This window comes from Streptomyces sp. YIM 98790, assembly GCF_011421595.1.
Taxonomy (GTDB): domain Bacteria; phylum Actinomycetota; class Actinomycetes; order Streptomycetales; family Streptomycetaceae; genus Streptomyces.
The window spans coordinates 1-49,538 of record NZ_WTLH01000019.1 but is presented as its reverse complement, the minus strand read 5'-3'; the positions used below and the strand labels follow the sequence as shown (position 1 = coordinate 49,538).

Here is a 49,538-nt window from a genome sequence, read left to right as displayed (position 1 = left end):
CGGGCTCTGGGCGGTGCTGGCCGGCGGCCTGGCCGCGCTGATCGCCCTGCCGGTGCGGGCCCTGGTGGCGCGTCCCGGGCCGGAGGGGACCGACGAGGGAGTCCGGGTGGCGGCCCAGGTGGCCCAGGCGGCCGGGCCGGGCGGCTCTTCGTTCGTCAGCGTGCAGGCCGCGGCCGCGACGGCGGTGGCGGTGGCCCTGCTGCTGGTGCACCGGCGCACCGCCTGGTGGGCGCTGGGCCTGGCCGCGGCCGCCGGCGCGGCGCAGATCCTGTCCGGCACCCACTATCCGACCGATGTGGTCGGCGGATGCGCGCTGGGTGCCGCGGTCGCGCTGCTGCTCCAGCCCGGCGCCACGGCCCTGCTGAACCCGTTCCTCACGCGCTGCGGCCGCCTGTGGGTGCGGCGGCCGCGGCCGCTGCGGCTGCCGTTGCGGGGTCAGTTCCGCGTCTTCCGCCTGCCGTTCCGCGGGCACGGGGACAAGGACCTGGCCGCGTAGCCGGGCAGCCGGGCAGGCGCCTCAGGGGGCGGTGTCCGGCCCGGCGGTGTCCGGCCCGGCGGTGTCCGCGGGGAGGGCGGCGAGATGGGCGGCGGCCTCGTCGCGGGCCAGCGGGCGGGAGCGCCGCGCCGCGCCGTACCAGCCGCAGCTGCAGTACGGGGCGAGAAAGGGGCCGCGTTCCACCATGGTGATCCGGTGACCGGGAGGGTCCGGCAGGGCGGGGCCGCTGTCCGTGGTTGACGCACCGGGTGCTGTTCCCGGGACCCCGCGGAGGACTCTCCAGGGTCCCTTGCCACTCGCCTCGCGCACGTCACCACCGTATCGGGCTATGCCCGGGATCTGCCCGTGACGGGTGTCCGAAGGCTTCGTTAAGCGGGGCAGTGAGTGCGGTGAACTGAGACACGAAGAGTGCTTGGGGGTCGACAGGCCATGAGGGCGCGACGTCGGCAGAGGGCAGGTTCGGGCGGCGGACGGGACGGGCGGGCCGGCGCGCACCCCCGGAAGTGCCGCAGAAACGGATCTCCCCGGCTGCTGGCGTCCTCCGGTCTGCTGGTGATCGGTCTGGCCGTGACGGGCTGTTCCATGGTGGGCGCGGCGGCCGACACCCGCACCGCCCGGGAGGCCGTGGAACTGCTCCGCCAGGTGCCCGATCTGCTGGCCGAGGCCGGTTCCTCCCGGGCGCGCACCGCCGTGGAGCTGGCCTCCGGCGGTACCCGGATCACCATCCGCGGGGAGGGCGGCTTCGACTACCGCCGCCGGGCCGGCGAGCTGGCCGTCACCCTTCCCTCCGGCACGGGCGGCGGCGGCGCCGGGCGGCCCCCGGTCACCGAGCTGTTCCTGCCCGGCGAGCTGTACATGAAGAACCGCGGCGAGGGGGTGCCGCCGGACAAGTGGGTGCGGCTGGACGTGTCCTCGATCCACGACGGCAATCTGGTCACCGGCGGCGCCACCGACCCGATCACCGCGGCCGAGCTGCTGCGCGGCGTGCAGCAGGCGGACGATCTGGGTGAGGTGGAGGTCGAGGGCGAGATCCTGCGCCGCTTCCACGGGATCACCGACATCGCGGCGGCGGCCGAGGCGGCGGGCAGCCGGGAGAGCCGGGAGCAGCTCGCCGCGGCGGTGGACGGCTTCACCGACACCGCGGTGCGGTTCGACGCCTATCTGGACGACGACGGTCTGCTGCGGCAGGTGCGGCACCACTTCAGCTTCGCCCCCACCTCGCCGCAGCCGGACGGGCTGCCGGTGCAGGTGATCTCCACCACCGTGCTGTACGACTTCGGCACGCCGGTGGTCATCGAGATGCCGCCGGCCGAGCACATCTACACCGGTGCGGTTGCCTCCCCCGGCGGCTGACCGCCCGGCCCCGGCGCCGGGCGGTCAGCCACCGTCAGGTGCGGAGCATGCGGGCGATGGCGGCGGTGGCCTCCTCGACCTTGGCGTCGACCTCGGGGCCGCCCTCGGCCGCCGCCTCGGCCACGCAGTGCCGCAGGTGCTCCTGGAGCAGCTGGAGGGCGAAGGACTGCAGGGCCTTGGTGGAGGCCGACACCTGGGTGAGTATGTCGATGCAGTAGACGTCCTCCTCGACCATCCGCTGCAGGCCGCGCACCTGGCCCTCGATCCGCCGCAGCCGCTTCAGATGGGCGTCCTTGTCCTTGCTGTAGCCGTGGCTGTGACCGGGATCGTGCTCGCGGTCCACCGGGGTGACGGTCGGCGGGACGGTGGTCATGACGGCCTCCCTTGGCCTGCGGCGGGCGACTGTGCTGCGCGCCGTGGAGCGTCGCGTGTGGTGACCGCATGTGCGGCTGTGACGCGCATGCGGCGGAGCGGGCGGAATGCCGCGCCCCATCCGGCGCGAATACCCCCTACCCGTATAGATTACCGAATCCGGGCCCGAATCGTCCGCTCCTGGTCAGAACCGTGCAGCGGCAGTATCCCGCACGTCCGAGCGGCGCGTCATGTCCCGCGGGCTTACGGTGCTGAGCGAGGGCCGGGAAACAAGGGCTGAAGAGGAGCTCCGTCACTCTCCGGCACTGCGGAGGTGCAGGTCATGCCACCGCCGCCTGTGGTTCATCCGCTGTTCATCTTGCGCTTGCCGGTCGATCCCCTTGTTCACCTTACTTTTCACCTTGGACGTGGACATCAGTTCACCTGACATGTGACATGTGGGAAGGAAGTCAGTGAAGCTCTCGCGCGCGACCGGACGCCGCACCCGCACACTGGGCGCGGCCACGGCCATCGCCGCCCTGGTTCTCACTGCCTGCGGCACCGACGACAACTCCGGCATCCCCGGTGCCGTCGACTTCTCGTCGGACACCATCGAGTGCGGCCCGCCCGGCACCCTGCTGGCCTCCGGTTCCACCGCCCAGGCCAACGCCATGGAGGTCTGGGTCAACATCTACCGGGCCAACTGCGATGACGGCCAGGTGAACTACAAGCCCACCGGCTCCGGCGCCGGCATCCAGGAGTTCCTCCAGGGCACGACGGCCTTCGCCGGCTCCGACTCGCTGCTCAAGCCGGACGAGATCGAGCAGTCCCGCTCGGTCTGCCGGGACGGCGGCCGCGCCATCCACCTGCCCATGGTGGCCGGCCCGATCGCCATCGGCTACAACCTTCCCGGCGTGGAGGACCTGGTGCTCGACGCCGACACCCTGGCCCGGATCTTCGACTCCGAGATCACCGTCTGGAACGACCCGGCCATCGCCGCGCTCAACCCGGACGCCGACCTGCCCGCGACGCGGATCACCCCGTTCTCCCGCTCGGACGGCTCCGGCACCACCGACAACTTCACCGCCTACCTGCACGCCGCCGCGCCCGAGGCCTGGCCGTACGAGCGGGACAAGAACTGGAGGGGCAAGGGCGGCCAGTCCGCCGACGGCTCCTCCGGGCTGGTCGGCATGGTGCAGCAGAACGAGGGCGCGATCAGCTACTTCGAGCTGTCCTACGCCCACCAGAACAACATCGACACGGTGCTGATCGACACCGGTGGCGCGGAACCGGTGGAGGCCACCGTGGAGAACGCCTCCGCCGGCATCGCCTCCGGCAACATCATCGGCACCGGCGCCGACCTGGCCATGGAGCTGGACTACACCACCCGGGCCGAGCGCGCCTACCCGATCGTGCTGGTCAGCTACGAGATCGTCTGTGACCGGGGCAACGACCCGGACACCGTGGAGCTGACGCGGGCCTTCCTGAGCTACATCGCCGGCGAGGAGGGCCAGCAGAAGATCACGGCGATCGACTACGCGGCCATCCCCGACGAGATCATCACCCAGGTCCGCGACCGCATCGCGTCCCTGGGCTGACCGCCCCGTCCCCGCGGCGGCCCCCGCCGACCCTCCTAGACCGAGAGACCAGAATGTCCGCGATACCAACCGCCTCCCCGCCCTCGACCGGCCGCATGGGGGACCGGATCTTCAGCGGTCTGTCCAAGGGAGCGGGCATCGCCCTGCTGGCGATCATGGGCGCCATCGCCGTGTTCCTCGCGGTGCGCGCCGCCTTCGCCATCCGGGCCAACGAGGGGAACTTCCTCACCACCTTCGAGTGGAACGCCAACGCCGACCCGCCCGTCTTCGGCATCGCCGTGCTGCTGTTCGGCACGGTGGTCAGCTCGGTGATCGCCATGCTGCTGGCGGTCCCGGTGGCCGTCGGCATCGCCCTGTTCATCTCCCACTACGCGCCGCGCCGGCTGGCCGGCCCGATCGGCTACGTGGTCGACCTGCTGGCCGCCGTGCCCAGCATCATCTACGGCCTGTGGGGCGCGCTGTTCCTGGTGCCCCGGCTCACCGGGCTGTACGAGTGGCTGGACCAGTTCTTCGGCTGGACCGGAGTCCTGTCCTACGACGGCTCCCCGGCCCGCTCCCTGATGACCGTGGGCATCCTGCTGGCGATCATGATCCTGCCGATCATCACCAGCGTCACCCGGGAGGTCTTCCTCCAGACCCCCAAGGCCAACGAGGAGGCCGCACTGGCGCTGGGCGCCACCCGCTGGGAGGTGGTCCGGATGGCCGTGCTGCCCTTCGGCCGCTCCGGCGTGATCAGCGCCTCCATGCTGGGCCTGGGCCGCGCCCTGGGCGAGACCATGGCCGTGGCCACGGTGCTCTCCCCGGCGTTCCTGATCAACATCAGCCTGCTGGAGTCCGGCGGCGGCACGTTCGCGCAGAACATCGCCAGCCAGTTCAAGGAGGCCGGGGCCATGGGCCGGGACGCCCTCATCGCCTCCGGCCTGGTGCTGTTCCTGCTGACCCTGGTGGTCAACGGAGCGGCCCGGCTGATCATCGCCCGCCACAAGGAGTTCTCGGGGGCAGCCGCATGAGCGACACCGACCGCACCAGCAACGAGCCGCCCGCCGCCGGCGGGAGCGCCGCCCGGCCCCGCCCGCCGGAGGTGGCGGCCGAGAACGGCGGCGTGCAGCAGGAGCACGACCGGGCAGCCCATGAACTGGCCGCCGTCGCCCCGATGGTGTCCGGCCAGTCCGTGCCGGTGCACCCGGACACCGCCCGCCCGGCGGAGGTGCCCTCCGAGACCCGTGTGGAGGAGCACCAGGAGCGGGTGATCACCACCCCGCCGGTGCGGCCGCCCGGCATGGCGCTGCGCCAGCCGCGGCTGCCGCGCTGGACCCCGCTCGCCCTGGCGGCCGGCTCCCTCGCCGCCGCCGTCGCCCTCGGGGTGCTGGGCGGGCTGGACAGCCGCCTGCAGTGGGGCCTGATCGCCGCGGTGCTGTTCGTGTCCGCGAACTTTGCGCTCACCGCCGCGGTGGAGGGCCGGCGGCAGGCCGTGGACCGGCTGGCCGCCTCCCTGGTCTGGACCAGCTTCCTGGTCGCCGTACTGCCCCTGGCCTCCCTGATCTGGGAGACGGTGGCCCGCGGCATCCCCACCGTGAGCTGGGATTTCCTCACCCACTCCATGAACGGTGTGCTGAGCTGGCAGCCGGGCGGCGGCATCTACCACGCCCTGCTGGCCACCCTGGAGCAGGTGGTGCTGGCCTCGGTGATCGCCATTCCGATCGGCCTGCTCACCGCCGTCTACCTGGTGGAGTACGGGCGCGGACGGCTTGCCAAGGCGGTCACCTTCTTCGTGGACGTGATGACCGGTATCCCCTCGATCGTGGCCGGCCTGTTCATCCTGGCGATGTGGATCATGGCGCTGGGCTTCGGCTACTCGGGCTTCGCCGGTGCGCTGGCGCTGTCGATCCTGATGATGCCGATCGTGGTCCGGGCCACCGAGGAGATGCTCAAGCTGGTGCCGAACGAGCTGCGCGAGGCGGCGCTGGCGCTGGGCGTGCCCAAGTGGCGGGTGATCCTGAAGGTGGTGCTGCCCACGGCCATCGGCGGCATCACCACCGGCGTGATGCTGGCCATCGCCCGGATCGCCGGGGAGACCGCGCCGATCCTGCTGCTGGTCTTCGGCAGCAACCTGATCAACGCCAACCCCTTCGAGGGCCCGCAGTCCTCGCTGCCGCTGTTCGTGTACGAGCAGTGGGGCTACGGCACCGAGGAGGCGTACGACCGGGCCTGGGCCGCGGCGCTGGTGCTGATCGTCCTGATCATGATCCTCAATCTGGTCGCCCGCGGCATAGCCCGCTGGAAGGCCCCCAAGACCGGCCGCTGAGGCCACCGGGCAGTCCCCGGAGAGCGAGAGAGATACACGACATGGCCAAGCGCATCGACGTCAACGGGCTGAACGCCTACTACGGCGGGCACAAGGCGATCGAGGACATCACCATGCATGTGGAGCCGCGGTCCGTCACCGCCTTCATCGGGCCGTCCGGCTGCGGCAAGTCCACCTTCCTGCGCACCCTGAACCGGATGCACGAGGTCACCCCGGACGGCCGGGTCGAGGGCGAGGTGCTGCTGGACAACGAGGACCTGTACGGGCCCGGCGTGGACCCGGTGCAGGTGCGGCGCACGGTCGGCATGGTGTTCCAGCGGCCCAACCCGTTCCCCACCATGTCCATCTACGACAACGTGCTCGCCGGGGTGCGGCTGAACGGCGTCCGCTACAGCCGGTCGGAGCTGGACGACATCGTGGAGAAGAACCTGCGCGGCGCCAACCTCTGGAAGGAGGTCAAGGACCGGCTGAGCAAGCCGGGCGCGGGGCTGTCCGGCGGGCAGCAGCAGCGGCTGTGCATCGCCCGGGCCACGGCGGTGGAGCCGGACGTGCTGCTGATGGACGAGCCGTGCTCGGCGCTGGACCCGATCTCCACGCTGGCGATCGAGGACCTGATCGACCAGATGAAGTCCCGGTACACCATCGTGATCGTCACCCACAACATGCAGCAGGCGGCCCGGGTGTCGGAGCGCACGGCGTTCTTCAACCTGGCCGGGGTCGGTGAGCCGGGCCGGCTGATCGAGGTGAGCGCCACCGACAAGATCTTCTCCAACCCGGCCGAGAAGGCCACCGAGGACTACATCTCCGGCCGCTTCGGCTGATCCCCCTCCCCGGGGCCGGGCCGGGGCGGCCGTCCGGGACGGCGGCGGGGAAGTGGTCTGCGGGAGAGCGGCCCGGATTGGTCCGCGCACCGGGGCGCGGGATGCCTAAGGTCTGCGGGATGACGCAGACGACGCAGACGACGCAGGCGACGCAGAAGGCGCAGGGGGCGCGGGAGGCGCTGACGTTCACCGTGCACGACTCGGTGTTCGCCCGTGTGCCGGAGTACGTGATGGGCCTGCTCGGCGTGGAGGAGATCACGGTCGGCAGCGGCGATCCGGAGATCGCCCGGCTGCTGGCCGGCGCCGAGGACGAGGTGCTGGCACTGCGGCTCGGCAGCCGGTCGGGCGTGGCCGCGCTGCCCCGGATCAGGGAGTGGCGCGAGGCCCACCGGGCGGTGGGGTTCACGCCCGGCCGGTATCCGTGCGCCGCCGAGTCGCTGCTGCGGCGGCTCGCCAAGGGGGAGCGGCTGCCGCGCATCAACGATCTGGTGGATCTGTGCAACGCGCTGTCGCTGGGCTCCCGGCTGCCCGTCGCCTGCTGCGATGTGGCGGACATCGGTTCCTTCCGGCTGGCTCCCGCCACCGGCGGGGAGACCTTTCTGCCGCTGGGCCGCCCGGATGCCCCGGAACCGCCGGAGCCGGGTGAGCTCGTCTTCCTGGACGAGCGGCGGCGTGCCCACTCGCGGCGCTGGAACTGGCGTCAGAGCGACGTGGTCGCCACGGCCACCGGCCGCCGCCGGCTGATGGTCACCGTGGAGTCGGCGCATCCGGACGGGCGGCGGGACGTCGAGGCGGTGCTGGAACGGCTGGCGGGGCTGCTCGCGCGCCGCACCGGTGCGCCGCCGCACACCGTGGTGCTGGACGGAGCCCGCCGCTCCGGGACCGTGCTGCCCGCCGGGAACCCGGGCCCCGGCCCCGGTTCCGGCCCTGATCCGGGCCCCGGGTCTGCGTCCGGCACGGAGCGGGGCCGGGACCCGGGGGAGGCGACGGCGTCGTGGACCCGGTTCAGCGGCCGGGTGTGGTGAGGGCCGCGGCCAGCCGCGCCACTCCCTCGTCGATCCGGGAGACCGGCAGCGCCGCGTAGCCCATCAGGAAGGCCGGGGCGGGCGGGGGCTCCAGCACGTAGTAGCCGGACGCCGGGTGCACCCGCACCCCGTGCCGCCCGGCCAGAGCGGTGATCCGCTCCTCACCGAGCCGCGCGAGCGGCCCGGTGAAGGTGACCAGCACATGCAGCCCCGCGGCCTGGCCGGAGATCCGCACCCGGTCGCCGAACCGGTCGTGCAGCGCCTCCAGCAGCCGGCCCCGGCGCTGCCGGTAGAGCCGGGACATCCGGCTGATGTGCCGGGCGTAGGCGCCGGTGGCGATGAAGTCGGCCAGCGTCTCCTGGGTCAGCGTGGGGCTGAGCCGGTCGGTGATCCACTTGATGCCCAGACAGGGCCGCACCAGCCGCTCCGGCAGGATGGCGTAGCCGAGGCGCAGCGCGGGGTAGAGGGTCTTGCTGAAGCTGCCGACATAGACGACGTTGCCGTGCCGGTCCTCGGCCGCCAGGGCGGGCAGCCGGTCGTCGGTGAAGGCGAACTCGTTGTGGTAGTCGTCCTCCAGCACCACCGCGCCGCGCCGCCGGACCCAGGCCAGCAGCTCCCGGCGCCGCCGCGAGGACAGCACATGTCCGGTCGGGAACTGGTGGGACGGGGTGACGTAGACCAGGCTGACCCGGTCCGGGTCGTGCCCGGCCGCGCGCACCCGGTCGTCGATCTCGGCGACCCGCAGGCCCTGCTCGTCCACCGGCACCGGCACCACGGCCGCCGCCGGTGCGGAGCCGAAGATCTGCCGCAGCACGGTGTGGCTGGGGTCCTCGATGACGATGACGTCGTCCGGGCCGGCCAGCAGCCGGGCGAGGATGTCGGTGGCCTGGGTGGCGCCGCTGGTGACCACCACCCGGCCGGGCGGGGCGTCCAGGCCGCGGCTGCGCCGCACCAGTTCGGTGATCCGGGCCCGCAGCCCGGCCGAGCCCTCGGCCGGGCCGTAGCCCAGGGAGGCGGTGCCGGCCCGGGCGTGGGCGCGCTGGACGGAGTGCTGCCAGCGGGAGACGGGGAAGTCGGCCAGCGCCGGGGTGCCGTGCCGGAAGTCGATCATCGCCCGCTCCGCCGGGCCGTCGCCGGGGTCGCCGGGCGTCGGCCAGGGCTGCCACATGGGGTTGTCGCTGCTGCCGCTCAGCGGTGTCCTGGGGATCAGCGGGGTGCGCGGTGCGGCCGGGGACGGCTCCGGGGCGCCGGACGAGGCCGCGGCGTGCGGGGCGATCGTGGTGGCCGAGCCGCGGCGGGCGGTGACCAGGCCGCGGGCCCGCAGCAGTTCATAGGCGCCGACCACCACGGTGCGCGAGACGCCGAGCTGCCCGGCCAGTTCGCGGGAGGCCGGCAGCTGGGCGCCGGGCCGCAGCCGCCCGGCGCGGACGGCGGCGGCGATCTCGTCGCACACCTGCTGCCGCAGCGGCACCCGGCTGTGCCGGTTCAGAGTGATCAGCAGTTCGGAGGAGCCCACGCCCCCGATTGTCCCTCCCGCCGCCGACTCCGGGGACGGCCGGGAGGGGGGAGCGGGACGGCGGCTGGTGTGCCGCGCCGCGCGGGGGCTGTGCAGCGGCGGGAAGGAAGGCCCGGGGCGGGCCGCGGGCGGCGGGGCACCGGCGGCACCGTCCCGGCCGCGGCAGGCCCGGCGGCGGGTGAGCGGAGCGAGCGGAGCGGCGGGCCGCCGGCGGGCCGCGGGCAGGCCGTGCCTCAGGAGGTGAGGAGGTGGGTGATCCAGAAGACGAGGGCGGACATGGCCGCCGCCGCGGGCATGGTGAGGAACCAGCCGGTGAGGATGTTCTTGGCGACGCCCCACCGCACCGCCGAGATCCGGCGGGTGGTGCCCGCCCCGACGATCGCCGAGGTGATCACATGGGTGGTGGAGACCGGGGCCTGGAAGGCGTAGGACGCGGTGTACATCACCGAGGCCGCCGTGGTCTCGGCGGCGAAGCCGCGCGGCGGGTCCAGTTCCATGATCCGCCGCCCCAGGGTGCGCATGACCCGCCAGCCGCCGGTGTAGGTGCCCAGCGCCAGCATCAGCGCGCAGGAGAGGGTGACCCAGACCGGGATGCCTCCGCCCGCCGGCTCGGCCTCCGTGATCACCAGCGCCATCATGATCACGCCCATGGTCTTCTGGGCGTCCTGGAGGCCGTGCCCCAGCGCCATGGCCGCGGCCGAGACCGTCTGCGCCATCCGGAAGCCGCGCTGCGCCCGGGCCGGATGGGCCCGGCGGAAGATCCACAGCAGGCAGACCATCACCAGGTAGCCGGCCACCAGCCCGGCCAGCGGGGAGAGGACCATCGGCAGGACGACCTTGTTCAGCACGCCGTCCCAGTGCACGGTGGACGCCCCGGCCAGTGCCGCGCCGACCAGCCCGCCGAGCAGCGCCTGCGAGGAGGAGGACGGCAGGCCCAGCGCCCAGGTGATCACGTTCCAGGCGATGGCGCCGAGCAGGGCGGCGAACAGGACGGTCAGGCCGCGGCTGCCGTTCGGGGCGGCGATCAGGCCCTCGCTGACCGTCCGGGCCACCCCGCTGCCCAGGAAGGCCCCGGCGAGGTTCATCACGGCCGCCAGCAGCACGGCGACCCGCGGGGTCAGCGCCCGGGTGGAGACCGAGGTGGCGATGGAGTTGGCCGAGTCGCGGAAGCCGTTGGTGTAGGCGAAGATCAGCGCGGTGCCGACGACCACGCACAGCGCAAAGGTGTCCAAGGAATCAGGACTCCTTGACCACGATGGACTCCACCGTGTTGGCCACCCGCTCGAAGGCGTCGGCGGCCTCTTCGAGCACATCCACGATCTGCTTCAGCTTCATGATCTCGACCGCATCATAGGCCCCGTTGTTGAACAGATGCGCGAGAAGTTTGCGGTGCACCCGGTCCGCCTGGTTCTCCAGGCGGTTCACCTCGATCCAGTACTCGGTGAGGTCGGACATGGTGCGCAGGTGCGGCATGGCCTCGGCGGTCAGCTCGGCGGCGCGGGCGATGACCTCGATCTGCTGCTCCACGCCCTTGGGGAGCTCCTCGACCTCGTAGAGCACCACCAGGTCGACGGCCTCCTCCATGAAGTCCATGATGTCGTCCAGGCAGGAGGCCAGACGGTAGATGTCCTCCCGGTCGAACGGCGTGATGAAGGAGGAATTGAGCTGGTGGAAGATGGCGTGGGTGGCGTCGTCCCCGGCGTGTTCCGCGGCCCGCATGCGCTCCGCGATGTCCGCCCGGGACTCCGGGTCCGCGCCGAGCAGCTCCAGCAGCAGCTTCGAACCGGTGAGGATGTTGTCCGCAGAGGCGGCGAAGAGATCGTAAAAGCTCGTATCCCGCGGCGTCAGGCGAAAGCGCACTGCAATTCCTCTGCGGTTCATCGAATGGTCGTACTGGAAGATGCTACGGGCACATTCCATCCACGACGAACCACCCCTGACGGGGGTTGACCGAAGCGATATGTGATCTTGGCTGTCCGGGAGCCCGGTCACCGCCCTCCGTTATACGGCCCGTACGGGCCGTCACTGCTGCTCCAGCCGCCGCCCCTGCCGCCGCTGATGCCGGCGACCGCGGGGCGCACGTCCACCAGGTAGATCACGGTGGCGATCACCCCGACCAGAATGAGCAGCATGGCCGGCAGGAAGAGCTGGACCGCCACCGAGACGCCCAGAATGATCAGCCAGAACGGCTTGGTCTGCTTGTCCGCCGCGCGGAACGCGTCCTCGCGCTGCAGAGCGGCGTGCACCAGTGCGTAGATACTCAGCACCAGGAGCGCCAGGAAGATCAGGTTCACCAATGTGCTGAACCCCGCCAGCAGCATGCTCTTCACCACCTGTCCGTCGGCCGGTTTCCCCGGCAGTTCCCTACCACGCTAACGGCTGTGCGGTGCGCCGGTACTCCCGACGACCGCACAGCCGTCCACCCGTGTGTCCGGTGAGGCTGCCGGGATCAGCCCTTCGGACCGTCCCCGGGCTCGCCCTTCGCGGCACCTGCGTCGGCAGCCGCACCGGTATCGGCACCGGTGCCGGCCTCGGCCTTGGCGCCCGCCCTGGCATCGGCCTCCGCGTCGGCCTGGGCGTCGGCACCGGCCTCGGCACCGCCGTCGGTGACGGCGTCGGCACCGGCGTCGAGGCGCTCCACGGTGACCTGCGGGGCCTCGCCGTTCCGCGCGGCGGGCTTGTCCTGGCCGCGCCACTCGACGACCGCGGTCCGGCCGCGCTCGGCCAGCTCGTCGTAGGTGGCGCGCGCCTTGTCGGCGTACTCCCGGGCCACGCCCACGCCCTGGTCGGCCAGGTGCTGGGCCTGCTCCCTCAGCTTCGGCAGCTCCTCCTCGCGGAAGGCGTGCAGCCTCTCCGGCGCTTCCTCGCGCAGCTTGGTCAGCCTGCCGGGCAGGGTGCGCAGCTTCTCGGCGGCCAGGTCGGTCGCGCCCGCCACCGCGTAGAACGGGGTGCTGCTGGTGATGGTCTTGCGGATCTCGTCGGTGAAGGCCATTGCTCTCGTCCCCTCCCAGGGTCGGTCAGTCTTCCGGGCCGTCGTCGGGCGCACCGGGTGTCCCCGCCTGCGGGGCGGGGCCGGCAGCGGCTGCCTCGGCGCTCTCCCGGCGGAACACGTCGTAGATCTGGATCAGCGCCTGCTTCTGCTGATCGGTGAGGGAGGGGTCGGCGAGCACGGCGTCCCGCACCCCCGGCCGTTCGCTCTCCCGCTCCTCGCGCATGTTCTCGTCGAGAATTCCGGCCCGCACGTACAGCGTCTCCGCGGAGATGCTCAGCCCTTTGGCGATCTGCTGAAGGATCTCCGCGCTCGGCTTGCGCAGCCCGCGCTCGATCTGGCTCAGGTAGGGGTTCGACACGCCGGCGGCCTCCGCGAGCTGCCGCAGCGAGAGCCGCGCCTGGCGGCGCTGCTCGCGCAGGAACTCCCCGAGTCCGTGCACGTCGAACGGAACCATGCCGTCAGCATGCCACCGTCTGCTAACTTTTGCAAGCACCCGCTTGCAGTCCCAAGCGTGAGCCTCCCCGGGCCGTCCCTCGTCCACTCCTCGCCCATGTCACCACAGGCATGTCACAACAGGCCGGGCCGTTTCGTCTCAGAGCGCGGCAGAGACACGCCGGAGCAGGGCCCGAAGCGGGCCGGAACGGGGAAGGTGAGGGGCATGCGGGTGTTCGTGGCAGGCGGGTCCGGGGTCATGGGGCAGCGGCTGGTGCCGCAGCTGCTGGCGCGCGGTCACCAGGTGACGGCGACCACGACCAGCGCGGCCAAGCTGAGCCTGCTGGAACGGCTGGGCGCACAGGGCGTGGTGATGAACGGCCTGGACGCGGTGTCGGTCGGCGAGGCGGTGGCCGCGGCCCGGCCGGACGCGATCGTGCACCAGATGACCGCGCTGTCCCCGGCGCACGTCGGCAAGCCCGATTTCCGGCACCCCGACCGGTTCGCCGCCCTCACCGACCGGCTGCGCACCGAGGGCACGGATCATCTGCTGGCCGCCGCCGAGGCGACGGGCGTCCCGCACATCGTCGCGCAGAGCGTTGCCGTCTGGATCGGTGGACCCGCGGGCCGGTGGGTGACCGAGGAGGACCCGCTGCCGCCCGACCGGACGGGGCCGAAGATGCGCAGGTCGGCGGAGGCGCTCCGCCATGTCGAGGAAGAGGTCGTCAAGGCGGGGGGTGCCGCCCTGCGCTACGGCCCCTTCTACGGGGGCGGCGCCATCGACGACCAGGTGGAGCTCGTGCGCAAGCGGAGACTCCCGCTGATCGGCGGCGGCACCGGCTACTTCTCGTGGGTGCATCTCGACGACGCGGCGAGCGCCACCGTGCTGGCCGTGGAGCAGCGGGCGAACGGCGTGTTCAACATCGTCGACGACGAACCGGCCCCGGTCAGCGCGTGGCTGCCCCATCTCGCCGCGTGCGCCGGGGCCGGGCGGCCGTTCCGGATACCCAGGTGGCCGGCCCGGCTGCTGGCCGGGGAGATGGCGGTGGCGATGCTGAGCGAGGGACGCGGCTTCTCCAACGCCAAGGCCAAGCGGGAGCTCGGCTGGGAACTGCGCCACCCCTCGTGGCGTCAGGGCTTCAGGGAAGAGCTGGCATGACCCGGAGCCGGAGCCGGACCGAGGAGTTCGAGGAACTGCGGCCGCTGCTGTTCTCGATCGCCTACCGGATTCTGGGCAGCGTGAGCGAGGCCGAGGACGCGGTCCAGGAGACCTGGCTGCGCTTCGCGTCCGCCGCGGCCCCGCACACCTCGGCCAAGGCCTACCTCTCGGCCGCGGTGACCCGGATCTCGATCGACGTCCTGCGCTCGGCCCGCTTCCGGCGGGAGAAATACGTCGGGCCGTGGTTCCCCGAGCCGCTGCTCACCGACCCCTATGACGATCCGGCCCGGTCGGCGGAGCTGGCCGACTCGGTGTCGATGGCGGCCCTGCTGCTGCTGGAGCGGCTCAGCCCGCTGGAACGGGCGGTCTTCGTGCTGCGGGAGGTGTTCGGGTTCGGCTTCGCCGAGGTCGCCTCGGCGGTGGGCAGGTCGCCGTCGGCGTGCCGCCAGCTCGCGGTGCGGGCCCGCCGCCACATGGCGCAGGGGCGCCCGCGGTTCGACGCGGACCGCCGGGAGCGGGACAGGCTGGCGGCGCGGTTCTTCGACGCGTTCCGGGACGGCGATGTCGACGGCCTGCGGGAACTGCTCGCCGCCGACGTGCGGCTCGTCGGCGACGGGGGCGGCAAGACCCCGCAGCTTCCCAGGGCCGTCACCGGCGCCGACAAGGTGTCCCGGGTGCTCGCCTCGGTGTTCCCCTGGCTGGCCCGGATCGGTGTGACGCTGGAGCGGCGGGAGGTGAACGGCCAGCCGGGCGCGATCTTCCACGACCGGGACCGCAAGGTCCTCAACGCCTGGACACTCGACATCCTCGGCGGGCGGATCGAGGCGCTCCGCTCGGTGAGCAACCCCGACAAGCTCGGGCATGTGGGCCCGGTGGCGGATGCCTGGGCCGTCTACCGCGAGGCACAGCAGGCCCGCCGCCCGGCGCAGTGACGGCGCGAGCCGCGGCCGGGCGGCGGGACGCGGGAGGACCGCTCCGGTCAGCCGGCCGCCGCGGCACCGGAATCCGCCCGGCCGGGGCTCCCGCCCAGGGCGCGGGTGAGGAAGTCGAGTTCCAGGCGGAGCAGCGGGGCGGCGGTTTCCTCGCCGGTCACCAGGTGGCCGGTGCCGGGAAGCGGCAGCACGGCGTGCGGGTGGCCGGCGGCCAGCAGCGCGGCGGACAGCCGCAGGGTGTGCACGGGCAGCACATTGTCGTCGGCCAGCCCGTGCACCAGCAGCAGCGGGCGGAAGGGGCCGGCGGAACGGGGCCGCAGCGAGGAACGCGCATAGCCCTCCGGCTGCACCTGCGGGTGGCCGAGGTAGCGCTCCTCCCCGTAGGCGTCGTAGAGACGGCGGTCGGCCGGGGCGGCACCGGCCACCGCGGCGTGGAAGACGTCCGGGCGGCGCAGCACCGCGCCGGCCGCCAGATAGCCGCTGAACGACCAGCCGCGGATCGCCACCCGGGAGAGATCGAGGGCGTCGTGGCGCCCGGCCGCCGCGTGCAGGGCGTCGATCTGGTCGTCGAGGGCGGGGGTGAGGCGGTCGCCGAGGAGGGCGCGCTGCCAGGCGATGCCGCGCCCCGGAGTGCCGCGGCCGTCCGCGGCGAGCACCGCGAAGCCGTGCTCGGCGAACCACTGGCAGACCGCCGTGTACCAGGCACGGGCCCGGGTCACCACCTGGAGCGCCGGGCCGCCGTACGGGCAGAGCAGCACCGGAAGCCGCCGCCCGTCCCCGGGCCGGTGCCAGGAGGGCAGGTGGAGACGGGTGTGCAGCCGGCGCGCGCCCAGTACCAGGAACCGGGGCGCCGGGCCGTCCGGCGGCTGCTCGGTGAGCACGGCGATCCGGCCGGCCGGCCGCCCGTCGCGCAGCACGGTCACGCGCTGCCCGTCCGGGGTGCGGCTGTCCAGGACCAGGACGGGCCCGCCCACGGCGGCGGTGTGCACCCCGGGGGTGCCGGTGAGGCGGGTGAAGCCGGTCCCGGGCCGGTGGCTCCACACGTGCACCTCGGTGGGGTCGGTGTGCTCGTTGGCGGTGAAGAACACCTCCTCGGCCACGGTGCCGACCACCTCGCGGACCTCCAGGCCCTCCGGGGTGAGCGCGTCGCCGACCGCGAGCGCCCGGGTGTCGCCGCGCGTGCGGGACAGCACCGGCACGCCCGAGGCGGTGCGCCGGGGAGTACCGGGCCGCACATCGACCCAGTGCGGATCGTGCCGCCGGTCCAGCGGGACGGTCTCGCCGGTCGCCGGGTCGGCCGCCAGGGTCCACACCGTGCGCTGGTCGCGGGACTGCAGGGTGATCAGCGGGCCGGCGGTGTCCCACTCCACGGCCAGCAGATGGGCGAACCGCGGGGCGTGCCAGGCACCGGGCGGGTGCTCGCGTCCGGGTGCGGCGTGCGGCAGCCGCACCGGGACGTGGCGGACGCCCCCGGAGGCGTCCGGGAAGTAGAGGTGGAGCGAGGTCCCGGCGGTGGGGGTGCCGGCCATGGACCGGCGGACGGTGCGGGGCGGCGTGCCGGGATCGGCCGGGTCGGCCAGGTGGTGCAGCGGCACCATCCCGCTGTCCACCCGGGTGACCAGCAGCGCGTCGCCGTCCGGGGACCACCGGTGGCCGCGGGCGGGGCCGTAGGAGCCGGGCGTGGTGCGGTCGGGCAGCCCGTGGGTGACGGTGCCGGTGCCGGGCGGGGTCAGCCGTCGGTCGTCGGTGCCGTCGGCCCGCACCAGGTGCAGGGCGCCGCCGGTGACGTAGGCGATGCGGGTGCCGTCCGGGGAGGGCCGGGGGTCGGTGACGGGTCCGGCGGCGGATATCCGGCGGGGCGGCTCGCCACCGGTGGTGCGGACCGTCCACAGCGCGCCGTCCCGGGACCAGGCGGCGAGCCGGACCTCCCGGTCGGTGGCGTAGGACGGGCCGGCCGGGTCGGCGAGCAGCAGCTCCCGGCCGCCCCGGTACAGCCAGAGCAGCGGGCGCGGGTCGGTGCCGGAGGCGGAGCGCAGGAACAGCACCCGTTCCCCGTCGGGGGAGACGGTGAACTGCCCCGGGGCGCCGAGGGAGAACCGGCGGGTGCGGGCGAACCGGCGCGGAAAACCGCGCAGTTCCGCGGCATCCGCCGACGGGGCGGGGAGGCCGGTGTGTTCGTTCATGAAAAAAGGCTCCGGGCCGGAGGGCCTGGAGCCTGAGGAGTGCTGACCGGTGGGCACTCGCCGGGAAGCTGTTGCGCCGCGCGGTCATAATGATCATAGCACGGATGGTGTCCGGTGGGCGGGCACGCGGACGGGTCCGTCCCGGATGTCACGTTCCGCGGGTCAGTGCTGTCCTGAGGGCATGAGGATCGCCGTAGCCGGGGGAACCGGCACACTGGGACGGGAGGTGGCCGGTGAGCTGCGCTCCCGCGGGCACCAGGTGAGGGTGCTCAGCCGCAGGTCGGAGGAGTATCCGGTCGATCTGACCACCGGTGCCGGGCTGGCCGGGGCGCTGGACGGCTGCCAGGCCGTGGTGGACGCCAGCAACGCCTCCTCGGCCAGGCGGGCCCGGGAGACGCTGGTGGAGGGCACGCGCCGGCTGCTGGCCGCCGGGGCCGAGGCCGGGGTCGGCCACCACGTCTGCGTCTCGATCGTCGGCTGCGACCGGGTCCCCCTGGGCTACTACCGGATCAAGACCGAGCAGGAGCGGGTGGTGCGCGAGGGCGGGGTGCCGTGGAGCATCGTGCGCGCCACCCAGTTCCACGAGCTGGCCGCCGGGGTGCTGGACGCGGCCGGACGCCGCCGGCTGCTGCCGGTGCCCCGGGCGCTGCTGCAGACCGTGGCCGCGGCCGAGGCGGCGCGGGCGGTGGCCGGGGTGGCCGAGGGCACGCCGCTGAACGGCCGGACGGAGGTGGCCGGTCCGCAGATCACCGAGGCACGGGAGCTGGCCGCGGCCTGGCAGGCGGTGACCGGGCGGCGGGCGCTGCGGGTGCCGCTGCCGCTGCCCGGCGCGCTGGGCCGGGTGCTGCGGGCGGGCGGGCTGACCACGGACCGGCCGGACGTCAGGGGCGAGCAGACCTTCCGGGAGTGGCTCGCCGCCCGGCAGCGGGCGCGGCCGGACGGCCACTGACCCGGCCACCCCGCCCGGCCTCCCGGTCTCNTGCCCGGCGCGCTGGGCCGGGTGCTGCGGGCGGGCGGGCTGACCACGGACCGGCCGGACGTCAGGGGCGAGCAGACCTTCCGGGAGTGGCTCGCCGCCCGGCAGCGGGCGCGGCCGGACGGCCACTGACCCGGCCACCCCGCCCGGCCTCCCGGTCTCCGCCTCCCAGGCCGCGCCTCCCAGGCCGCGCCTCCCAGGCCGCGCCTCCCGGCTCCCGCCTCCCAGGCCGCGCCTCCCGGTCTCCGCCGCCCCGCCCGGGTCTTCGGGGGCGGCCGTGGTGCGGCCCCGGGGCGGGCCGGGACGGCGGCCTCAGCCGCCGTCCCCGGTCTCCTCGCCCTCCAGCGGGGTGCCGCCGGCCGCGGACAGTTCCCGGAAGACCGCCACCCCGTCCTCGGTGAGCTCCAGGATCGGCACCGCCTTGTCCACCGGGTTGCCGTCGAGCTGGAAGGAGAGCCAGCCGCTGGCCCCCGGAACCTGGTTGGGGGCGTCCATCTGGTGGAACATCCGGCCCACCGCCTGGCCGGTGATCTGCCGCCCGGCCTCCGCGGCCATGGTCGCGGCGGTCGCGGCCACCAGCACGGAGTCGTGGGCCACCATGGCCTGCCCGTCGTCGCGCGGGTCCTTGGGGAACAGCTCGGCCAGCAGCCCCTCCTCCCCGAAGTGCTCGGCGGACTGCCTGTCCACCAGATTGACCCCGGGCGGGGCGCCCTGCCGCATGTCGGGGTGTGCCAGCCCGGTGTAGACGACCTCCACCTTGGTCCGTGCCGCCTGTTCCAGCTCCTCGGCCGTGAGATTGGTGGTGTCGTCTCCGGTCATCACGGTGAACTCGTGGTCCACACAGGTGCGTCCGGCGATCCGCTCCAGGAAGTACGTCAGATGCTTCCCGCGTCCCGCGAAGTAGACCACCTCGGGCAGCTGCTGACAGAGCTGCGCGGGCATGTGGTACAGCTCCGTCTCCCAGGAGTCCTTGGAGGAGTCGAAGGGCATCGGCTCCGGATCGACCAGGGTGTGGTCGCCGTCGGGATAGGCGTCGAGAAAGGCCCTGGCCAGGGTGGCGGCATAGAGGTTCTCCCCGGCGACGTCCTGCACCACCACCGCGGTCCGGAAGCCCTCCCGCTTGAGGTAGGCGGCGGCGGCCTGCGCCTCGTCCTCGTTCGTGGGCGGGACCCGGGCGAAGCCCTCTATGTCCTTGATGTTGGTGGCGGTCATGGTGCTTGCCACGGTGGCCAGGCCCTCCTCGGAGAGCCGGGTGAGCGCGGCCAGGTTCTCGTCGGTGCTCGGGCCCAGCCCGGCCACGGCCACCAGCCGGTCGTCGGTGTCCTGGCGCCGGACGAGCTCCTGCACGGTGTGCTCCCAGTGCCCCGCGTTGCTGCCGATGTTGGCGATCAGCAGCCGGATCTTCGGTGTCTTGCGCAGGTCCCCCGAGTTGTGCCGGAGCTGTGCCAGATACGCCCCCTGCAGCTCCCGGCGCGCCGACGCCTCGCTGTTGGTGTCGGACTCGGTGAGGGTGAAGGAGGTCATGTAGGCGATGCTGACGTAGTCGGTGCCGTTCTCCGCCGCCTCCCGGACCACCTTGTCGTTCTCCTTCTTGATCAGCTCGGTGACCCGGTCCAGGTGCGGGGCGAAGGAATGGGCGCCGTCGGTGACCCCGACGCACTCGGCGTCGTCCCCGCGTTCCACCACGCCGGCGGCGCAGCGCGTCCTTGCGTCCTCGAACCAGTCGTAGCCGAGCTTTCCGGCGACGCCGAGCAGGACCAGCGCCACCGCGGCGGCGAGCCAGCGCAGCAGCACGTCCAGGGGCAGGTTCCTGAGTCCGGTGCGCATCGGCCCGCCTCTCCTCTCTCACCGTGTTCCGGTTGCCGTGTTCCGGGCTGTCCGTCCCGGGCTGTCCGTCCCCGGCTGTGTGTTCCGGTCGCTCAGACGCCGCCGGCCGGGGTGCGGCGCCAGTGGCGGTAGCGCTCCGCCTCGTCCAGCAGCACCACCACGTCCTGGCCGCCGCTGAGCAGGGCGAGCTGGCCGAAGCCCTCGGCCAGGGTCTGGTCCAGCTGCCCGCGCGGATCGCCCAGCGGATCGCTCCACACCCAGCGGGCGGCCACCAGGCCGCGCACCACGGTGGTGAGGGTGACCGCCGGCTCGGTGGCGGACCCGCCCGCCGCCGGACTCTCCGGACGGCGCTCCAGCAGCCCGGCGAACACCGTGCGGGGGGCGAGGGACGGCGGGAACGGGTTCGGGGCCGCGGTGATCCCGTCGTACTCGGCGACCCACCCGGCCGCGCCGGTTTCCCGGAACCGCCGGACCAGATGCTCCGTCACCGTGCCCAGCTGCCCGGCCGCCAGCCGGTGGTACATCTCCTGCTCCCGGTCCCGCTCGGAGCGGAAGAAGTCGGCGAGCAGCTCGTGCACGGTGGTCCAGTCGTCCGGCCGGCGGGCCAGCCGCCACAGCAGCAGCCGCCGCAGCCAGGGATGCAGGCGCGGCGGTGCGGCTGCCCGGCCGGGTTCGGGCGGCGCGCCGGGGGAGGCGCCGGGAGCGGGCCACGGGGGCGGCTCCAGCAGCCAGCAGGACCGCAGCTTGCCGAACAGCTCGGCGGACAGGCTGCGCACCCGGAGGGCGCCGGACAGATCGCGGGCGGCGGCGCACTCGGCGAGCTGCGCGGTCTCCTCGGCGGTGAAGCCGCGCAGGAGCTGCCGCAGGGCCAGATCGACCAGCTTCGGCTCCTGCGCGGAGTACGCCCGGCCGGACTCCGCCCCGCCGGGTTCCGCCCCGCCGGGCTCCGGGTCGTGCCCGGTGTCGTGTTCCGTGTCCTGCTCGGCGGCCGGCAGGGTGCGGTCCGGCAGGGAGCGCAGCCAGATGTCCTGCTCCGGACCGGCCACGGTGGGCACGTCGTGCCGGGCCAGGATGCCCAGCACCTGCTGCACGGCGCGCGGCAGGCCGTGGGTGAGCCGGTGCACGAACGGCGCGAGGTGCAGGAACGGCACCAGGCCGGGGCTCGTCCGGATGGCCTGCTCGAAGCGGACCCGGACCTCGGATTCCCGGAGGTCCCGCAGCCGCACCGGGTACCACCAGGTGTCCTCCGCGTCCCGGGCGGGCCGGTGGCTCCGCCAGTCGGCCAGCGAGACCTGGCCCGGCTCGCGCAGCCGCCAGGGCCACTGATCGCCGGTGACCGGCCCCCAGCGGGGCAGCCAGCGGTGCGCGGACACCACCACGGTGAGCGGATCGCAGCGCCCGCCGGGGGACACCGCGTCCTCGTGACGGGCGCGGAGCAGCAGGTCCAGGAAGCGGAGGCCGTCGTCGGTGTCGGCATTGTCCAGCAGCAGCAGGAAGGACGACGGGCGGAAGGCGCCGCCGGCGTGCCGGCGCAGATCCTCCAGGAAGGCGGAGAACAGGATGCGGTCCAGCCGCCGCTGGTCCTGCCGGTCGCCGATGTGGCGCCAGCGGTTGAGCTCCACCAGCGCCTCCCACCGGTCGTGACTGTGGGTCAGGCTGTGCTCCCCGTACCAGGGGGCGTGGCCGAGGAAGCGGTGGCCGGGGCCCCGCCGGCGGCTGCGGCGCAGACTGTCCATCAGGGCCACCACCACGGCCGAGGCGCCGTCCGGTGCGCCGATGGCGCCGCCCGCCACCTCCAGGAAGGCGGCCAGGTAGTTCCCCTGGTGGCGGGCCTCGGCCTGTTGCTGGAACTCGCCCAGCACCTGCTGGATGGAGCGCCGCCCGTCGGCCAGGCTGGCCATCGGCAGCTCCTGGTCGGAGGCGAGCAGGCCGAGCCGGAGCCGGGGCAGGGCGGTGCGGCGGTAGCGGGGCAGGTGCCGTTCGAGCTGGAGCGCTATCAGGGCCAGGGCGTAGCGGGGGAGCAGCGAGCGCTGGCGGCCGAGATTGAGGTAGGCGAAGGGGTGCTCGGCGCCGAACTCCTCCACCAGAGCGGTGTGGGTCTCGCTGGCGCCGCTTCCCGGGGCGCCGAGCAGGATGGTGACGGGGCGTTCGGCGGTGGCGGGCTGCTGGAGGGATTCCTGGACGAGAGCGATGATGCCGTCGCGGCCCCTGGGGCCCATCCCCGCTGCGAATGCCACCACGCCGGCTCGCCCCCCGTCGCTCGCCCGTGTCCGTGCCGTCCCCGCGCTGCTTCCCCCGGTGGTGTCTCCGGTGGTGTCCGCGGTGGTGTCCGCGGTGGTTCCGGGCTGTTCACCGCCGTGCCGGTGTGCGGCTGCCGATCGGTGGCCCCTGGTTCAAGACTGCCACGGAAGCACTGGCGGGGCAGCGAAATCTGTCCGTGCGTAAGCCAATTGAGACTCGGAGCGAACAGATGGACGTCGTCCGGACGTTCGCACCGCCGGGGCCTTGCTACCGGATCTCCGGAGCGGACGCGACGGCGGCGGCCGCCGCCCGGAGGCGGCGGGCCGCCTCGTCGAGATGTTCGGGGGAGTCGGCGGCGATGATGCTCAGCCGCAGGTGCGGGGCCGGCGGCTCGGCCGGGAAGTACGGCCGGCCGGGTGTGACCGCGACGCCGGCCCGCAGCGCGGCGGCGGCCAGCGCGCCCTCGTCGGCGCGGTCCGGCAGCCGCTGCCAGAGGTGGAAGCCGCCGTACGGCAGCGCGGGCGGCGGCAGCCGCGGGAGTTCGCGGCGCAGCGCGGCGGCCAGTGTCTCCCGGCGGCGGTGCAGGGTCTCCGCCAGCCGCCGCAGATGGGACCGCCAGGCCGGGGCGGCGACCAGCTCCAGCGCCGTCTCCTGGATCGGCCGCGGCACGAACAGGCTGTCCACCACATGGGTGGCCCGCAGCCGTTCCATGGCCGGGCCGCGGGCGGCCAGCGCGGCGACCCGCAGGCTGGGCGAGGCGGCCTTGGTGAGCGAGGCGATGTGCACCACCACGCCGTCCGGGTCGTGGGCGGCCATCGGGGCCGGCGGCGGGGGCGCGTCGGCGTGCGCCAGCCGGCGGGCGAAGTCGTCCTCCACCACGAAGGCCCCGGCGGCGCGGGCGATGCGCAAGGTCTCGGCGCGGCGCTCCGCGGACAGCACCGCACCGGTGGGGTTGTGGTACAGCGGCTGGCAGACCAGCAGCCGGGCCCCGGTGGCGCGGAAGGCCTCGGCCAGCAGATCGGTGCGGATGCCGTCGCGGTCCAGCGGGACCGGCACCGGGCGCAGCCCGGCGGTGCGGGCCACGGCCAGGATGCCGGGATAGGTGGGGGATTCCACCAGGACTGGTGCGCCGGGTGCGGCCAGCGAACGCAGCGCGGTGGTCAGGGCGGCCTGGCCGCCGGTGGTGATGAGGACGTCGGCGGCGGTGAGCAGTCCCTCCGGGCCGGCGATCTCCCGGGCGAACCAGCCGCGCAGCTCGGGCAGGCCCTCCAGCGGGGGGCGGCCCCAGGTGCCGGGGCGGCGGCCGGCCCGGGCCAGTGCGGCGGCGAGGGCGCGCTCCGGCTGGAGCGCCACCGCGGGATAGCCGCCGTTGAGGTCGATGACGCCGGGCGGGGGCGGTGCCAGGGTGGCGGTCACGCCGGCGGCCCCGGCGGCGGGCGCCGAGGCGGGGTGCGCGCTGAGTGCCACCTCCTGCCAGGACAGATCGCCGGCCGCGGGGCGGCGGGGCGGTGCCGCGCGGAACACGCCCGCGCCGGGGCGGGAGACCACCACGCCCTCGGCGGCCAGCAGGGCGATGGCCCGGCTGACCGTCACCGGGCCGACGCCGTACTGCTCCCGAAGGGCCCGGCTGGAGGGAAGCCTGTCGCCGACCGAGTAGCGGGACAGGGATTCCCGCAGCATCCTGGCCACATGGTCGGCACTGCTACCATCTTTCATGAGGGACAACGATAGCGCTACTCATGGCTCCGGGATAGCACCACCGCCCGCCGGTCCGCCGCGGGCCGCGGCGGCGCCCGCCGGGATGCTCGCCGCCGCGGTGGGCGTGACCGGGTTCTCGCTGACCTTTCCGGCCACGGTCGGCGCGCTGGGCGGCTTCGGGCCCTGGACCGTCACCGGACTGCGCGGGGTGATCGCCGCCCTGCTGGCCGCGCTGTGCCTGGCGCTCTGCCGGGTACGGCCGCCCGCCCGGCGCCACTGGCCCGGCCTGGCCGTCGTGGCGGCCGGCTGCGTGATCGGCTTCCCGCTGCTCACCACGCTGGCGCTGCAGACCGCCTCCACCGCCCACTCGGCGGTGGTGATCGGCGCCCTGCCCCTGGCCACCGCCGCGCTGGCGGCGCTGCGCACCCGGGTCCGGCCGCCCCGGGCGTTCTGGGCCGGAGCGGTCACCGGCGGCGCCGCCGTCACCGCCTTCGCCCTGCACCGCAGCGGCGGCCTGCCCACCGTCGCCGACCTCTGTCTTGCCGCCGCCCTGCTGCTCTGCGCGGCCGGCTACGCCGAGGGCGGGCGGCTGGCCCGCCGGCTGCCGGGCTGGCAGGTGATCGGCTGGGCGGCGGTGGCCGCACTGCCGGTCAGCCTGCTGGTCACCGCCGTGGCCTGGCCGCTGGAGCCCGCCCGGCCCGGAGCCGGCGCGCTGCTCGGCCTGGCCTATGCGGGGGCGGTGTCGCAGTTCGGCGGGTTCGTGTGCTGGTACCGGGGCATGGCGCTGATCGGGGTGGCCCGGGCCAGCCAGATCCAGCTGGCCCAGCCGCTGCTCACCCTGGTCTGGGCGGTGCTGCTGCTGGACGAGCGGCTGCCCGCCGCGGCCCTGCCGACCGCGGCCGTGGTGCTGGTCTGCATCGCCGTGACCCAGCGCGCGGGCGACGGCGGGGAGGAGCGGTCCCGCCGCCGGCCGGCAGGCGCTTCCGGCGGCGGGGCCGACGGCGCGCCGTCGCCCGGCAGACCACCGGTTCCGGCGGGCCGCGTCACGCCGGGAGCGGACGATCCGCCGGACCCGAAGGCCCGCACCGGCCCGCACCCGTAGCGTGCCGGTTCCGGTTCCGGCCCCCCCGGGCGCCGGTGACCGCCGGGGCGGGCTGGTGGGCCGGGCCTCACCGGCGGGGCCGGGTGCGGGCCGGTGCGGCGACGGGGCCGCGGCGCCCGGGGCAGGCGGGGGAGCGGCCGGGCAAGGAGCGGGTCTCAGGCGGCGCCGAACAGTTCCAGCAGCTCGTCCCGGGCGAACATCCGCGCGGTGTCGATGGCCGAGGGCTGACCGGCCGCCGGGTCCGCGCCCGCCTCCACCAGCGTCCGCACCACCTCGGTCTGCCCCTTGAACACCGCACCGGCCAGCGGGGTCTGCCCCCGGTCGTTGGCCCGCCCCGGATCGGCGCCGCGCGCCAGCAGCGTCCGCACCGTCTCCGCATGCCCGTGGTAGGCCGCCAGCATCAGCAGGGTGTCCCCGCGGTCGTTGCTGAGATCGGCGGGCACCCCCGCGTCCACATAGGCGGCAACCGTCTCGGTGTCCCCCTGGCGGGCCAGCTCGAAGATCTTCGAGGCGAGCTGGAGCACCTCCGGGTCGTGCGCGGGTTCGCTGCTCTCGGGCGCCGGGCCGGTCATCCGTCTCCTCCGTTTCGTGCCGCATGGACTGCCGCGTCCGCGGTGTCGTCCGCCGCCTGGTCCGGCTGTGCGGTCCTGCCGCCGGGTGCCGCGGAGAACCCGCGGCACAGGTCAGCCTACGTACTCTTTCTCCCATGGCCGCCACGCCCACGCGACTCCGCCTGCTGTACCGGCTCCTGTCCGGGGACCGCGTGCTGGCGGCGGTCGTGCTGTTCTTCGCCGCCGACTCGGTGCTCGCACTGGCCCGCCGGCCGCCCGACGCGCTGTGGATGGTGCTGGTGGAGGAGGCGCTGGCCGCCTCCGGCTGCGCGGCCCTGGCCTTCCGCCGCCGCCGGCCGCTGACCGTCGCGCTGTACGCGACCGCGGTGATGGCCGTCTACTACCCGATGGGCGAGCTGGACGGCGGCACCCCGATCGTCCTCTACGCCGTCTCCCTCTACAACCTCTCGGCCCGCGGGCGGCTGCGGGCGGCCGTGGCGCTCGCCGCCGTCACCATGACCGGCATGGGTCTGGGCGAGGCGTTCACCCGCTCCCGGGGCGTGAGCAATGTGGACGACATGTCCTTCGTCCTGCTCGTCGGCTGGTTCGGCGGGCTGATCGCGTTCGGGCACGCCAGCCGGGTGCGCGAGGCGTATCTGCGCGAGGCCCGGGAGCGGGCCGCCGCCGCCGAGCGGGAACGGGACCTGAGGGCCCGTCAGTCCGCCACGGAGGAGCGGCTGCGCATCGCCCGGGAGCTGCACGACGTGCTCGGGCACAGCATCTCGCTGATCAATGTGCAGTGCGGGGCGGCGCTGCACCGCAGCGCCAAGCGGCCCGGCGACAGCGCCGAGCTGCTGGCCGCGCTGGCGTCGGTGCGGGACATCAGCCGGGACGCGCTGCGCGAGCTGCGCGCCACCCTGGGCGCCCTGCGGCAGGTGGACGAGGACGCGCCCACCGCGCCGGCCCCCGGTCTGGAGCGGGTGCCGGAGCTGGCCGAACGGGCCCGCGCCGGCGGGCTGGACATCCGGCTGGAGTCCAGCGGCGAGGCGCGCGAGCTGCCGCCGCAGATCTCGCTGGCCGGCTACCGGATCATCCAGGAGTCGCTGACCAACATCACCCGTCACTCGGGCGCGGACCGGGCCCGGATCAGCATCGGCTACACACCGGAGGAACTGCGGCTGCTGATCGAGGACAACGGCCGGGGCGGCGGGGCGTCCCCGCAGGGGGCCGGCAGCGGCATCACCGGCATGGCCGAGCGGGCGCGTGCGCTGGGCGGTGAGCTGACCGCGGGCGATACTGGGAGCGGCTTCCGGGTCACCGCCCGGCTGCCGATGGCGCCGGACGGTGACGACCACCGGCCGGGCGGGAAGGGCGAGGGAACGACGTGATCCGGGTGCTGCTCGCGGACGACCAGAAGCTGGTGCGGGCCGGGTTCCGCTCGATCCTGGAGGACGAGGACGACATCGAGGTGGCCGGCGAGGCCGGGGACGGTGACGGCGCCGTCCGGCTCGCCCGCGAACTGCGGCCGGACATCGTGCTGATGGACATCCGGATGCCGGGGACGGACGGGCTGGAGGCCACCCGGCGGATCGTGCGGGACCCCCGGCTGGAGGGAGTGCGGGTGGTCATCCTGACCACCTTCGACCTGGACGACTACGTCTACGGCGCGCTCCGCGCCGGAGCCTCCGGCTTCCTGGTCAAGGACACCGAGCCGATGGAGCTGCTGCACGGCATCCGGGTCTGCGCCCGCGGCGACGCCCTGATCTCCCCGGCCGTCACCCGCCGGCTGATCTCCGAGTTCGCGGGGCGGGCGCGGCGGCCGGAACCGGCCCGGTTCACCCGGCTGAACGCGCTGACCGAGCGGGAGCGGGAGGTGCTGGGCCTGGTGGGCGAGGGCCTGAGCAATGACGAGATCGCCCGGCGGCTGGTGGTCTCGCCCGCGACGTCCAAGACGCATGTCAGCCGGATCATGACCAAACTCGACGTCCGGGACCGGGCCCAGCTGGTGATCGTCGCCTACGAGTCCGGCATGATCACCCCCGGCTGGATGAGCGACGGCTCCTGACCGCGGGGCCGGGTGCGGGGCCGTGACGGGGCCGTGGTCCGGGCGTCCGGCGCCCTCTCCCGGAACGGGGCCGGCCCGGACGTACCCGTGGCGGACCGGCCCGGCCTGCATCGCCGGCGGCCCCCCGGGGCGGACATCCGTTCGAGATGGTGGCGGCTGTTCGACGGCTCGTCGGGGGCTGCCTCCGGCCGTCCGCTCGGCGGTCCGTTGGGCGCATACCCCGCCCGTTCGCCGCAAGTGCCCTGCCGTGCACTGGAACTCACCCCCCGTCGTCCCGCATCACAGGGAGTGGGACGCACAGCGGAGTGGGGACGCGCGCATGACGTTGCTTCAGACGTTCCGTGTGCCGGATCTGGTCACCGGCACCGGGTACGACGACCGGCTGGGCCGCGCCATGATCCGGGCCTGGAAGGTGGACGGCGTCTTCCGCGTCGCGGTACCGGGGCCGCAGCGGCACGCCCTGCGGCAGGCGCTGGCGGCCGGCCGCCGCTTCTTCGCCCGGCCGGACTCCCTCAAGAGCCGCTGTGTCAGTGACCTCACCTACAGTGGCCATGCCCCGGCCACCACCACGGTCGGCTTCCCGGACGCCGCGCCGGAGACCGTCCCCGAGTCCTTCACCGTCTGCAAGGACGTCCCGCTCCAGGACGCCCGCGTGCTGGCCCGCTGGCCCTGCCACGGCCCGGTGCCCTGGCCCGATACCGAATACCGGCGGGCCATGAAGTCCTGCCTGCCGGGCCTGTGCTCGCTGGGCGACCGGCTGCTGCGGCTGGCCGCCCTCGGCCTCGGCCTGGCGGACATGGAGCGGCTGACCGCCCTCACCTTCGACGGCTGGCACCACGCCCGGATGCTCCGCCACCCCCCGGCCGGCACCGGTGCCCGCACCGGATACGGACTGCTGCTGATCACCGCCCAGGAGGAGCAGGGCGGGCTGGCCGTCCGGCCGCCGGTGAAGGGTGAGAAGCGGTACCGCAACTGGCTGGCGGAGGAATCCACCAGCGGGATGTACCAGAGCGAGCCGCCCTGGATCGAGGCCGGGTCCGAGCCCGGGCACGGCACCCTGACCGTGCTGCCCGGAGACCTGATGCAGTACCTGACCGGCGGCGAACTCCTCGCCACCCCGCACCGGACCCTGCCCGGGGAGCGCGAACGGGTCTCCCTCACCTACTGCCACGAGCCCAACTTCGCCGCCTGCCTGCGCCCGCTCACCGGCGACGCCGACGCGGCCCGCCCCGGCTACCTGCACTACGGCTCCCACTTCACGCAGGTGTTCACCCGCCACTACCCGGAGCGGATCACCACCCGCCGGATCGTCGCCGAGGAGCGCCTCGCCGTGCTCGACGATCTGCGGCACACGGCGGGCTGGCCCGCCTTCGAGGTCTGCTGACCGCTTCCCCGACCGGACGCCGGGCGGGCCGCTCCAGCCGTGCGGCCCACCCGGCGTTCCTCCGGCCGTGCCCCCGGCACGCACCCGGGTGACGCCCTAGGGGCCCGTTCCCGGTGTCTCCTTCCGCGGGACGGTGTCCGCCGGCCCCGCGTACCACCGGGGCGGTACCCGCACACGCAACTGCCGGGCGACGCGCACCGCCGGGCCGTCGCCGCACCCTGGTCACGGTCGCACCCCGTCCGGGCGTCCAGGAGTCCGGCCGTCCCGGCAGCCGGCCGTCCCGGCAGCCCGGTACGGCGGCATCCCGGTGCGGCGGCAATCCCGTCGTCGGCATCCCGGCCGGCGGTATCGCGGCTCCGGCACCGGGCAGCCCACGCACAGGAGCGCAGAACCGTGACAACCCACGTCCCCTTCACCACCGCCACCACCGAGCCCCCGCCGGGCCGGGGCAGCGTCTTCGAACGCCTGGCCGCGGTCTCCTACCGACGCCGCTGGACCGCCCTGCTGCTGTGGGTGGTGGTCCTGGCCGCCACCGTGGGCGCCGCCTCCTCCATCGGCGACAGCTACCGCGACGACCACTCGCTCCCCGGCACCGAATCCCAGCGCGCCTTCGAACTCCTCCGGGAGCACAGCCCCCGTGACGCGGGCGACACCCTCCAGATCGTCCTGCACGACCCGGGCGGCCTGACCGGGGAGAGCACCCGCGACGCGGTCGAGTCGATGCTGGCCGAGGTCGGCGAACTGCCCGGGGTGGCCCAGACCCGCAGCCCCTACCAGGGCGACGGCGGCGCGGTCTCGGCGGACGGCACGATCGCCTTCGCCACCGTCGTGCTGGAGGGCAGGGCCGAGGACCTCACCCGCGGGCAGGCCGAGGACATCCTGGAGACCGGCCGCACCATCGCCGGGGACGGCCTGGCCGTGGAGCTGGGCGGCGACGCGGCGCGCCAGCTCTCCGAGGCCGAGGGCGGCGCGGCCGAGGGCGCCGGCATCCTGGCCGCGCTGGTCATCCTGGTGTTCATGTTCGGCACGGTGATCGCCGCCGGACTGCCGGTGATCAGCGCCGTCTTCGCGGTCGGCTCCACCGTCGGCCTGATCGTGCTGGCCTCGCACCTCTTCACCATCGCCAGCTACACGCCCTACACGATGATGCTGGTCGGTCTCGGCGTCGGCATCGACTACGCGCTGCTGATCTTCGCCCGATTCCGCGGCGAGCTGGTCGCCGGCACCGAGCCGGAACCGGCCACCCGCCGTGCCCTGGACGCGGCCGGCCGGACCGTCTTCTTCGCCGGCTGCACGGTGATCGTCGCCCTGCTCGGGCTGGTCGCCCTGGGCCTGGGCTCGCTCCAGGGCGTCGCGCTGGCCGTGGCCCTGACCGTCGCGGTCACCATGGCCACTTCCCTGACACTCCTCCCCGCCCTGCTGGGCATGTTCGGCAACCGCTTCGCCCGCCAGTTCCGGGCCCGCGCCGCCCGCGGCAGGCGCGAGTACGGCAGCGGCTGGCGCCGTATCGGCGCCGTTGTGCAGCGCCGCCCGCTGGCCGCGCTGCTGGTGGCCCTCGTCTCGCTGACCGCCCTCGCCGTCCCGGCCGCCGGGATGCGCCTCGGCTTCGCCGACGCCGGCAACGACCCGGCGGGCTCCACCACCCGGGAGGCGTACGGCCTTCTCGCCCAGGGCTTCGGCCCCGGCTTCAACGGCCCGCTGGTGGTCGCCGTCGAAGGCGGCGAGCCGGACCCGATGGCCGCCGCCGCGGCCGCCGTGGACACCCTCGCCACCACCCCGGGCGTGGCGCGGGCCATCGGGCCCGTCCCCAGCGAGACCGGGGACGTCGCCACCGTCATCGTCTACCCGGAGACCGCGCCGCAGGACGAGGAGACCTCCGACCTGGTCCGCACCCTGCGGTCCGAGGTCGCGCCCGCCCTTGCCGCCGGCACCGGCGCGGAGTTCCTGGTCGGCGGCTCCACCGCCGCCGTGGAGGACTTCTCCGGCCAGGTCGCCGAGCGCATGCCGCTCTTCGTCGCCCTCGTCGTCGGCGTCTCCGTCGTCCTGCTGGCCGTGGTCTTCCGCTCCGTCCTCATCCCCCTCAAGGCCGCGGTGCTCAACCTGCTCTCCATCGGTGCCTCGCTGGGTGCCATCACCCTGGTGTTCCAGCACGGCATGCTCGGCATGGAGCCCGGCCCGGTCGAGGCGTTCGTGCCGGTGATGATCTTCGCCATCGTCTTCGGCCTGTCCATGGACTACGAGGTCTTCCTGGTCTCCCGCATCCACGAGGAATGGGAACGGACCCGGGACCACGCCCGGGCGGTCCGCGAGGGCCTGGCCCACACCGGCGGGGTGATCACCGCCGCCGGCGCCATCATGGTGGTGGTCTTCGGCGCCTTCATGCTCAGCGGCGACCGGATGCTCCAGCAGTTCGGCTTCGGCCTGGCCGTGGCCATCTTCATCGACGCGGTGATCATCCGCTGTCTGGTCGTCCCGGCCGTGATGCAGCTGATGGGCCGCCGTGCCTGGTGGCTCCCGGCCCCGCTGGCCCGCGCCCTTCCCCGCTTCCGGCTCGAACACCGCTGATCCGGCCCGGAGTCCGGCTCGTCCCGGCTCGTCCCGGCCCGGCGCCGGCCGGGACGAGCCGCGCCCGGCGGCGGGGTGACGCGGGGTCAGGGAAGAGGGACGAGGCGCAGGACGGTGACGATGAGGACGGAAGGGCTGACCTCGTAGCGGATGACGGCGAGGCCGCTGACCGTGGCCTCACGGCGGTCGCGGTTGCCCTTCACGGCCGACGAGCCGCTGTCGTACGGAAAACGGCCGATCTCGCGCATCCCCTCCTCGAACGGCTTGCGCCGTTCGGCGGGGATGGCGCGTCTTTCGGCGAGGGCCTCATCGGTGTAGGCGACGCGGTACATGGTCAGCCGGTGCTCCGCCAGGAGTCGTCGCTGTCGTCGGAGAAGGTGAGGCCGGAGAAGTCGCCCTCCTTGAGCCGCAGCACCAACGCTTCCTCGGCATCGTCCAGTTCGGTCGGGATGTGCATCGCCCAGCGGGCCAGGACGGCCGGCAGGTCCCCTGCCCCGGTGGCCCGTACTTCGTGGTCGAACTGTACCCGTTCGTCCTCCGGGAGCCGGCTCCGGATGCCGGCGATCGTGCTCGGCAGCTCGACCACCCCGCCCGGCCCGGCCATGCGGAACGGCACGGGTTCTCTGCGCCGCACAGGCTTCTCCTCCGCCATACCGAACAGGCTCCCAGCTCCCCACCACGGCGACAAGATCGTGGACGGCGCAAGGTCGTCCGCCCGCGCACGGGCGGCCGTGCGGGCTGAACGGCGCCCGGGTCAGGAGGCCAGCCTGGTGTAGGCACGTTCGATGACGGCCGGGCCGGGGACGCGGCGCAGGCCGAGGTGGGACGCGGCCCGGGTGAGCACGGTGCCCACGGCCTGGGTCGCCTGGGCGACCCGCACCGGGCGCAGGTCGCGGTCGGCGGCCCGCACCGCCAGGCCGTGCCGGATGACATCGGTGAAGACGGACTGCACGCGCTTGTAGGCCAGATAGACCGGCAGGTCGGCGGCGAGGCCGTCGGCCGCGCCCGGGAGCACGGCGGGCATGGTGCGCGCCCAGCGGTTGACCACCACCTGCTGCTGGCCGCGCGGGTAGTGGGTGAGGTGCAGGTGGGTGGCGAGGTCGTACACCGGGTCGCCGAGCAGGGCCAGTTCCCAGTCGATGGTCCACAGCGCGCCGTCCTCGGCCGCCACGATCAGGTTGTCCCGGTGCAGGTCGCCGTGGAGCAGGCAGAACGGACGGTCGGTGAGCCGGCCGGCGGCGCGCCCCAGCGGGCCGTCCGGGGCGAGCACCCCGGGATCGACCCCGAGGGCGGTGAACAGCCCGGCGAAGCGGGCGGCGTGCAGGGTGTAGACCCGGTGGCGGGTGAAGTGCAGCAGGGTCAGCAGGAACTCGCGGCTGGTGTGCGGCCGGTGGCGCGGCGGGCAGTGGTGCAGCAGGGCCAGCGAGGTGGGCCGGATCGCCGCCATGGCGGCGAACAGCGCCATGAGCTGGCTGAGCTGCCGGCCGGTGATGCGCTCGTGCGGCGGCCGCTGCCGGGACAGCGGCTCACCCTCGATGTAGCCGTGCACCTGGAGACCGTTGCCACCGCCGAGCCGGTACACCGGCGGCACCCGTGGCACGCCGGACCGGGCCAGCTCCACCAGCAGGTCCTCCTCGGAGAGGAAGCAGCGCGGGTCGAAGCGGGGCACGCCGATCCGCGGACCGCCCGCCTTCAGCCGTCCGAGGGCGGCGAGTTCGCCGTGCGGGCGGACCACGCGCCAGCTCCGGTGGTAGCCGGCGAGGCGGCTCTCGGTGGTACCCGGCAGGTCCGCGGCGGCGAGCCCGGCGGACCCGCCGGCCGCTGCGGGCACTGCGGCCGCGGGGGCTGCGGCTGCTGCGGGCGCGGCCGGCCCGGCGGGAGCGCCGGGCGCGGCGGGGACGGCAGGAGTGATCGGCTGATTCATGGGGTGTCCCGGCGGTGGAGGGGCGGGTGGGGAGACGTGAGGTGCGGGGGGCAGGGGCGAAGTGGCGGGAAAGGTACGTCCGGGTACGGAACGCGGAAGCCGGAAGAAGCCCGGCGAAGGGGCAACGGATGGTAGGGGAAAGGTACTTCGCGCCACGGGCCGCCGGGCATGGGCCGACCGGGCACATCACCCGAACGAGGAGCCGCCCAGCGCCTGGCGCACGCGCCCCAGGGAGCTCGTGATATGGCGGGCGCCCGCGGCGCGCAACGCCCGTTCCGCGGCGGCGTGCGGCGCGAAGCCGAGGAACGGCACCCCGGCTGCCTCGGCCGCCGCCAGGTCGGAGGGGGAGTCGCCGATCAGCAGGGCCCGTTCGGCGGCCGTGCCGGTGGAGCGCAGGGCCCGCCGCACCGCGTCCGGGTGCGGCTTGAGCAGGCTCAGGTCGCCGGTGCGGCCGTGCACCCGGCCGGCGAACGGGGTGAGCAGGCGCTGCGCGGTCAGATAGGCGGTCACGGCCAGCGGCGAGTTGTTGGTGACGACGGCCAGCCGGACGCCCCGCTCGTCCAGGGCCTGGATGAGTTCGCGGGCGCCGGGCGTGGGCCGGGCGGTGGCGGCGGCCCGGATCTCCTGCTGGGTCAGGGCCTGTTCCAGCCGGTGTGTCAGACCGGGACCGGGACCGGGACCGGGTCCGGGGCCGGTGTCCGGGCCGGCCGTCCGGGCCAGGGTGAGCAGCACCGCGTGCGGGTCCTCGGAGGCGGCGGCGCCCGCCGCCATGTGCCGGGGCGGCACGCCCAGTTCTCCGGCGAGCTCGCGCAGCCGGCGGGCCACGTCGGCGGCCGGGCGGGCGGCGAACAGCGAACACACCGGGCCGTCGAAGTCGAGGAGCACGCTGTCGGCGTTGCTCAGCAGTTGCCACACCTAGCTCAGTGTGACGGGCCGGGCAATTGTTGACCAGAGGGACTCGAACCACCGCTGGGACTCCGCCACGAAGGCGGCCTCCTGTTCGTCCCGGCTGTCCTTGTCGGAGGAGGAGCGGAACACCATCGAGCTCAGCCCCAGCACGTCGTACATCTCCAGCTCCTCCTCCCCGAAGCCGACCGGCCGGGCCACCACCTGGTAGTAGCCGGTGAGCGCCTCGGTGTTGTTGAGCAGGTACAGCTTGAGCAGCGGGGTGACGTCCACGCTGCGGATGTCCACGCTCACCTCGGGGACCAGCCCGCGCTCGGCGAGCGAGAGCAGCTGGTGGTGGAGGGAGCCGCAGAAGGTGGTGGAGATCCGGCGCAGCCGCTCCAGCGGGCGCGGGTCGTCCGGGTCGGCGACCAGCCGGGGAAAGGCCAGCGATCCCTCCGGGCGGGGAATGATGATCCGCACCGCGATGGAGCGGGGGGCCAGGTCGCCGGCCGAGATGGCCAGCAGCGGCCGGGCCAGCGCGGCGTTGAGGGTCTCGGTGGTGAGCGAGAAGGCGTCGATGGCGACGTGCTCGGAGTGGAAGGCCAGCGCGATGCGTTCGGCGAGCTCCACGTCGGCGGGGCGGGGGGCCTCGGCCAGCGGGCTGGTCACCACGGCGGGGGCGCCGCGGCCGCGGGCGGTGAGGTAGCCCTCGCGCTCCAGGATGGTCAGGGCCTGGCGGACGGTGGTGCGGTTGACGCCGAACTCTTCGGCGAGGGCGTGCTGCGTGGGCAGGCGGGAGTTGCGGGGCAGCTCCCCGGAACGGATGCGCTGCCGGAGGACGTCGGCGATGCGGCTCTCCTCGGTCATCCGGAAAGCATATGACTTTCGGACAGTTGAGGGCAGAGCTCGGGATTATGGTTCCAAGTAGCTGTCAACTGGGCATGAACTTGGCATACTTGGTGAGCAACTCGGTCAACTTCATCAGAGATAGCCGTGGTTCGTGTGGGGTGGCGCAGGAGACAGGCGGCGGCGAATGGGGCGGCGGATGCGGTGACCGCAGGTACGGCCCGTAACAGCGGTGAGGAGGAGGCGGCACCATGCTCGTGCAGGTACTGGTCCTCGCCGCCCTCGGCCTGGCGGTGGAGAAGGCGGTGGAGACCCAGTTCGGACTGGCCGGAGTGATCGGCCTGCTGCTGCTGCGCATCGGCGTGAGCACGCGCAATGCGGTATGCGGCAGTATCGGAGCGACCGTACTGGTCATGCTCGTGCTCAACCCCTGACGGGCGCCGCCGCAAGGCGGCGCCCGTCGGACGCTGTTCACCGGTCGCCCGGTCTGCCCGGTCGGCCGGGTCTTCCGGTCCCCGGATCAGAACGGTCCCCGGATCAGAAGATGTCGGGCAGCCAGGGGCGGCGGGGAGTGTGGAAGAGCAGGTCGGCGCGGGCCGCGGCGCCAGGCGTCTCCTCGTCCAGACGGCCCAGCCGGGCCAGCCGGCCCGCGCTCTGCTCCCCGAGGTGGAGGGTGGCCAGCGCCCCCGTGCCGAGCGTCAGATCGGCGGCGCGGGTGGTCGCCACGCACGCGGCGCCCTGCGGGGAGGCGGTCAGCAGATAGCGCCCCTCGGTCAGCCCCATCGGGTCGGTGACCTGGAGCACCAGCTCGCCCTCGGCCGGATAGCCGCGCGCGGTGAGCATGGCGGGGATGTCCAGCGGGCGCAGCCACAGGAAGTCGGTCTGCCCGGTGACCGCGGCGGCGCGCGGGTCGGGCAGCAGATCCGGCAGCAGCTCGTCCGGGGCGCGGTGATCGGCCTTGACCTTGGTCACCCAGTCGACGGAGAGCAGGAAGCGCCACAGGGCGCGTTCGGCGGCCGGGGTGGCGGCGATCAGGGAGCTGACCGTCGCCGTCTGGTCCGGCATGCCGTGGGTCCAGTTGGTGTCGGCGCGGAAGGTCACCAGCCCCTGGGCGGTGTCGTCCGCGTCCCGGTACAGGGCGTGGAAGGGCTCGGTCCAGGAGGGGGTCATCCGCACCTCGCCGGTGACCCGCTCCCACCACAGCGCGGGACGGTCGGTGGCGCCCGGACAGCCCGGACGGAAGCGCTCGTACACCTCGGGCCCGAGCTTGCGCACCTCGGCGCCGTCGATGAACTCGATCGAGCCGCCGTCCTCGGGCTCCGGCACCGGGACCCGGCGGTCCAGGCCGGCCCGCAGGCCGTTGATCTCCCAGGAGGCGGCGGTGGTGGCGGGGCCGAAGCCGTACCGGCCGTAGATCCGGTACTCGGCGGCGACCAGGGTGGCGACGGTGTCGCCGCGCTCCTTGGCCTCGGCGAGGTCGCCGGTGATCATCCGGGTGAGCAGCCCCCGGCGGCGGTGGGTGGCGGAGACGGTGACGGCGGTGATGGCGTTGGCGGCCACGTCCCGGCCGCCGGGGACGGTGAGCCGCTGGTCGAAGCTGCGGTAGGTGGCCACGCAGCGATCGCCGTCGAAGGCCCCCCAGGCGCGGCGGAGATCGATCTTGGCGCGGCGGAGCGCCAGCTCCTCCTCGGTGAAGGCCGGCGGCAGCGTGAAGCCGTGATGCAGTCCGCGGTACCAGGCGTCGCTGTCCGCGACGTTGCCGTCCACTACTCGTATGTCCACACCCATGAATCGACAGTGGCACGCGGCGGAGGGCTCCGCCAGGCATTTTCCCCGGGACCTGCGGGCCCGACCGGGCGTGCCGCGGGGCGGGGCGCGGTCAGAGGACGGCGCGCACCGCGCCGACCGGGCGGCCTCCGCCCAGCAACGGCGATGCGGCGATCCCGTCGAGCCCTGCGGCCTCGACGCCCAGCCCGGCCAGGGCGGCGGCCAGCACCGGGCCACGGGCCCGGGAGTTGCCGTCCTCGATCTTGAAGGCCAGCGCGCGGCCGTCGGGCAGGGCGAGCGCCTGCACGCCCTCGGCGCCGGCCTTGGCGAGGGCCCCGGGTACGGCCCGCATCACCGCGGTGTCGGTCTGCCGGGTGCCGGCCACGTACTCGGGGTGGGCGCGCATGGCGTCGGCGACCTGCCGCCCGGGGGTGCCGGGCGCGGCCAGCACATACGAGCGGAAAGCACGGGCCAGGCCGGTGAGCGAGAAGGCGAGCAGCGGCGCGCCGCAGCCGTCGGTGCCGGTGTGGGCGACGGGCTCCCCGGTGGCGGCCTCCACGGACTCCCGGATGAGCTGCTGGAGCGGGTGGCCGGGGTCCAGGTAGTCCGCGGTGGACCAGCCGGCGGCGACGCAGGCGGTGAGCATCCCGGCGTGCTTGCCGGAACAGTTCATCGCGGTACGGGTGCGGCCGTGGCCGGCGGCGAGCTGCGCCTCGGCGGCCGGACGGTCCAGCGGCAGGTCGGGCGGGCAGCCGAGGGCCGTCTCGTCCAGTCCGGCGTCGGCGAGCATCTCCCGCACCAGGCGCTGGTGGAACTCCTCGCCGGCGTGGCTGGCGGCGGCCAGGGCCAGACGCGGGCCGGTCAGCGCGGCGCCGGCCCGGAGCGCCGCGGCGGCCTGCATCGGCTTGTTGCTGGAGCGGGGGTAGACGGGCGAGGTGACGTCGCCCACGGCGCGCCGCACCGAGCCGTCCGCCTCCAGCAGCACCAGGGCGCCGCGGTGGTGGCCCTCCACGAATCCGGACCGCACCACCTCGGCGAGCACGGGCGGGGCCGGGGCCGTGCCGGGGATCGTGCCGGAAGTCGGGGACGCGGTCCCGGCGGTCGGCGAGTCGGCGGTCATCGGCGGCCCTTCCCCCGGGCGGCGGAGCGCCCGGTGTCCGAGTGGCAGGCGCCGCCGACAATACCTCCACAACCCCACAGGAAAAACCGGCCCCCCGCACCACCGGCCCCGCACCACCGGCCCCCGCGCGACCGGGGACCCGGATCAGCCGAGGAGGTCGTCGATGCGGGCCTCGCCGTCCCGGTAGCGGCGGGTGATCTCGGCACTGCACTCGTCGGCCGTGCGGTGCAGGGACTGGCGGCGGCGGGAGACGCCCGCCTCGCAGCCCGCCAGCCGGTCCAGCGCCTCGCGCAGCTCCTGGTCGGTGCGGGCGGACAGATCGGACAGCGCGATCTCCGCCAGCATCGCCTCGGCCAGCTCCCGGTACTGGGTGCTGGACGGCGGCCCGAGCGTCACATGGCGTGCCGAACGCTGCCGGGACGGCAGGTCCGCCAGGATCGTCGGAAGCTGCTCCACCACCGGCGTGTGCGGCGTGCTGCGGTGCCGCAGCTCGGCCTGGAGGATGTCGATGCGGCCCTGGAGGAGACGCCGGATGAAGCTCAGGTCGGACTCCTCGCGCAGCGCCCGGCGGCGCAGCTCGCGCAGCTCCGGCAGGCGCAGCTCGCGCACCGGCCGCTCCGGGGCGCCGTCCGGCGCGGCGGGCGGGGGGAGGGATGCGGCGACCGGACCACGAGCCGCGGGGACCCCGGCCGGCTCTCCCCCAGTTCTCGATGTGATCATTGGTTTATAACCCCTCGTCCCCTTTTGTGGCTGCTCACGCGGTACGTACCCCGTGGCACGCATCGTGTCACTGCGCACCCCCCTCGCGCAGCGCCTTGGCACCCATCCGGCTGCCGTCCGGGCCGGTGGATCGTTCCGGCATCATGGCGGGCATGCGAGCAGTGGTACAGCGGACCGACGGCGCGGCCGTGGTGGTCGACGGCGAAACGGTCGGCGAGATCACCGGACCGGGACTGTGCGTCCTGGTCGGCGTCACCCATGACGACACCGAGCAGCAGGCGGCCAGGCTGGCCCGCAAGCTGTGGGGCCTGCGCATCCTGGACGGCGAGAAATCCTGCTCGGACACGGGTGCCCCGCTGCTGGTGGTCTCCCAGTTCACCCTCTACGGGGACGCCCGCAAGGGGCGGCGCCCCACCTGGCAGGCCGCGGCGCCCGGCGAACTGGCCGAGCCGCTGGTGGAGGCCGTCTGCCGGGAGCTGCGCGCGCTGGGCGCGCACGTCGAGACCGGCCGCTTCGGAGCCCGGATGCGGGTGACCCTGACCAACGACGGGCCGTTCACCGTCCTGCTGGAGGTGTGACCCGGCGGCCCGGCGCGCCGCCCCGGTCAGGGGGCGACGACCGTCTCCTGGGCCGCGACCGTCGGCCCGGCCAGCAGCTCGGCGTCCTCCGGGACGTTCCGCTTCACCAGCGCCAGGGCGATCGGCCCCAGCTCGTGATGGCGGGCCGCCGTGGTGACGAACCCCAGCACGCGTCCCTCCGGGCCGTCCGCGGCCAGCCGCACCGGATCGCCGTGCTCGGGCAGCTTCACCTCGCTGCCGTCCAGGTGCAGGAAGACCAGCCGGCGCGGCGGCTTCCCCAGGTTCTGCACCCGGGCCACGGTCTCCTGGCCCCGGTAGCAGCCCTTGTCCAGGTGCACCGCGCTGCCGATCCAGCCCAGTTCGTGCGGGATGGTGCGGTGGTCGGTCTCCCGGCCCAGGCGGGGACGGTGCCCGGCCACCCGCAGCGCCTCGAAGGCCAGCACCCCGGCGGCCGGGCCGTGCGCCGCGGCGAACTCCTCCAGCCGCGTGCGCGGCAGGAAGACCTCCCGGCCCCAGGCGGTCTCCCGCACCACCGCGTCCGGGCCGGGCTCGGCGATGGAGCCGGCCGGCAGGAACACGACCGCGCAGTCGGCGGTGCGGTCCGCGATCTCCACCCGGTAGAAGAACTTCATGCTCTCCAGGTAGCCGGTCAGTGCCGCGGCCCGGCCGGGCTCGGTGTGCATCCAGGTGGTGGCCCCGTCGTCGACCAGGTAGAGGGCGTGCTCGACATGGCCCTTGGCGGAGAGGATCAGCGCCTCGGTGGCCCGGCCCGGCGGCAGCTCGGAGACGTGCTGGGTGAGCAGCAGATGCAGCCAGGTCAGCCGGTCCTCGCCGGTGACGGTGACCACGTCGCGGTGGGAGAGGTCCACGAAGCCGTCGCCGTGCTCCAGGGTGCGCTGTTCCCGGAACAGATCGCCGTAGTGCGCGGCCACCCCGGCGTCCGGGGCGTCGGCGGCCACCGCACCGGGCAGGGCGAGCAGCGGACTGGCGTACACCGGCACGGCCGCCGCGGCCGGGGAGTCCGGGGAGTCCGGGGAGTCCGGGGAGTCCGGGGAGTCCGGGGAAGTCGGGGAAGGCTCGGAGGACATGCCTCCAGCGTACGTTCCGCGCCGCCGCGCGGGCGGGCGTCAGCCGCCGGAGGGGGTCTCGTCGTGGGCGGCGGCCTCGGAGTGCAGAGTGGCGCTGCAGGCGGCGCAGCGGCCGAAGATCGCGAAGTGCTTCATGTCCGTCTCGAAGCCCATCGCCTCGCGCAGCCGCTCGGTGAACGGCGCGGCCAGGTCCATGTCCGCCTCCAGCACCGTGCCGCAGTCCCGGCACATCAGGTGCATGTGGTGGTGCCGCTCGGCCAGGTGGTACGTGGGCGGGCCGTGCCCCAGATGGGCGTGCGAGACCAGGCCGAGTTCCTCCAGCAGCTCCAGCGTCCGGTAGACCGTCGAGATGTTCACGCCGCCGGCCGTCCGCCGGACCTCGGTGAGAATGTCGTCGGGCGTGGCGTGCCCCAGCTTCTCGACGGCCTCCAGCACGAGCTGACGCTGCGGGGTCAGCCGGTATCCGCGGTTCCGCAGATCTGTCTGCCAGTCGGTGCTCACCACGCAGCCAGTCTAGGCGGGGTGAACTGCCGCACACCGCCGCGGGCGGGGGCGGCGGGCCCGGTGCGCCGGCCCGGGGCACCTCCCGGGCGGTGAGCCCGGGAAGACCCGGCCGGAGAGGGGAAGCCGTGCGGAGTCTGCCCGCCGGGCGCGCATGCCCGGGAGGCGCCCCGGCGCCGGGCACCGGTCATCCGGTCGCCTGCCCCGGCCGGCGCCGCCCAATCCCGGTCCGCCCGATGACCCCGGTGACGTTGCCGCAGGCACGGCACACACGGCATGCTCGGTGATCACCGGCACCCCGGCCCGCGGGAGGAGCAGCACATGGACCTCGGACTCGACGGACGGGTCTATCTCGTCACCGGCGGCAGCAAGGGACTGGGCTTCGCCACCGCTGCCGCACTGGTCGCCGACGGCGCCAGGGTGGTGATCTCCTCCCGCGACAGGCAGAACGTCGACGGCGCGCTGGACCGGCTGCGCGGCCCGGACGGGCCGGCCGCGGCCGGCACCGTGGCCGACCAGGCAGATCCTCGGACTCCGCGCCGCCTGCTCGACCTCGCCCTGGAGCGTTTCGGCCGGGTGGACGGCATCCTCATCTCGGTCGGCGGGCCGCCCCCCGGCAGCGCCGCCTCCGCCACCGACGAGCAGTGGCGGGACGCCTTCGAATCCGTCTTCCTGGGCGCGGTCCGCTGCGCCCGCGAGGTCGCCGCCCACCTGGCCGGGCAGGAGGACGGCGGAGCGATCGCCCTGGTGCTGTCCTCCTCCGCCCGTTCCCCCCTCACCGGTCTCGGGATCTCCAACGGGCTGCGGCCCGGTCTGGCCATGGCCGCCAAGGACATGGCCGACGAGTACGGACCACGCGGCGTCCGGGTCCTGGGCCTGCTGCCGGGGCGGATCGCCACCGACCGGACGGCCCGGCTCGACTCCCTCGACCCGGCCGGGCGGGAGGCCGCGCTGGCCGCCATCCCGCTGCGCCGCTACGGCAGGCCGGAGGAGTTCGGCCGGGTGGCGGCCTTCCTGCTCTCCCCGGCCGCCGGCTACCTCACCGGCTCCCTGGTCCCGGTCGACGGCGGCGCGCTGCGCACCCCGTGACCGCCGCGGCTTCCGCAGCGGTCATACGTGGTTACGGAGCGTGAGAAACAGAAGGTTAACGCGCGGTGCCGGACTGGACCACGGGACGGCCCGTGCAACAGCCGGGCAGCCCGGCCGGCCGGGCGAAGTGGCTGCGTGCTGCATCGGTGACGTGAAGCGGCCGGGCAGGGCCGGGCAGGGCCGGGCGGTGCCCCGCCGCGACGGTGCGGCCCGCTCGCTCACTTGAAGAAGGCGACGCCGTCGTCCGGGAGGTCGGACATGTCCTTGACCCACTCGCGGGGGTCGACGACCTTCTTCAGCTGGGCGGACATATAGGGACGCAGTGGCTGCGAGGGCGTGGCCAGTTCGCCCACCCAGAGCAGCTCCCCCTTGACATAGCCGTAGAGCCGTTTGCCGCCGCTGTACTCGGGCGCCTCGGCCAGCCGGGCCATGGTGTCCGTGGCCAGGTCGATCTGGGGCTTGCCCTCGGCGAGTTCGCCGTACCAGACCTCGACCACGCCCCGGTCCCGGACCATCACCACCTCGACCGTGCGCTCCTTGACGCGCCAGTAGCCGTGTTCGGACTCCAGCGGCCGGATCTTCTTGCCCTCGGCGTCCAGCTCCCAGGCGTGCGAGCTGTACTCCAGGAAGTCCCGCCCGTCGTGGGTGAAGGACAGCTCCTGGCCGAAGTGGCACTGCTGCTCTCCGGGAAAGTCGGCGACGCCCGCGCCCTGCCAGGTGCCGAGCAGGAAGGCGAGCGGGACCAGTTCCGGACGGAGGTCGGAAGGAATTTCGATCATCGGAGATCAGTCAGTTCTCTCGAAACTTCGAACGCAAGAGCGGTATGTGACGAACTTCGCAGTCAGCGCTGGCCTTCGTACAGTTTTTTGACCACCAGACCGGTAAAAGCGGCGGTACCGACGACGACCAGGACCATCAGACTGATGAAGAACACTTCGAGCACGGGGTTCTCCCTGGCAGCAGGGGTGATCGAGGGTGATCACGGGACTGGGGCCGAGTCTAGTCGGCCCGTTGGCGCCCGGCGCGGTGAGGTCGGCCGCCCGGGGTAGGAGCGGGTAAGGAACACTCTGGTGACTGTTTCGTGACCGCGGTTACGGAACGCGAACACGAGCCGCAGCGTCTCACGGCATGAAAGGGGTGTGTGGATCATGAACTGCCCTACGTGTGGCGCCTCCATGCAGCAGGGACCGCAGGGCGACTGGCTGTGCCCGAACTGCGGTACTCAGCGCTGAAGGGGCTGTGTTGAGGGAAGAACCGGACGACTCGGCAGACGGTGCCGGCCGGGCCCCGCGCGACCCGGCCGTCCTCAGCCCAGCAACTGCGCCTGGAGGATGACCGTCTGATGGAACGGCACCTCGGCCGCGTTGTCCGGATGTGTCTGGACGACAAGGCCGAGGATGTCGCCGGCCCGCAGATGGGCGAGCCTGGTGTGGCCGTCGGTGAGCGGCGCCACTTCGGTGCGCACCACGGTGCGGACGTCACCGATGAGCGCGCTCTCCTCCGGCCATGTCCCGTCCGCTTCCGTACTCGGGGCGGCGGCCAGCTTCTTGCGGGTGGCCAGGACACCGAACTCCTGGTCGAAGAACGCTTCGGCGACCGTTCCGGTGGTGAATCGCAGCAGGTAGATCTCGGTGGTGGTGCCGTCGGGCATGGACCAGGCGCGCCGCGAGATCTGCCGGAGCGGCAGGGTGCCGAACGCGTCGGCCAGCTCCCGCTGTTCCTTCTCGGAGCCGAACAGAGCGGTGAACTCCTCGGGTGCCAGCCATCCGGTCTCCGGCAGTTCGGGGTGGGCACCGGCGGATGCCGGGGCGGGCAGCAGCAGCTCGCGCAGATCCGCATGGTGCACCTCGGCGTCGTTCGCGTCGGCGAACGGCGCCGGGGACCCCTCGGGCAGCGGCGGCAGGGTCAGCTCCGGATAGTCCCAGCGGCCGTCCGCCTCGGTGGCCAGGCCGGGCACGTCGGTGCGTTCCCGTTCGGTGATCTGGTGGGCGGTCAGGGTGCCCGCGCCGGCGAACAGTGCGGCGGCCAGGGTCCAGCGGGTCACCGCCCGCACCCAGCGGCGGTGGACGAACGGCGGTGCGGCCCCGGCCGCCGGGGCCGCCGCGGCAGAGGGCTCGGTGGCCGTGGCCTCGGCCGCCGTGGGCTCGGTGGTCGTGGCCTCGGCCGCCGTGGGCTCGGCGGCAGGGGCCGCCCCGGCTGTGGGCTCGGTGGTCATGGGCTCGGGCTCGGTGGTCAGGGGCTCGGAAGCCTGCTCGGGTGTCGGCTGGGTCATACGTAGGTCCCCGGTGACTCAAGGTGATCGAGCTGATCGGTGAGCATGCCGGCCAGTTTCCGCTCGGGCAGCGGCAGCCCGCCGTACGCCCTGAACAGGACATGGCGCTCACCGACGACGGCCGTGCAGAACATGCTGTCCAGCTCCGGCTCCTCCATGTCGGACAGGTCCACGTCCTCCGGGTCGATGTCCAGCAGTCGCAGCATGTCCTCGCCCTGCGGCTGGAGATGGCACCGGGCGTCCGGGTAGTCCTTGGCCTTCGGGCCGCTCCGGAACACCCCGATGTCGTCCACCAGCCCGGTCAGCCGCTCGTGGTGCTCCTCGGCGTCCGCGGCGGAGCCGTACGCGGTGATGACGATCTCGGTCACCGTGGAGTCGCGCGGACTGGCGTAGCTGCGCAGCGCCACGCCGGAGATCTCCAGCCTGTCGGCCCAGTCGTGGAAGTCGCGGCGGTAGTCGCGCGGCATGCCGGCCACGCTGTCCTTGATCATGGCGGTGGCCTCCTCGCCGGAGATCTCCGCGTCATTGCCCCACTCACCGATGTCCGGACCGGGGTGGACGTACTTCGGATAGGGCAGCAGCAGGGCGCTGAGCTCGGTATGGCTCCGGCCGGGCGGTGCCTCCTCGGCCCCGTTCTCCGAGGCGCCCGTGAGGGCGTCGACGCCGTGGTCGACCGGTGCCGAGCGGTCGGCTCCGGCCACCACCGACCGGACGTGGAGCGCACCGCCGCCGGCCAGGCCCAGGACCAGCAGCACGGCGAGCACGGGGAGCAGAACGCGGCGCATCACAGCACCTCCAGCTGGCGCCGGGCCAGGTCGATCACGGATTTCTCGCTGATCTCCCGGTCGAAGTCGTGTATCCAGATGTCCAGCAGGATGTCCCCGCGCTGTGCCAGGACGCGGGCGCTGTACTGGGTCAACGGGTAGTAGCCCGGTTCCTCGTACGTCTCGTCCCACAGGTAGTAGCGGCCGTTGAGGTCGCCCGGCAGCTTCTTGCCGTCGTGGCCCGCCAGATCCGGGCCGGTCATGCTGCTCTGCTGTTCGAGCAGAAAGCTGTGCGCCCTGACGTCGGCGATCTCGCGGAACTGGGTCAGCTCCACCTCGGTGCTGCGCCACTCGTCCTCGGTCCAGCCGGTGATCGCGACCCGGCGGACCTGGTCCCGCATGAGAAGGGAGAACATCAGGTCCGGCCGTTCGAACTCCTCGCTGTACTGCCGGAGATCCAGCCAGCCCGCCGCCTCGAACGGACCCTGCGTCTCCTCCGCGTCCTCCGGCGGCTCGACCAGCAGCTCGCGCAGGTCGCCCTCCTGGCGCAGCCGCAGGTCCTCCTCCTCGGTGAGGGCGGGCGGCAGCTCGTCCCCGGCCGCCGGCTCCACGGGGTAGGCCAGCTCCTGCTGGGCGAGCGGCGGCAGCGGGGTGGGATCGCGGTCTGCCTGCACGGTGTAGCCGACGGCGGTGCCGGCCACGGCGCCCAGCAGCAGGGCGGCGGCCAGCAGGGAGAGGGTGCGTCCCCAGCGGCGCGGCGGCCTGCCGCCGGTCCGTGGCGGCAGCGGCAGCGGCAGCGGCGGCAGCGGCGGCGGTGGCAGCGGCGGCGCGGTCGGCAGTGGTGAGGACGCTGAGGGCGGTGGCGAGGGCGGCGGGGGCGGCGGGCTGTGCGGGGGCGGCGGCGGGGGCGCCGGTTCCATAGGGAAGACCTCCACGGTTGGTACGCGGGGTCAGACCGGCCGGTGACCTGCCCGGTTGCACGGTGCATGATGACGATCGGGTTACGGCGGCGGCACACGTGAGGGCCGTGCCGCCCGGGACGGAAGCCCGGGCGGCACGGCCCTTGCCGTGGCGCAGGTCTCTCAGACGGCGATCGCGACGTCCACGGTCCCGCCCTGCTGGGCGACCACCGTGCGGTCGGCGGTCCCGCCGGGCACCAGCGCGCGCAGCGTCCAGGTGCCCTCGGCGGCGTAGAAGCGGAACTGCCCGGTGGCGGAGGTGGGCACCTCCGCGGTGAACTCACCGGTGCTGTCCAGCAGCCGGACGTAGCCGGTCACCGGCTCGCCGTCGCGGGTGACGGACCCCTGGATGGTGGTCTCGCCGGGCTTGAGGGTGGAGGCGTCCGGGCCGCCTGGCTGTGCTCCGCACATGGCAGTGTGGTCCTTGTCTGTGAATCGTCCGTGGGTACCGGGTCCGGGCGGGTCAGCTGTTGGCGCCGAGCTCGATCGGCACGCCGACCAGCGAGCCGTACTCGGTCCAGGAGCCGTCGTAGTTCTTCACGTTCGGCTGGCCCAGCAGCTCGTGCAGCACGAACCAGGTGTGGGCGGAGCGCTCACCGATGCGGCAGTAGGCGATGGTGTCCTTGGCCAGGTCCACGCCCTCCTCCTGGTACAGCTCCTTCAGCTCCTCGTCGGACTTGAAGGTGCCGTCGTCGTTGGCGGACTTGGACCACGGGATGTTGCGGGCGGTGGGCACGTGGCCGGGGCGCTGCGACTGCTCCTGCGGCAGGTGGGCGGGGGCCAGCAGCTTGCCGCTGAACTCGTCGGGGGAGCGGACGTCGACCAGGTTCTGGCTGCCGATGGCGGCCACCACGTCGTCGCGGAAGGCGCGGATGGAGGTGTCCTGCGGCTTGGCCTTGTAGACGGTGGCCGGGCGCTCGGGGACCTCGGCGACCAGCTCGCGGGAGTCCAGCTCCCACTTCTTGCGCCCGCCGTCCAGCAGCCGGACGTCCTGGTGGCCGTAGAGCTTGAAGTACCAGTAGGCGTAGGCGGCGAACCAGTTGTTGTTGCCGCCGTACAGAACCACGGTGTGGTCGTTGGCGATGCCCTTGGCGGAGAGCAGCTTCTCGAAGCCGGCCTGGTCGACGAAGTCGCGCCGGACCGGGTCCTGGAGGTCCTGCTTCCAGTCGATGCGGACGGCGTTGCGGATGTGGTTGCGGTCGTAGGCCGAGGTGTCCTCGTCGACCTCCACGATGACGACGTTGGCGTCGTCCAGGTGCTGCTCGACCCAGTCGGCGTCCACCAGGACGTCACTGCGGCTCATGTCTGTACTCCTTCGGCGCTGGGCGGTTCTTCGGGGGAGGTGACCGGGCGTGGCGGCGCAGCGCTGTCCCCGGTCCGGGCGGGGCAGGGGCGCGCGGTCACCACGCGGAGAAGAGGGCGGGAGAGGGCCGTCAGGCGGCGGGACGACAGAGCATGGCGGCGACGCGGCAAAGGTCGACCGCCCGTCGCTTGGTGAGATCCGCCTGTCGCATCATGTCGGCGATCGTACGGACACCGGGGCGGGAATGTCACCGGCGTTCCGGATGGTGAGACATTGTTGTCCGCTGTGTGGGATTGTCCGGGCTGGGGGACCTTGCCCCGAGGGCCCGCGGTCCGCCGCGGACCAGTGTTCACCGGCCCAGCGGCCCGGTGAAAGGCCGCGTCTCAGCATCCGGACGAGCTGGTGACTCAGGAGCCGCTCAGGCTGACGTCGGTACCGGTGACCGAGAGGTTCACGCCCTCCTCCACGGCCTCCACGCCGTCCAGCGACAGCCCCTCCGGCAGGCCCCGGATCTCCCGCTCCCGGTCCACCCACGTGCGGAGCTGCTCCTCCAGCCCGGTGCCGATCAGCGGCAGCCCTTCCAGCGAGGGAATCTCGTCCACCTTGAGCTGCACGAGCTGGCTGTCCTCGTGCAGCAGCAGATCGGCCCTCATCTCCGGGATCAGCCTCTGGCCCAGCACCGTGACCTGGATCACCACCTGGCCCTCGCCCGCGTGGCTGAACTCCACCCCCAGCGCGTCGTTGACCTCCTTGACCTCCTGGGTGGCCAGCTTGCTCAGCTCCTCGTAGCTGAGCACCCCGGTGCCCGAGGCCCGCTCCGCCTCGGCGCCGGAGAAATTGCCGGTGATGCTGGTGTTGCGCAGCTCGATGCTGAGATCCTCCAGCCTCGCCTGCCGGCCGTCCAGCTCCACGTCGTAGTCCTTCAGGTCCAGCTCGACGTGGTCGATCTCCTTGCCGAGCAACTGGGTGAGGAAGGGGAATCCCTTGATCGACACGCCGGGCTCCGACTCCAGCCCCAGGCCGGACCGGGCCCGGGTGGCCACCTCGCTCTCGGCGAACACGAGCGCCAGGCGGTCCGCGGCGGTGAACAGGCCGCCGAACACGATGAGCAGGATCAGGGATATTCGCAGCGCGCGCATGGTGGTCGGGTTCCCCCCAGAAGATCGGCGGCCAGGTGATCGTCGGCGGAGCGGCCGTCGGCGAGCGTAACCCGCCGGTCCGCGCGAGTCCCGGAGGGCCGGGAGCTTGCAGCAGGCTCGTTACAGGATCACGGCACACGTCACGGGTCCGCGGACGGCCGCCCGGCCGCGCCGCGCGCTGCCGGCGGCGCCCGGCCGGGCCCGGCCGCCGGGCTGCTCAGTGCAGCAGCCGGGCCAGTCCGTACAGCACCGGCGCGGCGGCGGTCAGCGGCAGCGCCACCCCGGCCGTGAAGTGCACGAACCGGGACGGCCAGTCGTAGCCGGCCACCCGCAGCCCCAGCACCGCGCAGCAGCCGGCCGCCGCGCCCAGCAGCAGCCCGTGGTCCAGATCGTGGCCGGCGATCCGCGCGGCGAGCTGGGAGAACGCGGCGGCGGCCAGCACGGCCGCGACCGCGCCCAGCAGGCCGCCCCAGACCCGGGCCGCCCGGGTGCCCCGGGCCGGCACGGCCGCCCGGACCAGCACCGCCACCGCCACCCCGAGCATGGCGAACGTCACGGCGTCCGCGGAGACCTGCACGGCGGCGAGCAGGCTGCCGGCCACCACGGTCAGCAGCGTGGCGGCGGCGGTCGCGGTCAGCGCGTCCATCCGCTCCTCGCCGGGGCCCCGGTGCCGCAGCTGGTTGAGGATCACCAGCAGGAACCAGACGCCCAGCGTGCCCAGCAGCGCGGCGTCGGCGTGCTCCCGGCCGCCGGCCAGCACGGCCGCGTCCGCGGTCACCCCGGCGGCGAAGGCCAGGGCGATGCCCTGCCGGGCGGGCCACATGCCGTTCAGCCGGAACCAGCCCGCCGCCGTCACCGCCTGGAGCAGCACCACGGCGGGCAGCAGGGCGGCCTGGCCCCACTGGGCCGTCACCGCGGCGGCCACCGCCAGCGCGGCGGTCAGCACGGCCGGGCCGGCTCCCGGCGGGATGACCGGCGAGCCGCTGCGCTCCGCGCCGCCGGCGCTCC

Annotated in this window: 50 protein-coding genes; 18 read left to right on the top strand and 32 right to left on the bottom strand. The window is 73.9% G+C overall.

Features of this window, described 5'->3' with window-relative positions; translation table 11 throughout:
* On the top strand, nt 1-496 hold a 496-nt coding region (locus GQS09_RS05885; protein ID WP_165984913.1), incomplete at its 5' end, for a phosphatase PAP2 family protein.
* 21 nt (nt 497-517) lie between these two features.
* On the opposite strand, the gene GQS09_RS05880 is transcribed toward GQS09_RS05885, so the two are convergent.
* A complete protein-coding gene (locus GQS09_RS05880; RefSeq protein WP_165984912.1) occupies nt 518-682 on the bottom strand; it encodes a hypothetical protein in 165 nt (54 codons plus the stop codon).
* 366 nt (nt 683-1,048) lie between these two features.
* On the opposite strand from GQS09_RS05880, the gene GQS09_RS05875 reads away from it, so the two are divergent.
* On the top strand, nt 1,049-1,849 hold the full coding sequence (locus GQS09_RS05875) for a hypothetical protein (RefSeq protein WP_313896005.1): 801 nt from the start codon (nt 1,049-1,051) through the stop codon (nt 1,847-1,849).
* 34 nt (nt 1,850-1,883) lie between these two features.
* Here the strand turns inward: GQS09_RS05875 and GQS09_RS05870 are convergent, their stop codons facing one another.
* Nucleotides 1,884-2,222 (bottom strand): metal-sensitive transcriptional regulator, encoded by a 339-nt coding sequence (locus tag GQS09_RS05870; RefSeq protein WP_165984911.1) that lies wholly within the window; start codon nt 2,220-2,222, stop codon nt 1,884-1,886.
* Between the two features lie 451 nt (nt 2,223-2,673).
* Here GQS09_RS05870 and pstS point away from each other — a divergent pair, with 451 nt between their 5' ends.
* From pstS to GQS09_RS05845, 5 genes are all read left to right on the top strand, one after another.
* The gene (pstS, locus tag GQS09_RS05865; protein ID WP_165984910.1) at nt 2,674-3,798 is read left to right on the top strand and encodes a phosphate ABC transporter substrate-binding protein PstS; all 1,125 of its coding nucleotides are present in this window, start codon (nt 2,674-2,676) and stop codon (nt 3,796-3,798) included.
* 53 nt (nt 3,799-3,851) lie between these two features.
* On the top strand, nt 3,852-4,808 hold the full coding sequence (pstC, locus tag GQS09_RS05860; RefSeq protein WP_165984909.1) for a phosphate ABC transporter permease subunit PstC: 957 nt from the start codon (nt 3,852-3,854) through the stop codon (nt 4,806-4,808).
* A 269-nt stretch (nt 4,809-5,077) separates the two neighbouring features.
* A complete protein-coding gene (pstA, locus tag GQS09_RS05855) occupies nt 5,078-6,103 on the top strand; it encodes a phosphate ABC transporter permease PstA (protein WP_165984916.1) in 1,026 nt (341 codons plus the stop codon).
* Between the two features lie 41 nt (nt 6,104-6,144).
* Nucleotides 6,145-6,924, top strand: coding sequence for a phosphate ABC transporter ATP-binding protein PstB (gene pstB / locus GQS09_RS05850; protein ID WP_165984908.1), 780 nt, complete (start codon nt 6,145-6,147; stop codon nt 6,922-6,924).
* Nucleotides 6,925-7,043: 119 nt separating this feature from the next.
* The gene (locus GQS09_RS05845; protein ID WP_207957506.1) at nt 7,044-7,949 is read left to right on the top strand and encodes a B3/4 domain-containing protein; all 906 of its coding nucleotides are present in this window, start codon (nt 7,044-7,046) and stop codon (nt 7,947-7,949) included.
* Here GQS09_RS05845 and GQS09_RS05840 read toward each other — a convergent pair.
* The 6 genes from GQS09_RS05840 to GQS09_RS05815 all read right to left on the bottom strand — a co-directional run bounded on the left by GQS09_RS05840 (nt 7,930) and on the right by GQS09_RS05815 (nt 12,911).
* Nucleotides 7,930-9,465: a PLP-dependent aminotransferase family protein gene (locus GQS09_RS05840; RefSeq protein WP_165984907.1), complete on the bottom strand. Its 1,536-nt coding sequence runs from the start codon at nt 9,463-9,465 to the stop codon at nt 7,930-7,932. The two genes, GQS09_RS05845 and GQS09_RS05840, sit on opposite strands and share 20 nt — an antisense overlap.
* Before the next feature lie 233 nt (nt 9,466-9,698).
* Nucleotides 9,699-10,697, bottom strand: a complete 999-nt coding sequence (locus GQS09_RS05835; protein WP_165984906.1) for an inorganic phosphate transporter — start codon at nt 10,695-10,697, stop codon at nt 9,699-9,701.
* 4 nt (nt 10,698-10,701) lie between these two features.
* Nucleotides 10,702-11,325 (bottom strand): DUF47 family protein, encoded by a 624-nt coding sequence (locus tag GQS09_RS05830; RefSeq protein ID WP_165984905.1) that lies wholly within the window; start codon nt 11,323-11,325, stop codon nt 10,702-10,704.
* Between the two features lie 128 nt (nt 11,326-11,453).
* Nucleotides 11,454-11,786 carry a DUF2516 family protein gene (locus GQS09_RS05825; RefSeq protein WP_165984915.1) on the bottom strand — a complete coding sequence of 111 codons (333 nt, stop codon included), beginning with the start codon at nt 11,784-11,786 and terminating at the stop codon, nt 11,454-11,456.
* 128 nt (nt 11,787-11,914) lie between these two features.
* Nucleotides 11,915-12,457: a hypothetical protein gene (locus tag GQS09_RS05820; protein ID WP_165984904.1), complete on the bottom strand. Its 543-nt coding sequence runs from the start codon at nt 12,455-12,457 to the stop codon at nt 11,915-11,917.
* 25 nt (nt 12,458-12,482) lie between these two features.
* Complete coding sequence (locus tag GQS09_RS05815; protein WP_165984903.1) at nt 12,483-12,911, bottom strand: helix-turn-helix domain-containing protein; 429 nt, start codon at nt 12,909-12,911, stop codon at nt 12,483-12,485.
* 204 nt (nt 12,912-13,115) lie between these two features.
* Here GQS09_RS05815 and GQS09_RS05810 point away from each other — a divergent pair, with 204 nt between their 5' ends.
* Both GQS09_RS05810 and GQS09_RS05805 read left to right on the top strand, forming a co-directional pair.
* The gene (locus GQS09_RS05810; RefSeq protein ID WP_165984902.1) at nt 13,116-14,048 is read left to right on the top strand and encodes an NAD(P)-dependent oxidoreductase; all 933 of its coding nucleotides are present in this window, start codon (nt 13,116-13,118) and stop codon (nt 14,046-14,048) included.
* Nucleotides 14,045-14,980 (top strand): RNA polymerase sigma-70 factor, encoded by a 936-nt coding sequence (locus tag GQS09_RS05805; RefSeq protein ID WP_165984901.1) that lies wholly within the window; start codon nt 14,045-14,047, stop codon nt 14,978-14,980. The genes GQS09_RS05810 and GQS09_RS05805 overlap by 4 nt, the downstream gene beginning before the upstream one ends.
* 47 nt (nt 14,981-15,027) lie before the next feature.
* Here GQS09_RS05805 and GQS09_RS05800 read toward each other — a convergent pair whose 3' ends face one another.
* A complete protein-coding gene (locus tag GQS09_RS05800; protein WP_165984900.1) occupies nt 15,028-17,163 on the bottom strand; it encodes a prolyl oligopeptidase family serine peptidase in 2,136 nt (711 codons plus the stop codon).
* 181 nt (nt 17,164-17,344) lie between these two features.
* Here GQS09_RS05800 and GQS09_RS05795 point away from each other — a divergent pair, with 181 nt between their 5' ends.
* On the top strand, nt 17,345-18,112 hold the full coding sequence (locus tag GQS09_RS05795) for an SDR family oxidoreductase (protein ID WP_165984899.1): 768 nt from the start codon (nt 17,345-17,347) through the stop codon (nt 18,110-18,112).
* Between the two features lie 339 nt (nt 18,113-18,451).
* On the opposite strand, the gene GQS09_RS05790 is transcribed toward GQS09_RS05795, so the two are convergent.
* From GQS09_RS05790 to GQS09_RS05780, 3 genes are all read right to left on the bottom strand, one after another.
* Complete coding sequence (locus GQS09_RS05790) at nt 18,452-19,966, bottom strand: ABC transporter substrate-binding protein (RefSeq protein WP_165984898.1); 1,515 nt, start codon at nt 19,964-19,966, stop codon at nt 18,452-18,454.
* Nucleotides 19,967-20,058: 92 nt separating this feature from the next.
* Complete coding sequence (locus GQS09_RS05785) at nt 20,059-22,206, bottom strand: hypothetical protein (protein WP_313896004.1); 2,148 nt, start codon at nt 22,204-22,206, stop codon at nt 20,059-20,061.
* A 268-nt stretch (nt 22,207-22,474) separates the two neighbouring features.
* The gene (locus GQS09_RS05780) at nt 22,475-23,923 is read right to left on the bottom strand and encodes a PLP-dependent aminotransferase family protein (RefSeq protein ID WP_165984897.1); all 1,449 of its coding nucleotides are present in this window, start codon (nt 23,921-23,923) and stop codon (nt 22,475-22,477) included.
* Between GQS09_RS05780 and GQS09_RS05775 the strand changes: the two genes are divergently transcribed.
* Entirely contained in the window at nt 23,922-25,007 is a 1,086-nt protein-coding gene (locus GQS09_RS05775; RefSeq protein WP_165984896.1) for a DMT family transporter, read from the top strand. The two genes, GQS09_RS05780 and GQS09_RS05775, sit on opposite strands and share 2 nt — an antisense overlap.
* Before the next feature lie 155 nt (nt 25,008-25,162).
* Here the strand turns inward: GQS09_RS05775 and GQS09_RS05770 are convergent, their stop codons facing one another.
* Nucleotides 25,163-25,579 carry an ankyrin repeat domain-containing protein gene (locus tag GQS09_RS05770; protein ID WP_165984895.1) on the bottom strand — a complete coding sequence of 139 codons (417 nt, stop codon included), beginning with the start codon at nt 25,577-25,579 and terminating at the stop codon, nt 25,163-25,165.
* A gap of 134 nt (nt 25,580-25,713) precedes the next feature.
* Here GQS09_RS05770 and GQS09_RS05765 point away from each other — a divergent pair, with 134 nt between their 5' ends.
* From GQS09_RS05765 to GQS09_RS05750, 4 genes are all read left to right on the top strand, one after another.
* Nucleotides 25,714-26,946: a sensor histidine kinase gene (locus GQS09_RS05765; protein WP_165984894.1), complete on the top strand. Its 1,233-nt coding sequence runs from the start codon at nt 25,714-25,716 to the stop codon at nt 26,944-26,946.
* The gene (locus tag GQS09_RS05760; RefSeq protein WP_165984893.1) at nt 26,943-27,623 is read left to right on the top strand and encodes a response regulator transcription factor; all 681 of its coding nucleotides are present in this window, start codon (nt 26,943-26,945) and stop codon (nt 27,621-27,623) included. The genes GQS09_RS05765 and GQS09_RS05760 overlap by 4 nt, the downstream gene beginning before the upstream one ends.
* A gap of 319 nt (nt 27,624-27,942) precedes the next feature.
* Nucleotides 27,943-29,007 carry an isopenicillin N synthase family oxygenase gene (locus GQS09_RS05755; RefSeq protein WP_165984892.1) on the top strand — a complete coding sequence of 355 codons (1,065 nt, stop codon included), beginning with the start codon at nt 27,943-27,945 and terminating at the stop codon, nt 29,005-29,007.
* 393 nt (nt 29,008-29,400) lie between these two features.
* The gene (locus GQS09_RS05750) at nt 29,401-31,572 is read left to right on the top strand and encodes an MMPL family transporter (protein WP_165984891.1); all 2,172 of its coding nucleotides are present in this window, start codon (nt 29,401-29,403) and stop codon (nt 31,570-31,572) included.
* Between the two features lie 86 nt (nt 31,573-31,658).
* Here GQS09_RS05750 and GQS09_RS05745 read toward each other — a convergent pair whose 3' ends face one another.
* From GQS09_RS05745 to GQS09_RS05725, 5 genes are all read right to left on the bottom strand, one after another.
* Nucleotides 31,659-31,904: a hypothetical protein gene (locus tag GQS09_RS05745; RefSeq protein ID WP_165984890.1), complete on the bottom strand. Its 246-nt coding sequence runs from the start codon at nt 31,902-31,904 to the stop codon at nt 31,659-31,661.
* Nucleotides 31,905-31,906: 2 nt separating this feature from the next.
* A complete protein-coding gene (locus GQS09_RS05740) occupies nt 31,907-32,206 on the bottom strand; it encodes a hypothetical protein (protein ID WP_165984889.1) in 300 nt (99 codons plus the stop codon).
* A gap of 120 nt (nt 32,207-32,326) precedes the next feature.
* The gene (locus GQS09_RS05735; protein ID WP_165984888.1) at nt 32,327-33,496 is read right to left on the bottom strand and encodes an aminoglycoside phosphotransferase family protein; all 1,170 of its coding nucleotides are present in this window, start codon (nt 33,494-33,496) and stop codon (nt 32,327-32,329) included.
* A 186-nt stretch (nt 33,497-33,682) separates the two neighbouring features.
* Nucleotides 33,683-34,411: an HAD family hydrolase gene (locus GQS09_RS05730; RefSeq protein ID WP_165984887.1), complete on the bottom strand. Its 729-nt coding sequence runs from the start codon at nt 34,409-34,411 to the stop codon at nt 33,683-33,685.
* Nucleotides 34,412-35,251: a GntR family transcriptional regulator gene (locus GQS09_RS05725; RefSeq protein ID WP_165984886.1), complete on the bottom strand. Its 840-nt coding sequence runs from the start codon at nt 35,249-35,251 to the stop codon at nt 34,412-34,414.
* A 230-nt stretch (nt 35,252-35,481) separates the two neighbouring features.
* On the opposite strand from GQS09_RS05725, the gene GQS09_RS05720 reads away from it, so the two are divergent.
* Nucleotides 35,482-35,664: a hypothetical protein gene (locus GQS09_RS05720; protein WP_165984885.1), complete on the top strand. Its 183-nt coding sequence runs from the start codon at nt 35,482-35,484 to the stop codon at nt 35,662-35,664.
* Nucleotides 35,665-35,767: 103 nt separating this feature from the next.
* Here the strand turns inward: GQS09_RS05720 and GQS09_RS05715 are convergent, their stop codons facing one another.
* The 3 genes from GQS09_RS05715 to GQS09_RS05705 form a co-directional block, all read right to left on the bottom strand.
* A complete protein-coding gene (locus GQS09_RS05715; RefSeq protein ID WP_165984884.1) occupies nt 35,768-37,018 on the bottom strand; it encodes a GNAT family N-acetyltransferase in 1,251 nt (416 codons plus the stop codon).
* A 91-nt stretch (nt 37,019-37,109) separates the two neighbouring features.
* Complete coding sequence (locus GQS09_RS05710; RefSeq protein WP_165984883.1) at nt 37,110-38,117, bottom strand: asparaginase; 1,008 nt, start codon at nt 38,115-38,117, stop codon at nt 37,110-37,112.
* Between the two features lie 144 nt (nt 38,118-38,261).
* A complete protein-coding gene (locus tag GQS09_RS05705; RefSeq protein ID WP_243761147.1) occupies nt 38,262-38,837 on the bottom strand; it encodes an ABC transporter substrate-binding protein in 576 nt (191 codons plus the stop codon).
* A gap of 152 nt (nt 38,838-38,989) precedes the next feature.
* On the opposite strand from GQS09_RS05705, the gene dtd reads away from it, so the two are divergent.
* Nucleotides 38,990-39,415 (top strand): D-aminoacyl-tRNA deacylase, encoded by a 426-nt coding sequence (gene dtd, locus GQS09_RS05700; RefSeq protein WP_165984881.1) that lies wholly within the window; start codon nt 38,990-38,992, stop codon nt 39,413-39,415.
* Nucleotides 39,416-39,441: 26 nt separating this feature from the next.
* Here the strand turns inward: dtd and GQS09_RS05695 are convergent, their stop codons facing one another.
* Together GQS09_RS05695 and GQS09_RS05690 are read right to left on the bottom strand one after the other, a co-directional pair.
* Nucleotides 39,442-40,410 carry a glycine cleavage T C-terminal barrel domain-containing protein gene (locus GQS09_RS05695; RefSeq protein WP_313896006.1) on the bottom strand — a complete coding sequence of 323 codons (969 nt, stop codon included), beginning with the start codon at nt 40,408-40,410 and terminating at the stop codon, nt 39,442-39,444.
* 132 nt (nt 40,411-40,542) lie between these two features.
* Nucleotides 40,543-41,007: a Fur family transcriptional regulator gene (locus GQS09_RS05690; protein ID WP_165984879.1), complete on the bottom strand. Its 465-nt coding sequence runs from the start codon at nt 41,005-41,007 to the stop codon at nt 40,543-40,545.
* Nucleotides 41,008-41,325: 318 nt separating this feature from the next.
* Between GQS09_RS05690 and GQS09_RS05685 the strand changes: the two genes are divergently transcribed.
* A complete protein-coding gene (locus GQS09_RS05685; protein WP_165984878.1) occupies nt 41,326-42,093 on the top strand; it encodes an SDR family oxidoreductase in 768 nt (255 codons plus the stop codon).
* 218 nt (nt 42,094-42,311) lie between these two features.
* Here GQS09_RS05685 and GQS09_RS05680 read toward each other — a convergent pair whose 3' ends face one another.
* The 9 genes from GQS09_RS05680 to GQS09_RS05645 all read right to left on the bottom strand — a co-directional run.
* A complete protein-coding gene (locus GQS09_RS05680; RefSeq protein WP_165984877.1) occupies nt 42,312-42,872 on the bottom strand; it encodes an FABP family protein in 561 nt (186 codons plus the stop codon).
* A gap of 527 nt (nt 42,873-43,399) precedes the next feature.
* Nucleotides 43,400-44,365, bottom strand: coding sequence for a hypothetical protein (locus tag GQS09_RS05675; RefSeq protein WP_207957503.1), 966 nt, complete (start codon nt 44,363-44,365; stop codon nt 43,400-43,402).
* The gene (locus tag GQS09_RS05670) at nt 44,362-45,150 is read right to left on the bottom strand and encodes a hypothetical protein (protein ID WP_165984876.1); all 789 of its coding nucleotides are present in this window, start codon (nt 45,148-45,150) and stop codon (nt 44,362-44,364) included. The genes GQS09_RS05675 and GQS09_RS05670 overlap by 4 nt, the downstream gene beginning before the upstream one ends.
* Nucleotides 45,150-46,049, bottom strand: coding sequence for a hypothetical protein (locus GQS09_RS05665; RefSeq protein WP_165984875.1), 900 nt, complete (start codon nt 46,047-46,049; stop codon nt 45,150-45,152). The genes GQS09_RS05670 and GQS09_RS05665 overlap by 1 nt, the downstream gene beginning before the upstream one ends.
* A 162-nt stretch (nt 46,050-46,211) precedes the next feature.
* On the bottom strand, nt 46,212-46,499 hold the full coding sequence (locus GQS09_RS05660) for a DUF1416 domain-containing protein (protein ID WP_165984874.1): 288 nt from the start codon (nt 46,497-46,499) through the stop codon (nt 46,212-46,214).
* A gap of 52 nt (nt 46,500-46,551) precedes the next feature.
* A complete protein-coding gene (locus GQS09_RS05655) occupies nt 46,552-47,391 on the bottom strand; it encodes a sulfurtransferase (RefSeq protein ID WP_165984873.1) in 840 nt (279 codons plus the stop codon).
* Nucleotides 47,392-47,521: 130 nt separating this feature from the next.
* Nucleotides 47,522-47,602, bottom strand: coding sequence for an Ms5788A family Cys-rich leader peptide (locus GQS09_RS30905; RefSeq protein ID WP_399552418.1), 81 nt, complete (start codon nt 47,600-47,602; stop codon nt 47,522-47,524).
* A gap of 196 nt (nt 47,603-47,798) precedes the next feature.
* On the bottom strand, nt 47,799-48,530 hold the full coding sequence (locus GQS09_RS05650) for a DUF2993 domain-containing protein (protein ID WP_165984872.1): 732 nt from the start codon (nt 48,528-48,530) through the stop codon (nt 47,799-47,801).
* 217 nt (nt 48,531-48,747) lie between these two features.
* Nucleotides 48,748-49,538: hypothetical protein (locus tag GQS09_RS05645; RefSeq protein WP_165984871.1), on the bottom strand; the 791-nt coding region annotated here is incomplete at its 5' end.

Bases quoted from the DNA above. Each gene is read 5' to 3' on its own strand.
- GQS09_RS05880 (WP_165984912.1), bottom strand. From the start codon at position 682: ATGGTGGAACGCGGCCCCTTTCTCGCCCCGTACTGCAGCTGCGGCTGG.
- GQS09_RS05870 (WP_165984911.1), bottom strand. From the start codon at position 2,222: ATGACCACCGTCCCGCCGACCGTCACCCCGGTGGACCGCGAGCACGAT.
- pstC (WP_165984909.1), top strand. From the start codon at position 3,852: ATGTCCGCGATACCAACCGCCTCCCCGCCCTCGACCGGCCGCATGGGG.
- pstA (WP_165984916.1), top strand. From the start codon at position 5,078: ATGGCGCTGCGCCAGCCGCGGCTGCCGCGCTGGACCCCGCTCGCCCTG.
- pstB (WP_165984908.1), top strand. From the start codon at position 6,145: ATGGCCAAGCGCATCGACGTCAACGGGCTGAACGCCTACTACGGCGGG.
- GQS09_RS05845 (WP_207957506.1), top strand. From the start codon at position 7,044: ATGACGCAGACGACGCAGACGACGCAGGCGACGCAGAAGGCGCAGGGG.
- GQS09_RS05825 (WP_165984915.1), bottom strand. From the start codon at position 11,786: ATGCTGCTGGCGGGGTTCAGCACATTGGTGAACCTGATCTTCCTGGCG.
- GQS09_RS05820 (WP_165984904.1), bottom strand. From the start codon at position 12,457: ATGGCCTTCACCGACGAGATCCGCAAGACCATCACCAGCAGCACCCCG.
- GQS09_RS05815 (WP_165984903.1), bottom strand. From the start codon at position 12,911: ATGGTTCCGTTCGACGTGCACGGACTCGGGGAGTTCCTGCGCGAGCAG.
- GQS09_RS05810 (WP_165984902.1), top strand. From the start codon at position 13,116: ATGCGGGTGTTCGTGGCAGGCGGGTCCGGGGTCATGGGGCAGCGGCTG.
- GQS09_RS05805 (WP_165984901.1), top strand. From the start codon at position 14,045: ATGACCCGGAGCCGGAGCCGGACCGAGGAGTTCGAGGAACTGCGGCCG.
- GQS09_RS05800 (WP_165984900.1), bottom strand. From the start codon at position 17,163: ATGAACGAACACACCGGCCTCCCCGCCCCGTCGGCGGATGCCGCGGAA.
- GQS09_RS05795 (WP_165984899.1), top strand. From the start codon at position 17,345: ATGAGGATCGCCGTAGCCGGGGGAACCGGCACACTGGGACGGGAGGTG.
- GQS09_RS05790 (WP_165984898.1), bottom strand. From the start codon at position 19,966: ATGCGCACCGGACTCAGGAACCTGCCCCTGGACGTGCTGCTGCGCTGG.
- GQS09_RS05775 (WP_165984896.1), top strand. From the start codon at position 23,922: ATGAGGGACAACGATAGCGCTACTCATGGCTCCGGGATAGCACCACCG.
- GQS09_RS05780 (WP_165984897.1), bottom strand. From the start codon at position 23,923: ATGAAAGATGGTAGCAGTGCCGACCATGTGGCCAGGATGCTGCGGGAA.
- GQS09_RS05770 (WP_165984895.1), bottom strand. From the start codon at position 25,579: ATGACCGGCCCGGCGCCCGAGAGCAGCGAACCCGCGCACGACCCGGAG.
- GQS09_RS05765 (WP_165984894.1), top strand. From the start codon at position 25,714: ATGGCCGCCACGCCCACGCGACTCCGCCTGCTGTACCGGCTCCTGTCC.
- GQS09_RS05755 (WP_165984892.1), top strand. From the start codon at position 27,943: ATGACGTTGCTTCAGACGTTCCGTGTGCCGGATCTGGTCACCGGCACC.
- GQS09_RS05745 (WP_165984890.1), bottom strand. From the start codon at position 31,904: ATGTACCGCGTCGCCTACACCGATGAGGCCCTCGCCGAAAGACGCGCC.
- GQS09_RS05735 (WP_165984888.1), bottom strand. From the start codon at position 33,496: ATGAATCAGCCGATCACTCCTGCCGTCCCCGCCGCGCCCGGCGCTCCC.
- GQS09_RS05725 (WP_165984886.1), bottom strand. From the start codon at position 35,251: ATGACCGAGGAGAGCCGCATCGCCGACGTCCTCCGGCAGCGCATCCGT.
- GQS09_RS05720 (WP_165984885.1), top strand. From the start codon at position 35,482: ATGCTCGTGCAGGTACTGGTCCTCGCCGCCCTCGGCCTGGCGGTGGAG.
- GQS09_RS05715 (WP_165984884.1), bottom strand. From the start codon at position 37,018: ATGGGTGTGGACATACGAGTAGTGGACGGCAACGTCGCGGACAGCGAC.
- GQS09_RS05710 (WP_165984883.1), bottom strand. From the start codon at position 38,117: ATGACCGCCGACTCGCCGACCGCCGGGACCGCGTCCCCGACTTCCGGC.
- GQS09_RS05705 (WP_243761147.1), bottom strand. From the start codon at position 38,837: ATGATCACATCGAGAACTGGGGGAGAGCCGGCCGGGGTCCCCGCGGCT.
- dtd (WP_165984881.1), top strand. From the start codon at position 38,990: ATGCGAGCAGTGGTACAGCGGACCGACGGCGCGGCCGTGGTGGTCGAC.
- GQS09_RS05685 (WP_165984878.1), top strand. From the start codon at position 41,326: ATGGACCTCGGACTCGACGGACGGGTCTATCTCGTCACCGGCGGCAGC.
- GQS09_RS05680 (WP_165984877.1), bottom strand. From the start codon at position 42,872: ATGATCGAAATTCCTTCCGACCTCCGTCCGGAACTGGTCCCGCTCGCC.
- GQS09_RS05675 (WP_207957503.1), bottom strand. From the start codon at position 44,365: ATGACCCAGCCGACACCCGAGCAGGCTTCCGAGCCCCTGACCACCGAG.
- GQS09_RS05670 (WP_165984876.1), bottom strand. From the start codon at position 45,150: ATGCGCCGCGTTCTGCTCCCCGTGCTCGCCGTGCTGCTGGTCCTGGGC.
- GQS09_RS05665 (WP_165984875.1), bottom strand. From the start codon at position 46,049: ATGGAACCGGCGCCCCCGCCGCCGCCCCCGCACAGCCCGCCGCCCCCG.
- GQS09_RS05660 (WP_165984874.1), bottom strand. From the start codon at position 46,499: ATGTGCGGAGCACAGCCAGGCGGCCCGGACGCCTCCACCCTCAAGCCC.
- GQS09_RS05655 (WP_165984873.1), bottom strand. From the start codon at position 47,391: ATGAGCCGCAGTGACGTCCTGGTGGACGCCGACTGGGTCGAGCAGCAC.
- GQS09_RS30905 (WP_399552418.1), bottom strand. From the start codon at position 47,602: ATGCGACAGGCGGATCTCACCAAGCGACGGGCGGTCGACCTTTGCCGC.
- GQS09_RS05650 (WP_165984872.1), bottom strand. From the start codon at position 48,530: ATGCGCGCGCTGCGAATATCCCTGATCCTGCTCATCGTGTTCGGCGGC.